We start from the raw sequence: 50,375 nt of genomic DNA, 5'->3' as shown, positions 1-50,375 counted from the left end.
TCATGCGAGTCACATCTGCCCCTGATTTGGACTATCTATTTCCCGACAGCCCCTTCTCTTTGTGAGAAAAACTTATGAGAAAAACTATTTGCCGTAATAGCATTTGAGATAGATTTCTTTCATTTCCTTCATCAGCGGATATCTTGGGTTAGCGCCTGTACACTGATCATTGAAGGCCTGCTCTGTCATCTCATCCAGAGTATCCAGGAAGTACTTCTCGTCGATGCCATATTCCTTGATCGATTTCTTGATACCGATCTTCTCTTTCAGTTCTTCCAGTTTTGCTATGAAATTCTCAAATACTTCCTTGTCTGTGTTGCCCTTGCATCCAGCATAGCGTCCAAGCTCTGCATAGTCTGCCAGTGCATGCGGATACTGATACTGTGAGAATGTTCCCATTCTTGTCGGAACCTCTTCTGCATTGTACCGCATAATCTCTGTCAGGAGCACTGCGTTTGCAATACCGTGCGGCAGGTGATGGAATGCACCCAGCTTGTGAGCCATGGAATGGTTCAGTCCAAGGAACGCGTTTGCGAAGGCCATACCAGCCATGCAGGAGGCGTTGCCCATGATCTCACGTGCCTTAGGATCTTTTGCACCGTTCTCATATGCAGATGGCAGATTTTCAAATACCATCTTCACCGCTTTCATGGAAAGACCCTTTGTAAAGTCAGTAGCCATGATGGATACGAAGGACTCGATAGCGTGTGTCATAACGTCGATACCGGATGCGCTTGTCAGTCCCTTAGGCTGAGTCATCATATTGTCCACGTCTACGATTGCCATGTCTGGCAGCAGCTCGTAGTCAGCGATAGGCCATTTTACGCCTGTCGTAGCATCTGTGATGATGGCGAAAGGTGTCACCTCAGAACCTGTACCGGAAGATGTTGGGATTGCTACAAAATAAGCTTTCTCGCCCATCTTCGGGAAGGTAAATACTCTCTTACGGATATCCATGAAATCCATAGCCATATCTGCGAAATCTGCTTCCGGATGCTCGTACATTACCCACATGATCTTTCCGGCATCCATTGCTGAGCCGCCACCCAGTGCGATGATCGTGTCAGGCTCGAATGCTCTCATCTGCTCTACACCTTTCTGTGCGCACTGCAGAGTCGGGTCCGGAGCAACCTCGTAGAAGCATGTATGCTTAATACCCATCTGGTCCAGCTTCTCCTCGATCGGTTTCACGTAGCCGTTCTGATACAGGAAGGAGTCTGTTACGATAAATGCTTTCTTCTTGTGCATAACTGTTCCCAGCTCATCCAGAGCAACCGGCATGCAGCCTTTCTTAAAGTAAATCTTTTCTGGTGTTCTGAACCAAAGCATATTCTCTCTCCTCTCGGCTACTGTCTTAATGTTGATCAGATGTTTTACTCCTACGTTCTCTGATACGGAGTTTCCGCCCCAGGAACCGCATCCAAGAGTAAGGGAAGGTGCAAGTTTGAAGTTGTAAAGATCACCGATTCCACCCTGAGAGGAAGGTGTGTTGATAAGGATACGGCAGGTCTTCATCGCTGCTGAGTGTTTTGCTATCTTCTCTGTCTCAGAAGGATCGATGTAGAGAGCTGATGTATGTCCATATCCGCCGTCAGCAACCAGCTTCTCAGCTTTCTCGAGCGCCTCGTCAAATGTCTTTGCCTTGTACATGGCAAGTACAGGTGACAGTTTCTCATGTGCAAACTCTTCGGAGATGTCTACAGACTCAACCTCGCCGATCAGAATCTTTGTATTTGCAGGAACTTTCACTCCAGCCATCTCTGCGATCTTCACGGCTGACATTCCGGGGATCTTGTTGTTCAGCTTGCCGTCGATGATGATGGTCTTGCGCACCTTGTCAAGCTCCTCGCCTGGTTTCAGGAAGTAGCATCCGCGGTAAGCGAACTCCTTCTTCACTTCCTCGTAAACGCTCTCCAGAACGGTCACAGACTGCTCGGATGCACAGATCATACCATTGTCGAATGTCTTGGAATGGATGATGGAGTTAACTGCGTTCTTGATATCTGCTGTATCGTCAATGATAACAGGTGTATTTCCAGGTCCAACACCTACGGCAGGTTTCCCGGAGGAGTACGCTGATTTAACCATTCCGGGGCCGCCCGTCGCGAGGATCAGGTCAGAGTCTTTCATAACTGTTGTGGTCAGTTCCAGTGAAGGAGCATCGATCCATCCGATGATTCCCTCAGGTGCTCCTGCCTTTACAGCGGCATCCAGAACAACCTTTGCAGCCTCGATCGTACATTTCTTTGCAGCCGGATGCGGGCTGATGATGATCGCGTTTCTTGTCTTCAGACAAATCAGTGTCTTAAAGATTGCTGTAGAAGTCGGGTTTGTAGTCGGAATAACGGCCGCTACCAGTCCTACAGGCTCAGCAATCTTCTTGATGCCGTAAGCCTTGTCTTCCTCAAACACGCCGCAGGTCTTTGTATGCTTGTATGCGTTGTATGTATACTCAGCCGCGTAATGGTTCTTGATGACCTTGTCCTCTACAAGGCCTCGCCCTGTCTCCTCCACTGCCATCTTTGCGAGAGGGATACGCATCTTGTTGGCCGCCATAGCTGCCTCAAAGAAGATCTTGTCTACCTGCTCCTGTGTGTAGGTTGCGAATACTTTCTGGGCCTCTCTCATTGCCTTCATCTTTGCTTCGAGAGCTTCCACGCTGTCAATAAATGTTGGTACCACCGCTTCTTCTTTCTTTTTCGCCATTTTGGTTTCCTCCGTAAATAGTTTTTCGTTGTTTTTCTTCAACCTGGGTTAAGTATACTTGATTGTTAAATATTTGTCAATAACTTTTTGATATTTTTTTAACAAATATTTATTTTTATCTTCTCTCTAATTATTCTTTTTTCCAGCCAACCTCCTTTGCAAATTTTTCTTTTGAATTTTTAAGTGAGCATATTCTATCATATTTTTCTTGATTTGTAACTATTATTTTGAAAAGTATATTATTTAACAATTAATTAACTGTCAATAGTTATCTCTTTCACATACTTTGACACAATAATAACATGTTTTGATAATCAAAAAAACGGACAGCATTTCTGCTGTCCGCCTTTACCTCATATATATAGATTTCTCTCTGATATGCAGGAAACTCTTATACAAGCTCGATAAGAACTTCCATGGCAGCGTCACCTTTACGCTGACCGATCTTGATGATTCTTGTGTAACCACCATTGCGGTCTGCATACTTCGGTGCGATCTCATCGAATAATTTTGCTACCATATCGATCTCTTTTGTGTTTTTCTTTCTTCCAGCTGCTGTCTTCGGAACCTCAGTTACAGGGCACAGAACTTTCAGCATCTGACGTCTTGCATGAAGTCTGGAAGGCATATCCTTCTTGATCTTCTTCTCTACTTCGTCATATACTGTAACTTTCTTTCCGTCTACAACTTCTTTCACTCTCTTGCCATCTTTGTCCTTGCGGGCAACTTTAGCCATAACAGTAACTTCCTCAAAGTTATCCTTCTCTTTTACTGCCAGAGCGATCAGACCTTCTGCGATCTTGCGGATCTCTTTAGCCTTTGCCTCAGTTGTTCTGATCTTTCCGTTGTTTAAGAGAGCTGTTACCTGGTTTCTCAGTAATGCTTTTCTCTGGCTTGATGTTCTGCCGAGTTTTCTATATTTTGCCATTTTTCTTATCCTCCAATATTTAACATCTGGTTATGCATCTTCGGGCTTACTAGCCAAATGCCGCCGCCATGCATCTTTGGGCTTACTGACGGCTTACTCCTCGCCCTGGCTCAGCTCTAAGCCGAGTTCTTTTAATTTTGCCAGCACTTCTTCCAGGGATTTGCGTCCCAGGTTGCGGACCTTCATCATGTCCTCGGGGGTGCGGTTTGTCAGCTCTTCCACTGTGTTGATGCCTGCGCGCTTCAGACAGTTGTAGGAGCGCACGGAAAGTTCAAGTTCATCGATGCTCATCTCAAGAACTTTCTCCTTCTCATCGTCTTCTTTCTCGATCATAACTTCAGCGGCCTGTGCCACTTCAGAGAGATCGATGAACAGCTTCAGATGCTCGCTGAGAACCTTTGCGGCAAGGCTGACTGCCTCGTCCGGATGAAGTGTGCCATTTGTCCACACATCAAGTGTCAGTTTATCAAAGTCTGTGATCTGTCCCACACGGGTATTCTCAACCGTAAGGTTTACTCTCTCTACAGGTGTGTAGATAGAGTCAATAGGAATAACCGCAATAGGAAGATCCTCATTCTTGTTCTTATCTGAACTTACATATCCTCTGCCCTTTGTGATAGTCAGTTCCATGTAAAGTTTGCTGTCCGCGCCGCCATTTAACGTAGCGATGACAGTCTCCGGATTCATGATCTCAATGTCTGAGTCCGCCTGTATATCAGCACCAGTTACGACACCTTCACCTTCAAATTCAATGTAGGCTGTCTTTGGTTCATCTGTCTCAGATGTATTCTTTATAGCCAGGGACTTCAAATTCATGATAATCTCTGTCACATCTTCCTTCACACCCGGGATAGAACTGAATTCATGCAGCACACCATCGATCTTCACCTGGCTGATAGCAGCTCCGGGAAGAGAGGAGAGCATGATCCTTCTAAGAGAATTTCCAAGCGTTGTACCGTAACCTCTCTCAAGAGGTTCTACTACAAATCTTCCATATCTCTTATCTTCTGACATTTCTGTAATTTCAATATTTGGTTTATTAAAATCAAACACTATATAGTCCCTCCTTATGGGCTGATAATTTACTGAGGGTTAATACTTTTCTAAATTAATTATTTAGAATACAACTCGACGATCAGCATCTCGTCTACAGGAACGTCAATCTCATCGCGCGTCGGAAGTTCTTTTACAGTTCCCTTAAGAGCCTCATGGTCAACATCGATCCATGCAGGTACAAGACGGCCGCCTGTAACCTCGATGATATCTTTGTATCTCTGGGAACCTTTGCATTTCTCTTTGATCTCGATCACATCGCCTGCTTTAACAAGATAAGAAGGAATGTTTACCTGCTTACCGTTAACCAGTACATGCTTGTGATCTACGATCTGTCTTGCCTCACGGCGTGTTCTTGCAAGCCCCATGCGGAACACTACATTGTCAAGTCTGGACTCCAGAAGAACCATCAGGTTTGTACCTGTCATACCCTTCTGCTGTTTTGCCTTCTTATAGTAGTTTCTGAAAGGTTTCTCAAGAACGCCGTAGATGAATTTTGCTTTCTGCTTCTCGCGGAGCTGCAGTCCGTACTCACTCATCTTTCTGTTTGATCTTTTTAACTGTCTGTTAGACTTTTTATCAATTCCTAAATAGACTGGGTCCATGCCAAGTGAACGGCATCTTTTAAGAACCGGAACTCTGTTTACTGCCATGTTTTCGTTTTCCTCCTGATTTCTAGGGATATGAAATCCAATTCATTGTTTCTATTGTTAATATCTCTTCTATTAAACCTGAAACACAATCCGAAGACTAGACTCTTCTGCGTTTCGGCGGACGGCATCCGTTGTGGGGAACCGGTGTTACGTCTCTGATGCTTGTAACGTCAATTCCACATGCCTGAAGGGCACGGATTGCTGCCTCTCTTCCTGAACCAGGTCCTTTTACCATAACATCTACTGTCTTTAAGCCGTGTACCAGAGCTGCTTTTGCTGCAGTCTCAGCTGCCATCTGTGCTGCATACGGAGTAGATTTCCTTGAACCTCTAAATCCCAGACCACCAGCACTTGCCCATGACAGAGCATTTCCCTGTGCATCTGTTAATGTTACGATTGTATTGTTAAAAGATGACTGGATATGTGCTTGTCCGTGTTCAACGTTTTTCTTGACACGTTTCTTTGTCACTTTCTTTGTAACTTTCTTTGCCATTTAAACTAACCTACTTTCTTGAAATTTGCGTTGTTTGACTTTTATAAGGTAGTTCTTCGAGACTAAATTCAGGCTGCGCCTTCCGGCTTGCCTTCATTAAGTTCCGAAGAACGAAGTTCGCACTAACCTCAAGCCGCGCTTGTCAGCTTGCTTTCGCTAAGTGCTCTACTTCTTTTTATTAGCAACTGTTCTCTTAGGACCTTTTCTTGTTCTTGCGTTTGTCTTTGTCTTCTGTCCACGAACCGGGAGTCCTTTTCTATGACGGATACCTCTGTAGCATCCGATCTCCTGTAATCTCTTGATGTTCAGCGCGATCTCTCTTCTCAGATCACCTTCTACAACCTGTGTCTCGTCGATCACTGCGCTGATCTTCTTTACATCCTCATCTGTCAGATCTCTGCAGCGGATGTCAGGATCTACTCCTGCTTCTTTCAGAATACGTGTTGCGCTCGGTCTTCCGATACCGTAAATATAGGTCAGTCCGATTTCTACACGTTTGTCTCTTGGTAAGTCTACACCTGCAATACGAGCCATGTGATTTTCCTCCATTGATCTTTGTTGTTTAATATTGTCCTAAATTGAGGCTGCGGGTACTGGATCCTCTCCTGTTCCCTACCAGAGCACATATCTCAAGGACATTTCTCCCGCGCTCCGATATCCCAGCCCAGGCGTGTCGGTATTCACGCCCTTTCCGGCAGCCGACTCCTCATCGGCTAATGACCGCCGGTATTGTAAGCAATATACTAGAAACCCCTGTGGAACATCCACACTCTCTCGGTGTTTCATGTATATTAAATAGTACGAACACTGCACACACACCCTGGCGTGTCATACTATCAGCCGCCCAAATTAACCCTGACGCTGTTTATGCTTTGGGTTCTCGCAGATAATGCGAATGCTTCCTTTTCTCTTGATTACTTTGCATTTCTCGCAAATTGGTTTTACTGATGATCTAACCTTCACGTCAAATCCTCCTTTCATCCACTGCCTGCTTGGTTCCAAGGCGCTTTTACCGGAAATCCCGTAACAAGGCATAAAAATCCCCGGGAAACGCGCCTATATAGTATAGCACTACCGTTCAAGCAAAGTCAATAGATTTTCCGGTTGTTTCTAAGATAATTTTACAGCTTTTATTTGTCTCTCCAGATGATCCTTCCCTTTGAGAGGTCATAGGGTGACAGCTCCAGTGTCACTTTGTCTCCCGGCAGGATCTTGATAAAATTCATACGCAGCTTTCCGCTGATATGAGCCAGCACCTGGTGTCCGTTCTCCAGTTCTACCTGGAACATTGCGTTTGGCAGTTTCTCTACTACGGTTCCTTCGATTTCGATAACGTCAGCTTTTGACATGTCTCCTTAATCCTCCTGTTTTCCTTTTTCCTGGTTCAAGTAGTTTTTCAGTATCCTTTTTACGGCCACATCGTCCAGCGGGGCCGCCTCATACCTGGTACAGACAGGCTGTACATGCTTCTTTTTCTTCCTTTTCGGCCGGTCTACTGAGCGGAGCATTCCATCTGCCAGATAAACATATGCACTGTCACTTTCCATTATAACATACATTTTTCCTGTGTCATGTCCCGCCAGTGATCTGGCCAGCATTCCTGCCTTATATCTGTCCATCCTTTTTCCTCTCTCCATAACCTGACAGGGACAGCAGCACCGGCTCCCCTTTTGTGATCAGCACAGTGTTCTCGTAATGGGCAGACAGGGAATGGTCCTTTGTGACAACGGTCCAGTCATCGTCCAGCCACTCCACCTCCCATGTTCCCGCATTGATCATGGGCTCAATAGCCAGGGTCATGCCCTCTTTGAGGAGAACCCCTTTCCTTCCCTGCTCGTAGTTGGGTATCTCCGGCGATTCGTGAAGATTTGTGCCGATCCCGTGGCCGCACAGGTCTTTCACTACACCGTAGCCCCTCTCGCTGGCATATCTGCCGATGGCAGACGATATATCAAATAGATGATTGCCTTCTTTTGCGTACTTTATACCTTCAAAAAAGCATTCCCTTGTCACATCGATCAGTCTCTGCGCATCCTCGCTGATATGCCCGATGCCGTATGTCCTGGCGGCATCGGAGTGGTAGCCTTTGTAGATGACTCCGGCGTCCAGACTCACGATGTCTCCCTCTCGGATGAAGCGGTGGGGGCTGGGTATGCCGTGAACCACTTCCTCGTTCACAGAGACGCAGATGGAGGCCGGATATCCGTTGTAGTTCAGGAAGGAGGGCACGCAGCCATGGCTGCGTATCAGCTCCTCCCCGATCTTATCTATCTCCAGGGTACTCATTCCCGGACGAAGCTCTTTTGCCAGTTCATTGTGGACAGCCTCAAGGATCCTGCCCGCTTCCGTCATAAGCTCGATCTCTCTGGGTGATTTTATCGTAATCGGCATGCTCTTACGCTCCTAAAATGTCCACAATTGCCTGGAATACATCGTCGATATCTACTGTTCCATCCACCGTCTTCAGAATGCCTGCCTCTGTGTAATAGTCGATCAACGGCTGAGTCTGCTCATGGTACACATTCAGTCTCTTCTGCACGGTCTCCGGCTTGTCATCGTCTCTTAAGATCAGCTCTGCGCCGCACACATCACAGATCCCTTCCTTCTTTGTGGGGGCATACTCTACATGGTATGTAGCGCCGCAGCCAACGCAGGCTCTTCTTCCGCCCATACGGCGAACGATATTCTCGTCCGGCACATTCACATCGATAGCGTAATCCATCTTCTGTCCCATCTTTGCCAGAGCCTCTGTGAGAGCCTCTGCCTGGGGGATCGTTCTCGGGAAGCCGTCCAGAACATAGCCGTTCTTGCAGTCATCCTGGTTCACACGGTCTACAACCAGATCCACAACCAGCTCATCTGGAACCAGAAGTCCCTGATCCATGTATGTCTTTGCCTTTTTGCCAAGCTCTGTGCCGTTCTTGATATTTGCCCTGAAAATATCACCGGTGGAAATGTGAGGGATCTCATATTTTGCAGCGATCTTTTTTGCCTGGGTTCCTTTTCCAGCTCCAGGTGCACCTAACATAATAATTTTCATATGTCACTTCCTCCTTATAGCATTTTAACCCGCGAAAAATTTTCCGCGAGTTTAAAACTGAAACATGCCCGGCGTGAGCGCCAGCGATGCACAAAATGCACCCTGGCAGATCACTTTGGACACAGCCCACGCAAGGGCTTAACTATTTAAAAATCCTTTATAATTGCGTACCAGCATCTGTGACTCGATCTGTTTGATCGTCTCCAGTATAACACTGACAATGATGATCAGAGATGTGCCGCCAAAGGAAACATTTGCTCCCAGCCATCCGTTAAAGAAAATAGGCACGATCTGCACAAGAATCAGTCCACATGCGCCGATAAAGATGATGTAATTTAAGATCTTCGTGAGATATTCAACTGTTGGTTTTCCCGGACGGATACCGGGAATAAATCCACCGCTCTTCTTCATGTTATTTGCGATCTCCATTGGATTAAAGGTAATGGATGTATAGAAATAAGCAAAAAACACGGTCAGGATGATATATACCACCAGGCCCCATGAATACTGGAGCTGCTGCAGATTACACCAGTTTGACTGGTTCAGCCCGCGGAGGATCTCACTTCCAATGCCATCCCCATCGCCTTTTCCAAGGAAGGTCGCGATCAGGATCGGCGTCTGCATCAGTGAGGATGCGAAGATGATCGGGATCACACCTGCAGTATTCACACGGAGCGGAATGTATGTGGACTGTCCACCAAACATTCTGCGTCCCTGCATTTTCTGGGAATACTGCACAGCAATCCTTCTCTGTCCATCCTGCAGGAAAATAACGAAAACGACAAGCGCCAGAATGATCGCAAGGATGATCAGCGCTGCCAAACCGCCTGATGCTAGACTCTTCCCTTTCACAAACTGCTCATAAAGAGTAGCCATGTCGCTGGGGATACGGGAGATAATATTGATCACCAGCACAATGGAGATACCGTTTCCGACACCCTTTTCTGTGATCCTCTCACCGACCCACATAAGGAAAGCACTTCCGGCTGTCAATGTCAGTACAACGATAGCTGCATTGACAAAGTTGAACTCTTTGAGAAGTCCCTGACGTCCAAATCCAACTGCCATAGCTGTTGACTGGATCAGTGCCAGGACGACCGTCAGATAACGGGTAATAGCCGCGATCTTCTTTCGTCCGTCTTCCCCATCCTTATGCATCTCCTCCAGTTTCGGAATCGCAATGGTCAGAAGCTGCATAATGATGGATGATGTAATGTATGGTGTGATGCTCAGAGCAAGTACGGACATCTGTTCAAAGGAACCACCGGTGATGGCGTTAAAAAAGTTAAACGCCTCACCAGTGTTCTGTGCAAAGAAGTCCTGGATAAAATCCGGATCCACACCAGGTGTGGGCAGCTCAGATCCAATCCTGATCACAATCAGCATCATGAGCGTATACAGGATCTTTTTTCTAATATCCGCAATCTGAAATGCCCTTCTCACTGTCTGAAACATTAGATCACCTCTGCTTTTCCACCAAGAGCCTCTATTTTAGCAGCTGCACCTGCGCTGAATGCATTTGCCTGAACTGTAAGTTTCTTTGTCAGTTCACCGTTTCCAAGGATCTTTACGCCGTCCTTAGGATTTTTTACAATGCCCTTCTCGATCAGTGTATCTACAGACACAACTGCATCGTTTTCAAATACTTCGAGAGCGCTCACATTGATACCAACAATTGTCTTGCTGTTTCTGTTTGTGAAACCTCTTTTCGGTATTCTTCTATATAATGGCATCTGTCCACCTTCAAAACCTGGTCTTGTGCCGCCTGAACGGGCCTTCTGTCCCTTGTGTCCCTTTCCTGCAGTCTTGCCGTTTCCGGAGCCATGTCCACGTCCTCTTCTGAAGTTGTTGCTCTGTTTTGCCCCGTCAGCAGGTCTTAAATTTGATAAGTCCATTATGACACCTCCTTACTTCTTGATAGTCTAAACTTCTTCTACCTTTACTAAATGCTGCACCTGTTTTACCATGCCTCTTGTAGCTGCATTGTCCGGTAAAACAACTGTCTTTCCAGTCTTTTTCAGTCCTAAAGCTTCTACTGTTTTCTTATGCTTCGGCACAGCACCGATCGTAGATTTTACTAAAGTAATCTTTAAATCTGCCATTTTTATCTGCCTCCTTAGCCTAAGATTTCCTCAATGGATTTACCGCGAAGCTTTGATACCTCTTCAGGTGTCTTTACTTCCTTTAATCCCTCGATCGTAGCAAGCACAACATTCTGCTTGTTGTTGGAGCCGAGAGATTTTGTACGGATGTTCTTGATTCCTGCCATCTCGATGACAGCACGCGCCGGACCTCCGGCGATCACTCCGGTACCGTCCGGAGCTGTCTTCAGAAGCACGGATGCGCTTCCGAATTTACCGATCTGATCATGTGTGATACTTCCGTTCTCGTCCAGTGCCACTTTGATCAGTTTCTTTGCTGCATCTTCTTTTCCTTTGCGGATCGCTTCCGGGATCTCAGTTGCCTTTCCTAAGCCTGCGCCCACATGGCCGTTACCATCGCCTACAACTACAAGAGCAGTAAATCTCATGTTGCGGCCACCCTTAACAACCTTGGTTACACGCTTAATTGACACTACTTTTTCATTTAATTCTAACTGACTAGCATCAATACGTTCCTGTTTCATGTGTGTTCTCCCTTCCTAGAATTCCAGTCCAGCTTCACGAGCTGCGTCTGCAAGTGCCTGGATCTTTCCGTGATATACAAATCCGCCTCTGTCGAATACGACTTCCTTGATGCCCTTCTCCAGAGCCTTCTCTGCGATCACTTTTCCCAGAGCTGCTGCTGCTTCAACATTATTGGTCTTCTCAAGGTTTGCTTTCACATCTTTCTGAAGAGTGGAAGCTGCAACCAGAGTGTTCCCTGCCACATCATCAATAATCTGTGCATACATATGATTATTGCTTCTGAATACGGCTAAACGTGGGCATTCAGGTGTACCGCTTAAACGGTTACGTAACTTTCTGTGCTTTTTAACACGTACTTCTGTTCTTGATTTCTTGCTAACCATTTTCACACTCTCCTTATTTATTTCTTACCAGTCTTACCAACTTTACGTCTGATAACTTCATCAGCATACTTGATACCTTTGCCCTTGTATGGCTCCGGTCTTCTCTTGTCTCTGATCTCAGCCGCATACTGGCCAACTTTCTCTTTGTCAATTCCCTGGACAGTGATCTTGTTCTGGCCTTCCACAACAGTCTCAACGCCTTCCGGATCGGTCATTTCTACCGGATGAGAGTATCCTAAGCTGAGTGTCAGCTTATTTCCGGCTTTTGCAGCCCTGTAACCAACACCGTTTACTTCCAGGACTTTCTTGTATCCTTCAGTAACACCAACAACCATGTTGTTGATCAGTGTTCTTGTCAGGCCGTGAAGGGATTTCATCTTCTTCAGGTCGTTCGGTCTTGTGACAACGATCTGATCTCCCTCCTGCTTGATTTCCATTTCAACCGGAAGCTCTTTCTCAAGAGTTCCCTTAGGACCTTTAACGGTCACTTTGTTATTCTCTGCAATCTCAACAGTTACGCCTGCCGGGATTGTAATTGGCAGTCTTCCTATACGTGACATACCATGTCCTCCTTAACTTAAATTTTCGGAGCAGATGCTTTAGCCTGCTCTGTTTTCAGTCACATTGAGCACTTAGCGAGGTTTTTTACGAGCTTAGTGCGAAAGCGCACTCGGCCCACTTGGCGAGGTCCCTCACGAGCCTAGTGGCCGTAGTGTGTCCTCTTCCCCGCATGCTCATTTATTTTTATATAAGGATGTTCTTCTCGCTAAGTTCGGTCTTCGCTTACCGCTCGCCCTCACTAAGCTCCAAGAACGGCCTTCTCACTAGGTTCAAGCTGCGCCTTACGGCTTGCTTTCACCAAGTGTTCAGTGCCTACCAAACGAAAGCCAGAACTTCTCCGCCTACGCCCAGTTTTCTTGCTTCTCTGTCAGTGATCACGCCCTGGTTTGTGGAGATGATCGCTGTTCCCAGTCCACCGAGAACCTTGGGAAGCTCCTCGCTGCTGGCGTATACACGCAGACCCGGCTTGGAGATTCTCTTCAGTCCGGAGATGACTTTCTCGTTCTTATCTGCGCCATATTTTAATGTCACACGGATCGTGCTGAACGCGCCGTCCTCTACGATCTCGTATTTTGCAATATATCCCTCATTATATAAGATGTCTGCAATAGCGACCTTCATCTTGGATGCGGGGATATCTACTGTATCGTGTTTTGCAGTGTTTGCATTACGGATTCTTGTAAGCATATCTGCAATAGGATCACTCATAGTCATGGATTGCTTCCTCCTTTACCAACTTGCCTTTTTCACACCCGGGATCTGTCCTTTGTATGCCAGTTCGCGGAAGCAAACACGGCAGATACCATATTTTCTCAAATATGCGTGCGGACGACCGCAGATCCTGCAGCGGTTGTATTCTCTTGTGGAGAATTTCTGCTTGCGCTGCTGTTTGATTTTCATTGCTGTCTTAGCCATAATTTACCTCCTTATTTTGTAAACGGCATGTTGAACTGTTTTAACAGCTCGCGAGCCTCTTCGTCTGTCTTTGCAGTGGTTACAAAGATGATGTCCATACCTCTCACTTTGTCAACCTTATCGTACTCGATCTCCGGGAAGATGAGCTGCTCTTTGATACCGAGAGCGTAGTTACCTCTTCCGTCAAACGCGTTCGGGTTTACACCTCTGAAGTCACGTACACGGGGAAGGGCAAGATTGATGAGACGGTCAACGAACTCATACATCTTCTCTCCTCTTAAAGTAACCTTGCATCCGATCGGCATACCCTCTCTGATCTTGAAGTTTGCCACAGATTTCTTGGCCTTGCAGATCACTGCTTTCTGTCCTGTGATCTTCTCCAGGTCAGCAACCGCTGACTCTAAAACTTTGTGATTGTCTTTTGCCTCGCCTACGCCCATGTTAATAACAACCTTGTCGAGCTTCGGCACTTCCATGATATTTTTATAACCAAACTTTTTGTTCATCGCGTCGATGATCTCGTTCTGGTACTGTTCTTTCAGTCTGCTCAAAGCACTGGACCTCCTTCCTCAACAATTAATCGATTACTTCGCCTGTTGACTTTGCAACGCGGACTTTCTTGTCGCCATCCATCTTGAACCCTACTCTTGTAGCTTTTCCTTTGTGGATGTACATTACGTTAGAAATATCAATAGGTCCTTCCTGATGAACGATACCGCCATTCTGATTGGAAACACTCGGTTTTGTGTGTTTTGTCAGCATGTTGATACCCTCAACGAGAACTGTACCGTCTTTCTGATTAACAGCGATAACTTTGCCTTCTTTGTCTTTGTCTTTTCCAGCAATGACCTTAACCATATCGCCCTTTTTGATCTTCATAGTTGACATCTTATTCTCGCACCTCCTTAAAGTACTTCCGGAGCCAGGGAAACGATCTTCATAAACTGTTTGTCACGAAGCTCCCTTGCAACGGGCCCGAAGATACGGGTTCCTCTTGGGTTTTTGTCTTCTTTAATAATTACAGCAGCGTTCTCGTCGAAACGGATGTAGGAACCATCTTTACGGCGAGTACCTTTTACAGTACGTACAACTACAGCCTTAACTACATCGCCTTTTTTTACAACGCCGCCTGGTGTTGCATCTTTAACGGAAGCAACGATCACATCGCCGATGCTCGCATATCTTCTTGTGGAACCGCCAAGCACACGGATGCAGAGTAACTCTTTCGCACCTGTATTGTCTGCTACTTTCAGTCTGCTTTCTTGCTGTATCATGCAGGTTTCCCTCCTTATACTATTTCACTTTTTCCATGATCTCGACAAGTCTCCATCTCTTATCCTTGGACAGCGGCCTTGTCTCCATAACTTTTACCTTATCGCCGATGCTGCACTCGTTTGCTTCATCGTGGGCTTTCAGCTTATAAGTTCTCTTTACGATTTTTCCGTAAAGTGGATGTTTTACATTGTCTTCAACAGCAACTACGATCGTCTTGTCCATCTTGTTGCTGACTACTTTACCAACACGTGTCTTTCTAAGATTTCTTTCCACGGTGTTACTCCTTTCTCTGCGTTTTACTCAAAAAGCTAGGCATTGCTCTTTTCTGTGATCACAGTCTGGATCCTTGCGATGTTCTTTCTAACTTCTTTGATTCTGCTGGTGTTGTCCAGCTGGTTTGTTGCGTTCTGGAACCGTAAGTTGAAAAGTTCCTTTTTAGCAGCTACTAATTCTTCGTTCAGCTCTGCAGCTGATTTTGTTCTTAAATCTTCTACAAATGCATTAATTTTCACTGTTATCACCGCCTTCTAAGTCTGCGCGAGAAACGACTTTACATTTACAAGGTAACTTGTGTGTTGCCAGGCGAAGAGCTTCTCTTGCCACTTCCTCAGGTACGCCTGCGATCTCGAACATTACGCGTCCCGGTTTTACAACTGCCACCCAGTATTCCAGGGTACCTTTACCGGAACCCATACGTGTTTCAGCTGGTTTTGTAGTTACTGGTTTATCTGGGAATATCTTGATCCATACTTTACCGCCACGCTTGATGTAACGTGTCATAGCGATACGGGCAGCCTCGATCTGGTTTGATTTGATCCAGCAGGGCTCTGTTGCAACGATACCATATTCACCATATGAAAGCGTGTTTCCACGAAGCGCTTTTCCTTTCATGGAGCCACGGAACTGTTTACGACGTTTTACTCTTTTTGGCATTAACATTATTTATCGCTCCCTTCCTTTGCTGCCTTTTCCGGAAGAACCTCGCCTTTGTAGACCCAAACTTTTACGCCAACTTTTCCGTAAGTTGTGTCTGCCTCGGCAAATCCGTAGTCAATGTCTGCTCTCAGTGTCTGAAGAGGGATTGTTCCCTCGCTGTAGAACTCTGTACGGGCCATATCTGCTCCGCCAAGACGTCCTGATACGGAAGTCTTAACTCCAAGAGCGCCAGCCTTCATTGTCCTGGACATACAGGACTTCATCGCACGTCTGAAGGAGATACGGTTCTCAAGCTGCTGGGCGATGTTCTCAGCTACCAGCTGCGCGTCTTTATCCGGTCTCTTCACTTCTTTGATGTCTACAACCAGTTTCTTGTCTGTATATTTTGCAAGCTCGCCTTTCACTTTCTCGATCTCGGAGCCGCCCTTACCGATAACTACGCCCGGTTTTGCTGTGTAGACAATGATCTTCACGCGGTCAGATGCTCTCTCGATCTCGATTCTGGAAATGCCTGCGCTGTATAATCTCTTCTTCAGAAATGTTCTGATTTCATGGTCCTCTACAAGATTGTCAGCGAAATCTTTCTCTGCGTACCATCTGGAGTCCCAATCTTTGATAATGCCGACTCTTAAACCATGAGGATTAACTTTCTGTCCCATAATACCCTCCTTATCTTTCATCAAGCACAAGTGTGATGTGGCTCATTCTCTTCTCGATCCTGTAAGCCCTGCCCTGTGCTCTAGGTCTGATTCTCTTCATTGTTGGTCCCTTATTTGCATAAGCCTCTGCAATATAAAGGTTCTCAGCATTCATACCATTGTTGTTCTCAGCATTTGCGATTGCTGACTCTAACAGTTTCTTTATAATACTTGAAGCATATCTTGGATTGTAAGTTAAAATTCCAAGTGCTGTTGTTACATCCTTACCTCTGATGGCGTCCAGTACGAAGCATGCTTTCTGAACAGAAACCCTAGCATAGGATAACTTTGCTGAAGGTCTTGTGTCCTTGTTAGCATTTCTCTCTCTCTTGATCTGGGATCTATGTCCTTTTGCCATGGATGAACCCTCCTTTCAAATTAGCCTTATTTATCTCACTCTTGATTTCTTTTCGTCTTTTCCATGTCCTCTGTATGTTCTGGTTGCTACGAACTCACCGAGTTTGTGTCCAACCATATCTTCCGTCACATATACCGGCACATGTTTTCTTCCGTCATGAACGGCGATCGTGTGTCCTACCATGCTCGGGAAGATCGTAGAACGGCGAGACCATGTCTTGATAACGGACTTCTCTCCGGATGCGTTCATTGCATCGATCTTTTTAAGCAGGCTTGCGTCTGCGAATGGTCCTTTTTTAAGTGAACGAGCCATTAGTTCTACCTCCTTGTGAAACTATTTATTTGATTCCTTTACCGTCACGTCTTCTTACGATCAGCTTGTTAGAATGTTTATTCTTCTTGCGGGTCTTAAGACCAAGAGCCGGTTTGCCCCAGGGTGTACACGGACCCGGACGGCCGATACCGGTCTTACCTTCACCACCACCGTGCGGATGGTCATTCGGGTTCATAACAGAACCGCGTACTGTCGGGCGGAAGCCCATGTAGCGTTTACGTCCCGCTTTACCGATGTTGATCAGGTTGTGATCTCCGTTTCCTACCACACCGATAGATGCGCGGCACTCGATCGGAACCATTCTCATTTCACCAGATGGAAGTCTGAGGGTTGCATATTTTCCTTCTTTAGCCATTAACTGGGCGCTGTTTCCAGCGGAACGAACAAGCTGTCCGCCCTTGCCCGGGTAAAGCTCAATGTTGTGGATCTGTGTACCAACCGGGATGCGTGAAAGCGGCAGGCAGTTTCCTACTCTTACCTCAGCCTCAGGTCCGTTCATGACTTTCATGCCATCTGTCAGTCCCTGGGGTGCCAGGATGTATGCTTTCTCACCATCCTCGTAGCAGATCAGCGCGATGTTTGCAGATCTGTTCGGATCGTACTCAATACCAACTACTGTAGCCTGGATACCATCTTTTCTTCTCTTGAAATCGATGATCCTGTATTTTCTCTTAGCTCCGCCTCCGCGGTGTCTTACTGTAATCTTTCCCTGATTATTACGTCCTGCCTGGCTGCTCTTGGAAGCAAGCAGAGATTTCTCTGGAGTCGTCTTTGTGATTTCAGCGAAATCAGATCCAGTCATCTGTCTTCTGGAAGGCGTATATGGGTTATAGGTTTTAATTCCCATGATTGCTTCTCCTTTCAATGCTAATTATTTGTGTCACGGAATTGCACCGTATATGCGCGATAAGCAGAGTGAGGGTAATTGCACGGAAGACTGTTACGCTTGCGTAAACAGGCTTATGGGCAATTAGCTGAGCGTGTAACGCGACTGAGGGACCGCAGGTCCCGAGGTCACGCTGCTTATCGCTGTGGATCCATTGGAGTTATCCGCAATGGATTTACAGGTTCGCTCAACTAGGCTCACATAGTAGATACATCCTCGCTTTGCTCGGAGTATCTGCTTTCGCACTAGGCTCGCAAGAACCTCGCCAAGTGCTCAATGCATCGCCAAGTTTCGCGAACGGGGCCCGACTAAGCTTCAGCCTTCGCTATCGCTCGCCTTCAGCAAGTCTTATAACCCCTCGAAGATCTCGATGTCAGCGCTCTCCTCTGTCAGCTGAACGACAGCTTTCTTTGTCTTTGCTGTCTTGCCGAACTGCATGGTTCCGCGCACTCTTCTTCTCTTTCCTTCGTTGTTCATGGTGTTCACGCTCTTAACTTTTGTTCCGGCGAACATCTTCTCAACGGCCTCTTTGATCTGAGATTTTGTAGCCTCTGTGTGTACGAGGAATGTATATTTCTTCTCGCCCATCAGCTCCATACTCTTCTCAGTCACTACTGGTTTAAGGATTACATCATAATATTTGATATCAGCCATTATGCGTACACCTCCTCGATACTAGCAACAGCAGCTTTTGTTGTGATCACTGTGTTGTATTTTAAGATGTCGTACACATTAATTGTATTTGTCTTTGTGGTCTTTACATCAGCGATATTCTTTGCAGAAATCTCAGCGTTTGTATTTCCGTCTTCTAATACGACTAATGCTTTCTTCACATCCAGGTTCTTCAGAACATTTGCAAAGTTCTTTGTCTTGTGATCTGCAAATGCGATCTCATCGATAACGATGAACTTGTTCTCCGCAACCTTAGCAGAAAGTGCAGACTTGAGAGCAGCTCTCTTCTCTTTTCTGTTCATTTTGAAAGAGTAATCTCTCGGAACCGGTGCGAATACTACGCCGCCGCCTGTCCACTGGGGAGCTCTTGTTGAACCCTGTCTTGCGTGACCTGTTCCCTTCTGCCTCCACGGTTTTCTTCCGCCGCCGGAAACCTCTGAGCGAGTCTTCGCTTTCTGTGTTCCCTGACGATTATTTGCAAGCTGGCTTACAACTGCCATGTGTACCAGGTGGTCGTTTACTTCCACACCGAATACAGCATCGTTCAAGTCGATCGTACCAACTTCTTTACCTTCGATATTGTAAACAGATACGTTTGCCATCTTAAGTGTTCCTCCTTCCTCGCAAAAACTAGTTAGCAGCTTTCACTGTTTCTTTAATAGTTACCAGAGATTTCTTCGGTCCCGGTACAGAACCCTTGATGAGCAGCAGGTTGTTCTCTGCGTCTACACGCACAACCTCAAGATTCTGAATTGTGATCTTCTTGTTACCCATCTGTCCAGGCATCTTTTTGCCTTTGAACACCTTGCTCGGATCAGATGCAGCTCCGTTGGAACCTGCGTGACGGTGGAACTTGGAACCATGAGCCATAGGTCCTCTGTGCTGTCCGTGTCTCTTGATCGCGCCCTGGAAACCTTTACCTTTGGAGATTGCTGTAGCGTCTACTTTATCGCCAACCTCAAAGATATCAGCTTTGATCTCCTGTGCCGGAGCATACTCCTGTGCGTTCTCAAATCTGAACTCTTTTACGTATCTCTTTCCAGAAACACCGGCTTTTGCGAAATGTCCCTGCTCAGCCTTTGTCAGGCCGTGGCGGTGAACGATCTCTTTCTTGCCGCTTTTATCTTTGTTGATGATCTTGTCTTTCTTGTCAACAAATCCAACCTGAACTGCATCGTAACCGTCATTCTCAACTGTCTTAACCTGTGTTACTACACAAGGACCAGCCTGAAGAACTGTTACAGGTGTCAGCACGCCGTCTTCGTTGAAGATCTGTGTCATTCCGACTTTTGTAGCTAAGATAGCTTTCTTCATTATAAATACCTCCTGTGATTTACAGCGGAACACCTTTTGGTGTTCATCCTAAATTTTAGGAATACTGCTTTTGTGATTGATGCAGAGCTTATTTGCTCTTCATTTTGATATCAATATAAACACCAGCCGGCATCTCCAGTCTTGACAGAGCGTCTACTGTTTTCTGTGTCGGTGTGATGATATCAATCAGTCTTTTGTGAGTTCTCTGCTCGAACTGTTCTCTGGAGTCTTTGTACTTGTGAACAGCACGCAGGATCGTAACTACTTCCTTCTTTGTCGGAAGCGGTACAGGTCCGCTCACCTTTGCTCCATTTTTCTTTACAGTTTCGATGATCTTTTTCGCGGATGCATCAACAAGCTGATGATCATACGCTTTGAGTGTGATTCTCATTACTTGACTTGCCATAAAAAAAGTCGCCTCCTTTTCGTACTTTTGACTTCAGTACGACAAGCGGTGACTGTACACTCTCCCGTGTGTGTCGTGAGAAACTCACACGTTGTTACCACATCTCAGTGGCTGTTATAGTTTCGTACAGTGACTTGTCGCCAGTTTCCTAACTTGACATTCGCTCCACGGAAAACCCGCCCTCACTTATGACTTTGCCGGGGCAGCAACCTCACGCTTCACAGCTATCATGTCACAGCCGTTTTATTATATATGAAATGCCTTGTGTTTTCAAGTGTTTTTTACATTTTTTTAATAATTCATCTTAATACAGATATTTTACTTGTTTTTTTCCCTCTCATCCTCTACCATTTACTATCATGGCACCCTATTAAAATACATTATATATAGAAGGAAAGCAAGTTATGGATATCAAAAGATGGAAAGTTATGCTGGCTGTTGACGACTACGGCAGCTTTACCCGGGCAGGCGAGGCTCTGGGCTACACCCAGTCCGGCGTCACACAGATGATGAAGGCCCTGGAGAAGGAGGTCGGTTTTTCACTTTTTATAAAAGGAAAGAAGGGCGCCGTCCTGACCCCGGAGGCCCAGTCCCTTATTCCCTCCGTCCGGGCGCTCCTCAGCGCGGACGAGGTTGTTCACCAGGAGGTATCCGCGCTGAAGGGCACCCCCACCGGTACCATCACGATCGGCACATACTTAAGCTGCTCCATCCACTGGATCCCGGAGATCATCCAGAAATTCAGGGAGAGCCACCCGAATATCGTCTTCAAGGTCATAGAGGGCGCCGAGGACGACCTCCCGGACTGGATCCAGGAACGCCGGGTGGACATCGGATTCCTCAGCCACCAGGAGGGGCATCATTTTCAGTTCCTGCCGGTCATGGACGACGAGCTTTTTGCCGTTCTTCCCAAGGGACACAGCCTGGAGGACTGCAGCGCTGTCCCCATGGAGAAATTCACAGGCGCTCCCTTTGTCACCACAGAGTATGCGCCGGGCAGCGACATTTACCGGATCCTGAAGGTGTTCCACATCAAGCCGGACATCCGCTTCCTCTCCATCAACGAGTTCTCTGTCCTCTCCATGGTGGAGCACGGACTGGGCATCACCATCCTCCCCGGCCTCCTCCTGCGGGGGCAGACCGGCAGCTTTGTAAAACGCAGGCTGGAGCCACGCTCCTTCCGCCGGCTTGGGCTGGGCTACTCTTCCTACGATGACCTCTCTCCTGCTTCCAGGATCTTTCTGGAATACGCAAAAAGCTTTCTTCTGGATGACTGATCTTTTGCGCGCAAAACATTAGTTATTCTAATGCCTGCATTAACTTTTTTCATGTTTTTATTGACATCTCACCTCCTTTCATCATATACTAGAAGGGAGGATTGAGATGTAACGGTGCTCTCGCAGATGCTGAGAGTGCCGCTTTTTTATTTTCTCCCTCGATCAAGGGAGGCACAGAAGGCGGAAACAGCCGGCTCCCGAAAGAAAGGAAGTATCTTTATGAGTAATCAGACAAACCAGGAAACTCGTCAATGGGGCTCCCGATTTGGCTACCTCATGGTTGCCGCCGGCGCCGCGATCGGCCTTGGAAACATCTGGAGATTCCCCTATCTTGCCTACCAGGGGGGCGGTGGTGTATTCCTTGTGGTCTACATCATCGTAGTAGCTCTGATCGGTCATCCCATGGTACAGATGGAGACTGCCATCGGCCGCTATACAGGCAAGGATACGGTCAGCGCTTTTCAGCGCATCAACAAAAAGTGGGGCTTTGCAGGCTGGATGGCCAACATCTGTACCCTGATGATCAACATGTACTACGTCGTCGTGGGCGGCTGGGTCGCCAAGTACGCGTTCCAGTATCTCACAGGCGGCGACTTCGGCGCTGACAAGCAGGCCTATTTCGACAGCTTCACCTCCTCGACCGTAGAGCCCATCGTCTGGGCCATGATCCTCCTTCTGTTCGTCTCGGTGCTTCTGTATTTCGGCATCACCAACATTGTGGAGAAGATCTCCAAGGTCATGCTGCCGCTCCTCTTTGCCCTGCTCATCATCTGCGGCATCTGGGCCTTCTTTGTAAATGAGAACGCCATCGAGGGCGTGAAGTATTACCTGCTTCCTGATTTCAGCAAGTTCAGTTTCACCACCTTCGCCCAGGCAGCGACGCAGGTGCTGTTCTCCGTGGGCATCGGCTGGGGCCTCTATGTGACCCTGGGCGCCAACATCCCCAAGCAGAACAACCTGAAGAGCGACGCAGTCATGGTCTCCGTCTTTGACACGGCCGCCGCGATCCTGGCCGGCTTCGTCATCGTTCCCTCCGCCTTTTCCGGCGGCGTGGACATCGAGTCCGCAGGCCCCAGTCTTGTGTTCAATGTCATGACGGACATCTTTGAGAAACTGCCGGGCGGCCGGATCATCGGCTTCTGCTTCTTCCTGGCCATCCTCTTCGCCGTGATCTCCTCGCTGTTCAGCTTCTTCGAGATCTCTGTGCGCACCTTTGAGGATAACCTGCACATGGGACGGCTGAAGGCCTCCGTCACGACGGCTGTCATCGTCGGCATCGGCAACATCTTCGCCTCCCTCGGTTTTGGGCTCTTAAGCGGTGTGAAGCTTCCCTGGATCGATGCAGGCGGCTTCAAGACCCTGGGCATCTACGACTGGCTGGACACCTTCACAGCCTACCTCCTAATGCCCATCGGCTGCATCCTCGTCTGCATCTTCATCGCGAAAGTATGGGGCTTTAAGAACTACGAGAAGGAGGCCACCAACGACGGAAAGTTCGGCCATGTGAACACCTATGAAAAGTTCCTGACCGTCTTCGTGGTTCCCTTCTTCATGATCATCATCCTGCTGACCGTGTTCGGCTTCATCAAATAAGAGCGGAAGCAGTAATTTGAACAATCAGGCGTTTGTTTTTATCGCTCAAATTAGACAGAATGCTCAGTTTCAGTTGACTTGTTAATTTTTTGATGATACAATGGCAGTGATAACCGGGTTCGCCTCCGCTATAATCGGGGGTAGCTTTAGGGGGGCGGGCTCTGAAACAATTTTTATTCATAATCTGGAGGGATGTTTTTATGGCAATGTACATCATGAAGGGATTGTGCGTGATCGGTATCATCCTGAACGTTGTTCTGATGATCCGCAAGAACAAAGAGCTCCGCGCAAATCCGGAGAAAGACCCTGGAACTGGAATGACCGGCGAGGAACTGTGGCAGAGAGGTAAACAGCCGAAGAATCTTGTCGCAACCATTATCACTGGATTTGTAGCGAACTTCCTGGATACTCTGGGAATCGGTTCTTTTGCTCCGTCATCTGCTTCTTTTAAGCTGACGAAGTCTGTAGACGATATCCTGGTTCCCGGCACGCTGAACGTAGGCGATACCGTTCCTGTATGTGTGGAGGCTTTCCTGTTCTTCGGTTTCGTAGATATGGATATCCTGACACTGGTTCTGATGATTGTCGCTTCCGTAGTTGGTTCTTTCGTAATGGCCGATATCGTAACCAAGTTCGACCGGAAGAAAGTTCGTTACGCGCTGTTCATCGGTCTGTTCATCCTGGCTACCGTGATCCTGATGAAGGTTTTCGCAGTTGGTCCGTTCGGTACGATCGGTACAGAGCTTGGTCTTCGTGGCGTGAAGCTCGTGATCGCTGTTGTCGGCAACTTCATCTTCGGCGCTCTGATGAGTATCGGTGTTGGTCTGTACGCTCCTTGTATGGCTATGGTTCTGGCTCTTGGTATGGATGCCGGATGTGCGTTCCCGGCTATGATGGGATCCTGCGCATACCTGATGGCATTTGGTAACGGCCCGAAGTTCATCGCTCAGGGAAGATACGACATGGTTGCCTGCTGGACACAGGCTATCTTTGGCGCCATCGGTGTTTACTGCGCATACGCTTTCGTATCCAGTCTGCCGTTGGATACACTGACCAAGGTTATCGCTGTTATCGTTTACATCACAGCGTTCCTGTATCTGCACGACGCTATCAAGAAAGGTTCTGCAGCGTAAGCAGACTCATAAAAACTTCATAATGAGAGAAAAAAAGGTTCTGCGTGGTCATCCCACACAGAACCTTTTTCTTATCTTCTTTCTTTTTCTCTCTCCTGCGCCTCGATCCGCATCCGCGTGATGTGGCCGCGTATCTGCATTCCAAAGTTCTTAAACCGGTTCCAGAGCCCCACAGGCAGCCAGCGGTAATCCGCGCCGCTCTTCTCAAGGATAAACTCCTTAAAGTCCCTCTCCTCACCTTCGGTAAAGTTTGCCTTCGGCAGGATCAGCAGATCATCCTCGTTCATACCTACGTAGTATGTCTTTTCATCCTCCCAGATCCGGTAGATCGTCTTGTAGTAACCCATATTGTCCACAGACCCGTTCTGCCGCACCCGCACGCCTGTATTGCCGAACAGGTAGGTGAGCTCCTCGTTTTCCTTCACCGCCGGGTCCCCTCTCATCGTGCCAAGCGCCAGATACTGCCGGAACAGTCCCGTCGCAACGAGCAGGGCGCCCACGCCGTAGCAGACGATCACGCCGGGCAGCGCCATATTCTTTACCAGAGTCGGCACAAGCGCCAGCAGGATGCCTGTCATAACCAGGTTGAAGGTGACACGCGGGTGTTTCACCCGGTTATAGAATTTGATATATTTCATCATCATGGCCTTGTCCCGCCGGATGTCCACCACATACCGGTTCTTCCGCGGATCGGCCGCCGTCTGCTGCTCCATTTTCACTTCTTCCAATTTCTCCATTCCTCCCTTTCGTTTCGACAGGATTGCCGTCTCGTGGATATTATACCACATCTCCGGGCATATGCCTACAGAAAGTGCGGTCTGCCGTTGCTTTTGTCTGATAAAGTGATAATACGTCACTTTATTAAATTTATACAAATTCAGCATCCGGCAATACACTTTATTTGTATAAACATACAACTTTTCCCCACCTTCTCCAGGTGTCTTGACACCCGGGCCATCTTGTGCTATAGTTAACCCAATCTTAATAAAGGTTGCAGTTGCAGTTGATCTGATGCCGACCACTTTCCCCAAGGGCAGTCCTGCATTGGTGAACTACAATTTATATATACTTTTCTCCGTCAAGGAGATACTTTTCCCCAGCTTTGTATATATACATACAAACTGCATTGCAACGAGGAAAAACCTCTCAATGACATACCAAGAAGAAAGGGCACGACATGAGCAGATGTCGTGCTTTTTCTTTCCTGTTTTTCCATGGTTTAAAATTTATCTGTGCTGCTCCATCTTTCTCATCTTGAGTTTCAGCAGCGCAAGCGCTTTCTTGCAGTCAAGCTCAACCATGTTGTTTTCCCCAACCACATTGGTCTCTGTGCCGTCCGCGCTCTTGTTGATATCGACGATACCGTCCAGATAATCATTGGTAACGACAAACTGGGCCACTGTACCACTGAAGTTCAGACCAGTAACAGCTATTCCCCTTGTACCAAGCTGCTCGCATGTGTTTGTAAAGTCCACATCGCTGTTTCCCCAGCCGTCGGAGGAAATGATCACTCCGTCCGCGCGCATGGCTTCTGCCCACACGGCTGTTCTTGTTCCCACAAGCATTTTATCTACGTTATCATCCGGTGTTCCCACAATGACAATTCCCATCAGATCCACGTCTGTGTCCTGGGAAACCACATCCAGAAGCGGGTCTCTGAAATGATGAAGTGATGTTTCTTTTGTTGATGGTCCGATACCCATACTGTTCACCTCCTACTGCATGGAACGGATAATTCCGTCTCTGTATTCATTGGGCGTAACAAGGATCGGCATATTGCCCATATCTATAATGGAACGTCCGCCTTCCACACCTGATGGCTCTTTCGCAAACAGATGTGTATCGTACATAGCACCCTGTCCGGCCACCTGTTTTACAATAAGCACTCTCTTCTTGCCAGGTCTCACGATATCGTGGTACTCATGGCGCTCTGTGCATTTTTCGCCCTTGAATTTCTTCAGCTTCTCGCGATATGTCTGGATAAACTTATCACACGCTCTGTGAGCGGCTGTCGGGCCGGGTCTCTCCTGTCCCATTCCCTCTTTCAGCGTAACATCAAAGGAGATGATATAGTCATCGTCACCCGGTGTTCCTGCTCTGTTCAGATAAAGCTGATCCTTCAGATTTCCCTCGGAAGATCCAAATTCATGACACTGTTTTCCAACTGTATCCACACCAGTCAGCATCACATATACTCCTGTGACTGTGTGGGTAATGCCCTCTCCGATCTTTCCAAGAACCTTTGTGGAAATCGGAATGATATCCATGATCGTGTTTGTCCAGCGGTCGTGATCTCCCGGCTTAATGATCTGAATATCGATCTTCTCGATACAGTCTTTCTCTTCAGTAACAAGCCCGTCCAGCATCTCTTTGCTGACAGTCATGTGCCCGTCCACCGTGATATCGTTGTGCTCTCCCCACTCCACATCAGTCATATGGAATGCTTTGATCACAAGGCGGCGTAAATCTTTTACCTGTTCTGGCATTTTTCCACCTCCGTTACATTGTTATATTGTTAACATATCTTTTTTACAAAAAGGGCAGATGATAAAACATCTGCCCTTTAAATCCTGTCTAGCGTTTAATCCAATACTTCAGATATTAGATCTTAGCAACGTATTCATACGGCAGCGGTACGATCGTTCCAGGTGTCTGGATCTTGATCAACTGCTCAAGAGTAGCTTTTACGATCTGTGTCTGCTGTTCTACGTTGTGAGGACCACCCGCATTAGCACCCATAGGTACTAACGGAGCTACCGCACGAGGAGTTCCGGTCTGACGTACAACCGGAGGAAGAGCTGCAATAATGATTGTAGGAATTCCAGCCTCTTCAATCGCTCTCTGCACCAGTACTGCAGAGCGGTGGCAGGTACCTCAGCCAGCGGTGAGGACTACTGCGTCAACGTCCTCTTCTGTAAACATTTTAGCGATAGCCGGACCAGTCTCGTGTTTGAACTTCTCCTGGTTTCCGCCGCCGCCCATGAAACCTGCATGCACCGGAGCACAAGCTCTGATAAATCCTTCTGCTGCAAGCTCATGAATTCTGTCGATGGGGAACATACAGTTGATGTCCTTGTTAACATCACTGTTGTCATATCCACCGTGTGATACCATCAGTTCGCTGGATGGTGTTGTGTTCTCTATCTTTCTCCATGTGAAGTCACCGGCAAGATTAAATCTCTCCTGGTCTTTCTTATGAACACCAGCAGCTGTTGCAAGAGCTACAGACATGTCTTTCAGCTCTTTTGTAACAGGCGCCCATACTGCAGGAGGAGTAATAGGAACGAAAATTTCAGATTGTAAACCTTTAACAACCGTTAAACTCATTTTGAAACCTCCTTATTCTCCATTTGTCCACGCATCTTTTCCTGATTGCGTCGTTCTTTCTCTATATTGCTGACATACTTTTCATTTACTTCAGGACCGAGCTGCTCCGGAAAACTCATGTTCCATCCAAACTCCTGTCCCACTTTCGGCTCTGTGTCGCATATGAACATCCGCTTCGGAGCCTTGAAAAATCCAAGACGTCCTTTCAGATCCACGCTGATGCTGCAGTCGTCAACATCCACGACAACGCCTTCCATGTAAATGATCCTGTCGCCATAGTGCAAGCGTTCGTTATTCATGAAACCGCCTCTGATTAGTCGTATTTTTCCTTACGTTTCTGGCTCATCGGCAGGGACTGCTCGTTATCAACAAGCTCTACCTTCTTGCCGTATGCACCCTCGATCAGCTCTACGTTTGTAGACTTAACGTTCGGGTTCCACTTCTTCTCAGCAGCTTTCACTTCCTCGCCTGCCATAGCTGTCTTCAGCATAGCAAGTGCACGGATAGCATCCTCTTCACACAGAGTGTTGCATCCAAGAACTTCGTTCTCGATACCGGACTCGGATTTGTTGTTGTCAACCATGTATGTCATGTACTTGTTACCAACAACGAGAGCACCCTGTACTGCACAGTAGGACATTCCAACTGTCGGAACGCCTCTCATACCGATCTGCTCGATATGGCTTGCGAAGTCGATGTGGTTGTTTCCGAAACCTTCTGTTGTAACGAATGCTCCGTCAACGTCCATCATCTCTACTGTATGTCCTACACGTTTGGATACGTAGAATTTCTCAGCGTTGATCTGCGGGCTTCCTACGAATACTACACCGCAAAGGTCAACTTCCGGATCATGCAGAGCCTCAAGTACGAGTGGCTCTCTCCAGTAATGTCTGGACATCTCTTTGGATGCAGGTCCGATACATGTCAGAGCATGGATACAGCCATCCAGGACCTCAAGCGGAGATACGCATACAGGAACATTTCCTAAGTCAACGTTTGCTCTTGCTCCAAGGATACCAACCGGCTCTACAGGAAGGATGAAGTTGTCATGCATAGCTCCCTGTCCCATAATCTCTTTTACGATAACGACTTTCTTCTTGCCAGGACGACGAACCTGTTTCAGTTCCTGAGTCTCAGCAACAAGGCTCTCGTCAAGCTCTTTCATAACCTCGCGGATTTCCTGTGTAATAACATCAAATGCTGTGTGAGCAGCCATAGGTCCACGACGCTCCATGTTTGTCTTCTCCTGGATAACGATGTTACCCTTGATGAAGATCTCGCCTTTATCCGGGCATCCCGGACGGCCCCACATGATGTTCTCATCCAGGTATCCTTCGGAAGAACCGAACTCACCGATCTGAACGCCGCCTTCATCTACACCTGTCAGCATCATAACAACGCCGTCAAGGACACGTGTTACGCCTGTACCAAGGTCAGCATCGCCCTCTTTTGTAGCGATCGGCTGTACGTCCATGATTGTCTCAGAATATGTGTGGTATTTGTCAGGAGTGATGATCTCCAGGTGGAAATCTTTAACCAGTTCCTGGTTGTCGATTACTTCCTGCTCAATTCCCTCACGGATGTAAAGAGTTGTTCCCTCGATCTTTGTCTCAGGTCCTCTCTTAACTTCTGTGATCTTGAAGTGTTTTCTTGTTAAGGTTCTTACTACCTTCTCTTCCTCTGCCTCAGCTGCCGGTGCTGCTGCGCCTGCAACTGCTGCCTCTGCTGCGGGGATCTCTGCTACTGCAGCTCCGCCGTTTCCAAGTGCTCCTACCGGGATCTCAAGGTTGATGTCCTTTCCTTCTCCGATGTGGATCTTCAGCATACCGCCTGCTGCAACCGGTGCTGCTGCCGCCGGTGCTGCTACAGGTGCTGCCTCCTCCTCTGCAGGAGCTTCCTCTGCTACTGGTGTGCTTGGTGCTTTTGCTCCCTCTACTTTGTCTGCAGTAAGCGGGCAAAGAGAATCGCAGGTCTCTTTCAGTTTCGCACCTAAAACTTCCTCGATGGTAAGGCATCCATCAAGGTTCAGTAATCCTGAATCTACAAGATCGTCAAAGATTGCCGGATCTTCCAGATTAGCTGGCTCGATTGTAATGCCGCCTTCGGCTCTACAACAAAGTACTGCAGGATCATGTGCATGTGCTTTAGCTGTTTCAGCTGTGATTGACATATTTTTTCCCTCCTTGTTTTGTTGCCTGTGGATATCCCTTAAGGGATACCCCGTTTTTTATCCATGCTTTGCACGGATAAGGGTGTATATTTGCAGCCGCCGATAAACAAAAGAACACCTCTCATTTTTTCTCACCTGCGGAAGTATCGGGGTGGCTCCCGCAGGGTTTATCCGCGACAGAAATACCGTTTTTTAGAAATCGATATCCTGGCTTACTTCTTTGGATATCTTAAGTGTTCTGTAAAGAGGATGTCCAATTGTCCTCATTACGTGGTCTGTCTGATGGAAAACTTTCAGTCCCATCTTCGGACCGGAAGCCATAACTGTGTTGGAGCAGTCAGAGCAGTTACCGATGATGATGTACTCGCATCCGTCTTTCTTGAACTGCATGTTGTTCTTAACCTGTCCAGGACAGTTACCAGGTCTTAAGCATTTCAGCGGAGCGCCCGGCTTGTTCTCGATAGCCTGTTTGCATCTGCAGACAGATATAACATTGGCATTCATCTTGGAAGCGATCTCACGCATACGCTCCTCGCTTCCGCCGCAGGCACAGACAAGAAGTCCTGTCTTTGCGCCGTGGAGATCCGGGAATTCCATTGTCACAAGGATACCGCCGGTAGTCTTTGTGATAGGAGCATCCATATCTGTGGATTTTCCTGTGAAAGCTCCTCCCATGATGATCTCGCCGTACTCGCCGTCAATGCCGCCGGCTTTCTCAATCAGCTCTCCAACACTTACACCAACCGGAACGTCCATGAATACGTGTGCTTCATTGCCGCCCACCAGTTTTCCGCGAACGGTTACGTTCTTTGTGATGCATGGTTTTCTCTCATCGATAGCTTCTGCTACTTTTGCAACTGTCTCCAGGTTTACAACCACGGATCTTGCTGCTGACGGAAGCTGTGTTGTCGTAAGGTTCACGCCAAGGCACTCTCTTACTACTGCACGCTCCTCGCCCATCGGATAGATATCTGCCATCATGTGCATGGAGATGTCCGGCTCACTCTTCAGCGCCGCATCCAGGATCTTGATGGCTTTGTGATGTTTCTTCTTAATAGCAAAGATCGCTTTGTCGGCATGTGTGATCTCCATACAGTATTTCACACCGCGGATCACTTTATCCGTCTGCTCCTCAAGCTGCTGGATGTTGTGCTCCAGTCCGGGCTCGCACTCTGCCGCATTGATCAGGATGTAGCTGTGCTCCAGCTTGAATCCTTCCGGCAGCTCCGGGTTTATCTCCGGATCCATCTCACCCATGGGAGTCTCAGCAAGATTGATGTTCAGCTTAATGCCTGTCGGGAAACCGGCACCGCCCATTCCAACGATTCCCGCTTCCTTTACCATCTCAAGTTTTGTTCCCTCTTTGATAGGAACGAATTCTTCTTTCTGTTCTTCGTCTGGTTTGATGATGATGCGATCATCTGTCACTTCCTCTACCACACCATAAACACTGGAAAAAATATTTGCCCCAAGTCCAGTCGGTGTAGCGATCAGTGTGCCTTTTTCCACTGCATCGCCGGCTTTCACGATAGCCTGGCAAGGCGCGCCTACATGCTGGCGCAGTAAGATCTGTACATTTCCCATGACACTCTTCTCCTTTTCTTTTTTTATTAAGCAAAAACAGATACGGTTCATCCGTTTCCATTTACTTATCACATTCAAAACGTCAAAAGAAGACTTATCGGTCAGATTAATAAATTTTATCTATAAATCGTCTCTGCTACTTTTTTAACAGAATAACGCTGTTTTCTGGCGGAGGCATGTGGGAATCGAACCCACCCAGGACGCTCCTAACGCCCCACACTAGTTTTGAAGACTAGGAGGCACACCAGTCACCCATCTACCCCCCTATTGTTTCTCATGCCCATTAACAATAGCACAGGTTTTTTCAGAATTCAAGCCTTTTCTGAACACTTTTATATTAACAAAAAATCATTGACTTTTCAAGGCATTTACCCCATAATAGTGATTATAAAGATGAACTGCGTACTAGAATGCAGTCTAATCGTTAATTTCCTGTCATTCGGAGGGTGATTTTTGTATAAGGCACAGAGGAAACATGGGGGTTTTCAATGTGTTTTTATAAAAACTTATAGTTTTTGTCTATAAGGAAAACATTTTCTACAATTTAAGGAGGTAGTAATTATGGAGTTAAAAGCTAACGTTAACTTCGACCGCTTTGAGGCTGCACTTCAGGTAGTGGATGCTCACACTGAAGGAGAGTTCTGCCGTGTTGTAATCGGTGGTTTCCCGGAGCCAGAAGGCAACACAATGATCGAGAAAAAGAAATGGATGGAGAAGAACTACGACCAGGTTCGTACTGCTCTTATGTTCGAGCCAAGAGGACATCACGACATGTTCGGTGCTTTCCTCTGCAAACCGGTTGACCCCGAAGCTTCCTTTGGTGTTATGTTCATGGATACAGGCGGATACCTGAACATGTGCGGACACTGCACCATCGGCGCTGTCACAGTTGCTGTTGAGGCTGGTCTTGTTGAGTCCCACGAGGGCGAGAATGACGTTGTTCTCGAGGCTCCTGCCGGACTGATCCGGACAAAAGCTATCGTTAAGAACGGCAAAGTTGAGAGCGTTACTCTGACAAACGTTCCTGCATTCGTTTACAAAGAGAACCAGAAAGTAACTATCGATGGCAAAGAGATCACTTTCACAATCTCCTTCGGCGGAAGCTTCTTCGCTCTGGTTGACACTGCACAGCTTGATATCGGAGAGATCAACGGAAAGACAGTTCCCGCTTACACAGCTCTTGGTATGAAGATGCTGGATGTCATCAACAAAGAGATCCCTGTAAAGCACCCGCTGCTTGACATCGACACAGTTGACCTTGTTGAGTTCTACGGACCTACTCCAAACCCGGACAAGGCTGACTTAAGAAACGTTGTTATCTTCGGCGATGCCATGGCTGACCGTTCACCATGCGGAACAGGTACAAGCGCTAAGCTGGCTACTCTTCACCACTGGGGAGAGATCAAAGTCGGCGAGGAATTCCGTTATGAAAGCTTCATGGGAAGCCTCTTCAAGGGCGTGATCAAAGAGACAACAAAAGTTGCTGACTATGATGCAGTTATCCCGATGATCACAGGAAGCGCATATCTGACAGGTGTCGCTACATACCTGATCGATCCGGAAGATCCGCTGAAATACGGCTTCCAGGTTGGCTAATCCAGGCAGAACCCAGGAATATTCAAGATATTCTTTATAATATCAGGACAATCAGGGAGAGCGGTTCGTACCGCTCTCCTTTTGCATTAACCTCTTTCAGAAAGGGATGAGAACATGGCAAGGAAACGGCAATCCACAAAGAGCCGGATCGTAAAGGCAGCGTGGAACCTTTTTTATAAAAACGGTTACGACAATACCACCGTGGAGGATATCATCAATGCTTCCAAGACCTCCAAAGGAACTTTTTACCACTATTTCAAGGGAAAAGAAGCGCTTCTGAACACGCTCTCCAACTTGTTTGATCAGAAATATGAGGAGCTGTCCGCCACCATCGACCCGGACATGAGCGTCTATGACAAGCTGCTCTTCTTGAACCACGAACTGTTCTTTATGATCGAGAACAGTGTGGATCTCCACCTGTTGGCTTACCTGTACTCCTCCCAGCTGATCACCAAGGACAAAAAATCCCTCTCCGACAAAAAGAGGTTCTATTTCCAGTGGCTCACCCAGCTGATCCAGGAGGGGCTGGACAGCGGAGAGTTTGCCGACACATCGACGGCCGCTGAGCTGATGGATATCTACGCCATGTACGAGCGGGCTCTTCTGTACGACTGGGCACTGTTCAAGGGAAAATTCTCCCTGACCGCCCGCAGCGACAAGCTGCTCCCCCATGTTCTGGACACGTTCCGCCATGGTGTCTGACAGTCTGACATTTCAGATAGCAGCTGCCGCGGCTTTTACAGGACGCAAAGAGAGACTGCAGGGCACTTTTGCCTCTGCAGTCTCTCTTTGCATTCTTTTTTCAATTGTCATTCCACAGGGAATGGGATCACACCATGCACTCGTGGAGAGCCTCACTCTCTATCCCCGCCTCCCCCATTACAGAAAGGATGGCTTCCCGCTCTTCCAGGGCCGCACACCACGCAAGGCCGCATCCGGCGGATATGGCTCTGGGCACAGGAATGAGACGGCCGGGGGCATTCTTTTCCTTGCACGTCTTCTCCATGGCCATGGCATCGGCTGTTGTGTGAAAAGTAACAACCAGTTTTGATTCTTTTTTTCTCATTATTCGATCACTACTTCAAAGCAACCGTCTTTCTCTGTCGACACTGCCTTCTTGCCGTGGTCTTTTGCGTATTTCTCCACGTTCATCTTCTGATGGGGCTCACTTACAAGCACCTTCACAGGGCCGTCTGCATTTTTGAGAGCCTCGGCGGTCAGCATCAAAGGTTCCGGGCAGGAAAGACCTCTTGCATCTACTTCCTTCATATTATTTTACCTTCTTTCTTAGAATAACATATCTGAAACTATTTTGCACTCTCTCTTTTATTTGTGAATGCAATGATAAAGCACACGATGATACAGATGATCACAGCTACTTTTCCGGCAGGTGTGGCTGCTCCTGCAACAACATCTCCCGTCTCTGCATTAAGGGCTGTACCGCTGGATGCAAGTCCAAGGTTGTGGCACAGTGCAGCTCCGAAGAACAGGCCAAGAACTGTCACCGCAGAGTCAGAAGATCCCTGTCCGGCAAGGACAAGCTGGCGCAGCGGGCATCCTCCTGCAAGTACAGCAGCAAAACCTACCGCGTACATACCCAGGATGTTCCACAGATGCTCAGAGTGGGCAATGATGCCCGGTGTATCAAATCCCAGTACGAAGTTTCCTGTTGCAATGTTGTAGATCAGCATCACAACAAAGAGCCCGGCGATCACAGTGAGAAGATCAAAGTTCTTCATCAGGATCACGTCTCTGATGCTTCCTGCGAAGCACATTCTGGACTTCTGGGCAAATGCGCCGAAGATCAGTCCGCCGATCAGAGAGATGATAATGGGTGCGTGCATACTTCCCGGGCCAGCCTCACTGGACTTAAGAAGCGTTGTACACAGCGCCAGCAAAAGGATACCCACCATAATAGCCGGCAGCACTACGCCGCTGGACTTCTGGGTCTCATGTGCTCTTCCCAGGCTGAAGCCTTTTTTCAATGCAAAAGCTCCTGTAGCAACACCCAGGATAAATCCGATCAGTGCCACCCAGGCGTTCAGATCGCCTGCGGACATACGGATCACCATACGGAGCGGGCATCCAAGGAACACAAGGGAACCGATCATAATGACCATTCCAAGGACAAAACGGATCATAGGTGAAGATCCGGCTGTGGAACGGTACTCTTTTGTGGCAGCCGAGATCGCAAAGGCTCCGAGAACGATGCCAATGATCTCAGGACGTGCATACTGCACAGTGTCAGCCTGGTGCATGCCCAGGGCACCGGCTGTGTCGCGGACAAAGCAGGCGATACAGATCGCCATATTGGCCGGGTTTCCAAAGTATGCGAGTGCTGCCGCTACCAGACCGCATACCACCCCTGCCAGCGCAAGTTTTTTCTTTGAGTCTGACAAGTTAAAATTCATTTGTACTTCCTCCTTTACTCTCTTTCACTCAAGAAAACAGATTTACCGAAAAGCCTGCAGGAACTGCTATTCCTCATCCCGGGCAAGCTCGCGGATGGCTCTTATGGCCGTCTCTACCTCCTCATCTGTGGTATAGTGGGAAAAACTGAACCTTACCGCCCCCTGTTCCACCGTTCCGAGAGCCTGGTGCATCAGAGGCGCACAGTGGGCTCCGGGTCTTGTGGAAATTCCATATTCTGTAAGAAGTTCATCACCAACTTCTGAGGAGTCATAGTCACCGATATTGAGGGAGACGATGGGACATCTCTCCCCTCCGGAAAAATCTCCATACACAGTAATGCCGGGAATATCTTTTACTCCATGATAGAAATTCCACATGCATTCCTGTTCTCTTCTGCGGATCTTGTCTATACCTGTCCGCTCAATGTACTCCACGGCCGCATGGAGTCCCGCTATGCCGTGTCCGTTCATGGTCCCCGCCTCCAGAGCTGTCGGCATCTGGGAGGGATGGGTCCTGCTGTAGGTCTGAACGCCGCTGCCGCCGCTTTTTAAAGGCCGGACTTGAACCCCTTCCCGCACATACATGCCGCCGGTCCCCTGGGGCCCCAGGAGGCCTTTATGACCTGTAAAGCAGAGGATATCTATATGCATCTTTTCTACATCAATAGGAAATACGCCTGCCGTCTGGGAGGCATCTACAATAAAGAGCAGACCATGCCTTGCAGCAATCTCCCCGACTCTCTCAATGTCCACCAGATTGCCTGTCAGGTTGGACCCGTGTGTACACACAATGGCCTTTGTCTCCGGACAGATGGCTTTCTCAAAATCTTCATACTCAATGCATCCCTTTTTATCGCTTTCCACGATGGTCAGGCGGACGCCCTTTTCCTCCATCTCATAGAGAGGCCGCAGCACGGAATTGTGCTCCAGCATGGTGGTGATCACATGGTCTCCGGGATTTAAGACTCCCTTGATAGCTATGTTCAGACTCTCTGTGGAATTGCTGGTGAACACCAGCTGACGGGGATCTTTTCCCCCAAAAAAGTGACAGAGCTTCTCTCTCGTGTCATATATCGTTCTCGATGCTTCCAACGAGGCTGCGTGCGCTCCCCTGCCGGCATTCCCCATGGACTGCATGGCTGTCACAACCGCCCGGATCACTTCCTCCGGTTTCTGCATCGTCGTTGCCGCGTTATCCAGATAGATCATTTTCATTCCTCCAATCTGTCTTCTGCTTTCTTACCTACTTAGTATACTTCCCTTTTGTTCCTTACGTCTAATCATTAAAAACAATATATACGCTATATTTATTTGTATTTTCTATGATTTCTTTTATATTTATCAATCCGTCTATAAAAGGATGGATTTATCCAAATTACCGATTGGATTGTTCTTTGGCATTCTGATACTATCAGCTTATACAATGGAGGGGAGTAAGAATACGGAGGAATGAAATGAAGAAAAAGAAAATGCTACTATCTGCGGCTCTTTTAATTTTAGCAGCAGCCGCCGGACCAGTAACCACACACGCCGAAGATGCCACTGTCACCATTGCAGATCCATATTTAAACAAAGTGATATGCAATTCTCTCGGCAAAACAGAGGACACCCCGATCACCAAAGAAGAAATGCTCAGCATCACCGAACTCAGCAGCGACAGCCTGCCCTATGTAAACTCTCCTGCAGAAGATTTAAAAGAGCATAATCGGGGCATTGTCTCCCTGGAAGGTTTACAATACGCCGAGAATCTTGTCAGCCTGGATCTAAGCGAAAACCGCATATGCGATCTTTCTCCGCTGTCAGAGTTGAAAAATCTCACTTACCTTGAACTTGACCGCAATAACATCAGAGATCTGTCACCCCTTTCAGGGCTTTCCAGCCTTGAACATTTAAACATATACAACAATTTTTTGGAGGATATAACTCCTCTGTCCAGCCTGCATAATTTACAGTTTCTGGATATGCACTACGCAAACAGAGAAGGGACCGTTATCGATCACACTCCCCTTTCTTCATTAACCAGCCTGAATTACCTAAGCGTAGAAAGTAATCATCTCTCAGATATCCATTTCCTTCAGCCCTTGGCAGAAAGTGGAAATCTGAAAACCATTTTAGTACGGGCCAATTCGATTACCGATTTCAGCGTTTTGAGTGATATGCTTTACCAGGAATACCAAGAAATGTATCCCAGCGGAATGCCAGGTTTAGAGGAGCCCCAGGAAACCTCCATCATGGTTGGCACTAACAACCAGACTCCTCTTTCTGAGCCCCTGCAAATACAAGCCCCCTCCGAGGGCGGCGAAATCCGCATCGCCCTGCCGGAATTCAGCGGCTTTGAGAAAGTAGAAGAATATTTTTCCGACTTTGCTTCAATGATGGAAATGGATTTAAGACAGTTAAGCCTTGAAGATACCACCGGGGATGTTGATGTCTTCTATGACTCAGCTGCAAATGAAGCTGTTTTTTCTTTTTCTCCGAACATAGTCGGGACCCCTATAGATTTTAGCACCCGCCTGATACTCGGTATCTGGGGCACAGACTTTGAAGCCCAGATGCCAGTACATATCACCCAGTCTGCGGAATTTAATTTTGACCTGAACATCGAAAACGGATCTAAGCAGATATTATTTATTGACACTGACCAGGAAGAGTACATCTCCTCAGACTATGTCACCGGCAAAATAACAAATTTGAACGGTTCAAGTCCTGTACTTAAAGATGTCCAAATCTCTTTCACAGGAACCTGCGAATGGCGGAACAGTATATCACAGGATATCTTTTCTGCGGATGATGTACAGATCAGCGGAGATCATTTCCGTTTTAAAATAAAACAAGATAAAGATCGCTCTGCAAAAGGAAATTTCCTCTTGAATCCAACCATACAATTTCAGATTGAAGGCAGCGATTCAACGTATACTCTGGAGCGGGGTGCTTTCAAAATTTATAATGTTTACGTGGCCAGTGATACTATAAGCAGCATGGACGACAGACTGACATTTGATATAGCTTCTCTTCAAGACGGAACCTGCCAGTCCGCCCCCTTTGAGATCCAGTTCGAAAACAATGCGAGAAGTATCAGCTCGGTAACCGTAGAGGCTTCTAGCGGCAGCCGTTTATCTGCATCTGTCAGTGAAGACAAATCCTCTTTCACAATTCAGACAGATACCAAGGGGTTAAAAGATGTTTATACCATCCAAATCTTTTTAGAGACTGGCGGTGCTAACGAAGCTCCGATCTATCTGCCCTCCGCGGAACCCAAACTCATATACAGCACCAGGAATTCCAGCATAGAAGATCAGCTGACCCTATCTCCGCTTACGATCGAGAAGGGTGCGGAAGACACACTGCAGCTTCTCTATCAGGGTTCTCCCTGCAGTGAATTCATTGTTTCTTCTGACAGTTCCAACATAGTGGAGGTAAGTGGAAACACATTAAAAGGCTTAAATCCCGGTTCCGGCACTGTACAGTTTTCAGATGTAACCGTGCCGTATCCGGTAGAAGGGGAAGTTATGAACGTAACTTATCTTCCCGGAAAAGCTTTCAATATTACTGTCACGGAGACCGTAATGCCCCCTTCCACAGGAGATTCAGACACAGCGGATGATACATCCCAGACCGGATCCAGCGAATCCAAACTTGCCCCCGCCGCCAAAACAGGGGATACTTCCGATGTGCTTCCCTGGTTCCTGATCTGTATGGGTGCTTTTGTTCTGATAATGGTCTGCAGAAACTGTCATTTTAGACTTAGAAAAAAATAATTCTTTTACAAATAAAAATGAGTATGCTGCGTTGACAGCATACTCATTTTTTAACAAGATCCTTATTTTTCAATATGATACATTTCTTTCACTGTGCGGATAAACCGCTGCGCAGACTTGGACAGGGGGTGGTTCTTGTTGTACACAAGATTCAGGTCTCTCCCGTCATCCGCATCAGGTATGGGAAATTCCAGCACTCTTCCGCTCTCCACCTCGTTTTTGGCCGCCAGTCTGGACAGGATGGAGACTCCCATGCCCTGCACCACTGACTTTTTGATAGTCTCCTGATTGGCAATACTGGCAATGATGCGCAGCCTCTCAGAGCGGATCCCCAGATGGCGCAGCTGCTTTTCCGCCTCCTTGCGGGTTCCGGATCCCTCCTCACGCATGATGACGCTCTCTTCCTGTATCCAGTATATATCGCTTCCCATCCGCTTATATTCCCGGTATTTTTCCGTGTTTGGCGTGATCACCACCAGCTGGTCTTTGTAGAACGGAATGTATTTGCAGAATTTCTTCTCAAGCACAGTGCCCGTAAAACCGATATCCACGGAACCTTCCGCCACCTGTTCTGCCACCTGGGAGCTATCCGACTCAAGGATCCTCAGTTGCTCACCGGGATGCTTTTCATTAAATTTCGCCAGAATATCAGGGAGAAGATATTCCGCAGGGATCGTGGAGGCCGCGATCGTGACGCATTTCTGCTCCTCCTCGTCATGCCTTCCGAACTCTTCTCTTATTTTCTCTGTCAGATCCAGGATCTGGCGCGCATAGGTATAGAGCTTCTGCCCCTCCGGAGAGAGCGACACCTCTTTTGTGTTGCGCACAAATACCCGGGTATCCAGTTCCTTTTCCAGGGATGCAATGTGGGCGCTGATCGTGGGCTGTGTCAGAAACAGCTTTTTCGCTGCTTTCGAGAAACTGCCGGACTGCGCCACCTCCACAAATGCTTCCAATTGTTTTAAATTCATCAGTATGCTACCCTTTCACTTTCCGCGCCCGTCTTTCTTGTCACTTTGACAGTGTCCATATACTCCAGAATAGGCTTCGCACTCTTTCTGCTGGTCTGGAACATGTCACGGACCTGGGCGATGGTTATCACAGGCTCCTCCTTCAGTCTCTCTTTGATCTTCTCTTTTGCCTGCTCCATGTAGGCGGACAGAGTGTACATCTCCTCTGTCACCTTCACAATCTTCTTTTCCTCCAGAAGGATGTTCAGGATATCATCCTCCACCTCCTGGCTCACTCCCTTCACCGGGATCTCGCCGTACCGGACAAAGTCAAATCCCGCCTTCTCCATAGCGCCAAGGAGAGTTTCGGACACCTTCTGATATGTGTCATCTTTGCACACCTGGTAGTCCGGCGTACACAGGAACTCGTCCACTCTTTTTACGACGTTCTCCTCCTCCAGACGGCTGATGTAGAGATCAAATACGTTGGGCTTGATCTTCGGGAAAAATCCTGTGTGGATCTGAGCCTTCTTCACACCGTAGCGGTAGGGGTATCGCTTCTCGTACTTCTCCAGCTCCGCCAGGATCTTCTCCCTGGCCTGAACGGCAGCCTGCCTGTGCCACACATAGGTGTCTTTCCTCATAGGGAACACAAGGATCACACCCTCTTTTTCCAGATCTTCCACATCCCGGGCGATTTCCTCCCCGGTGAGGGCTGTCAGCTTCGCCAGTTCCGACAGGGTGATCATCGTCTCCCCGTGGGATCTGACATGCATCTCCACCACATCCGCCGTGGAGCCAGACTCTTTCCGCTCCAGATCCTCGATGACCTGCTGCTGGAAACGCCTGTGGACAGCAGGGTTGGGCTCCAGGACCACACCGCCTCCGATGGTCTCCATGGGCGAGTAGAAGCGGACAACAAACTTGTCTCCCTTCTTCACCGCGATCTCTTCCTCCAGGCGAAGCTGCACGTAGCCGCTCTCCCCTGGTCCGATCTCCTCCTTGTCCAGAAGGACCGCACGGCAGAGGATCTCGCTTGTGCCGGTAAAGAGGTGCAGCCTTGTATGGTTGGTCAGCACCCGCATGGAAGAGTCCAGGATCTGCATTTTAACATCCAGAAGATCCGTGTTCTTCATGCTGTCAGGCGGCGCCAGGACACATCCTCTGCTGATCTCCCTCTTCTTGATGTTAGAGAGGTTGATGGCAACACGCTGTCCTGCGTAACATTTTTCCACATCTTCTCCATGCACCTGTATGCTGCGGATCTTGCTGCTCTTTCCGATGGGGTACATTTCCAGCGTGTCGTCTTTTGTGATGGTACCGCTCAGGAGCGTTCCTGTAATGATCGTCCCAAAGCCGGACAGAGAGAAGGCTCTGTCTATGGGAAGGCGGGGAATGGTGGCTGTATCTTTCTCTTCCACCTCTTCCTCTGCCATCTTCTGGATCACGTCCACAAGGTGGGGAAGGCCTTCCCCGGTGGCTGCCGACACCCGGACAACAGGCGCCTTTTCCAGGAAAGTGCCTGCAAGCTCTTCCCGGATCTCCTCTTCCACCAGCTCCAGCCAGTCCTCCTCTACCAGATCACACTTATTGAGGACAATAATACTCTTCTCAATACCCAGCAGGTTCAGGATATCCATGTGTTCCCGGGTCTGGGGCATGATACCCTCATCTGCCGCCACCACAAGGAGCACCATATCCATTCCCACCACGCCGGCCACCATGTTGTTGATAAATTTCTCATGGCCCGGCACATCGATAATACCGGCCCGGTCTCCTCCCGGCAGGTCAAACCATGTAAAGCCCAGATCTATCGTAATACCCCGGCGCTGCTCTTCCTCCCACCGGTCCGTGTTTCTGCCGGTAAGGGCCTTGATGAGCGTGGTCTTGCCGTGGTCGATATGTCCGGCTGTTCCGATAATGATATGCTTCACTGCTCCAGCACCTCCAGTTCTTTCAGCTCCCGCGCCGCCAGATCCGCATCCTCCGCTGACACCGTACGCATATCCATGAGAATGGTGTCATTGACAGTCCTTGGTATGATGGGAACCGGGAGATGGCGCATCCGCTCCTCCAGCTCAGGCACGGAGATCTTCTCCGGCGCAATGGCCACGCCCCAGCTCTCAAGTCTCTCCATCGGCAGGGAGCCTCCGCCGATCTGGGACTGGCAGGGTACCAGGCTGATCCCGGCCGGGAGTCCCAGCCTTCGAAGCTTCCGGGCAAAGGAGGCCGCAGACTTCTTCACGTCCTCAGCCGGGCGGGTGATCATCCGCAGAACCGGAATGTTCTGCACCGCCTTCTCCTCCGACAGGTACTCATGGAGCACCAGCTCCAGGGCCGCAGCGGTGAACTTATCGATCCGCAGCGCCCTGGTAAGCTGGTTCTTCTTCATCATGTCAATATACTTCTTTCTGCCCACGATAATGCCTGCCTGGGGGCCGCCCAGCAGCTTGTCCCCGCTGAAGCAGACCACGTCCGCTCCCTTTTCTATGGAGCTGCGCACCGTGGGCTCGTATGTAAGCCCGTATCTGGACAGGTCGATGAGGACACCGCTTCCCAGATCCTCGATGACCGGGATGTCTTTTTCCCTTGCAAGGGGGATCAGCTCATCGATATCCACTGTCTCTGTAAATCCCACGATACGGTAGTTGCTTGTGTGAACCTTGAGGAGGGCTTTTGTCTCCTCCGTCACCGCCTCCTCGTAATCTGAGAGATGGGTTTTATTTGTAGTTCCCACCTCCACAAGAGAAGCGCCGCTTTGTTCCATCACATCGGGAATACGGAACTTGCCGCCGATCTCCACCAGCTCGCCTCTGGAGACCACTACCTCCCCGCCTTTTGCCAGGGAGCTTAAGATCAGCATCACAGCCGCCGCATTATTGTTGACAGCCATGGCAGCCTCCGCGCCGGTCAGGCGGCAGAGCAGTTTCTCAAAGTGGGAGTATCTCTCTCCTCTCCTTCCCGCCTCCAGATTGTACTCCAGGTTGGAATATCCGCTGACAAGATCCGCCGCTCTCCTCATGTGTTCACCGGAAATAGGGGCGCGACCCAGATTTGTGTGAAGGATCGTTCCCGTCCCGTTGACTACCTTCTTCATATTCGGCGTATTGACGGCCTGCACTCTGGCCTCAATATACTTTACAAGAAGACCGGTTCTCTCCTGCGCCTTCTCTTCCTCCTGGCAGGTTCCGATAAAGGCCCTGAGGGCGTCTGTCTCGAGACGTATGGCCTCCATGACAGTCTCCCTGCTGTAGTCCCTGATCAGCTCCTGTATTTTCTCATCCGCAAGCAGAATGTCCACCTTGGGTATGCTGCGGTATAACTTACTTTTGTCCATATTCCCTTCCTCGCATCCTGTTGGATCTGACCGCTAAGACAGGACGATCAGCTTGTCGCTTTTCGGTCCTACCTTTCCGATCACGGATACTTTTGTATCCATATGCGCGTGCTCAAAATCACGCATCACATTTTCCAGATCTTCCAGCGCCACAGACAGGAGAAGTCCACCCGACGTCTGCGGATCGTACAGAAGATCGATATAATGTTCCTCCACGCCCCCGGTCTCAACCTTGTTCATAGAGTAGCCCCTGTTCTTGTATGCTCCGGCCGGGACAAGGCCCATCTTTGCATAGTCTATGGCATCCTCCATGTAGGCGATGTCGTGGACGCGCAGTTCAAATGTCACTTCACTGGCCTCTGCCATCTCCACACAGTGGCCCAGAAGCCCGAACCCTGTGATATCCGTGCAGGCAGATACCCGGTATCTCTCCGCCACTTTCTTTGCCTTTTTATTCAGAGAGGCCATCACGGTCTGGGTCTCTCTTATAGCGGAAGGAGACGCCATCTCAGCTTTCACAGCCGTGTTGACGATGCCGCTTCCGATCTGCTTGGTAAGTACCAGGATATCCCCCGGTTTGCATCCGTAATTTTTGAATATCTTCTGCGGGTGCACAAAGCCGGACACGCACAGCCCGTACTTGGGCTCATCGTCCTGGACGGAGTGTCCGCCTACCAGGACGGCGCCGGCCTCTTTCACCTTGTCTGCACCCCCTGCCAGGATGTCTCCCAAGATAGCAGGGTCGAGACAGTTGGGGAATCCTACGATATTCAGGGCCACCGCAGGCTCGCCGCCCATGGCCCAGACATCACTCAGGGAGTTGGCCGCCGCGATCTGGCCGAACATGTAGGGGTCGTCCACAATGGGCGTAAAAAAGTCCACGGTCTGGATCATGGCGATATCGTCTGTCACTTTATAAATGGCTGCATCGTCGGATGTCTCAATGCCGACGATCAGGTTGTCATCCTGGAATTTTGGCAGCTTGCTCAGAACCTGGGCAAGGGTCTCCGGACCTATCTTGGCCGCTCAACCTGCCGTCTTGCTAAGTGTGGTCAGTCTGACATCTGATTTCATAATAAAAATATCCTCCTTCGCTCTCCCGTCCCGTTTATGGGCGCAGGATCTTAGCAGCGCCGGCCATCGTCTCCACGATGCTGTACATATTTGTCACAGATCCCACTGCCAGCTTCTCTTTCAGTCCGTAATAGTCCAGGCATGTACCGCATGTCTGGATCTCCACGCCCTGTGCCTCCAGGGATTTCAGATCCTCCAGGCAGTCTGAGCCTTCACATGTGAGCGTAGCGCCGCCGTTATAGAATAACATGGTCTTAGGCAGTTCCTCAAGCTGTGTCACTGCAAAAATGAAGCTTTTTGCCAGAACTTTTCCAAGTTCGTCATTTCCCTCTCCCATCCGGTCGGAAGCCATGACAACGATCATGTTTCCTCTTGCATCGGGAATGCAGGCTGTATCCTCCGCTGCGTCAGATGCGGCCGGAGCTCCCTCCATCTGGATCGTCACTTTGTATTCTCCTTCTCCCAGCTTCTCGGATGTCACTTTTCCGCCGCTTGAGGAAGCCATCTTTGTCACGTTCTGTACAGAGATTTCGTTATCAACCAGAACCTCGATGGTCTCCGGGCCTGTCAGGGCCTGCATGGCCTTCTTTGTCTTGATAACCGGTACCGGACACTTGTCTCCCATTGCATTTACTGTGATCATACTGTATTCCACCTTTCTTTTGCGGGCTTTTGTTCTGTTTTTCTTCCGGGCATGGGCCGCTTTGCTCTGCCTGCGGAGGGACGCCCACTTATAGAAACATTCTATCACTGATAGTGCAAAAGGTAAAGGTCATATCCATAATATTCCACAAATTTCGCAAACATATTCCCAATAGAATTGAAGGCATGCGCAAGGTATGCTATAATTCTCCGCACAAGAGACATGTTACTAATCAGGAAACGAGGTTGATATATATATGTGGATAGCTGATAACTGGAAAGATTACGAGGTACTGGACTGCAGTCAGGGCGAAAAACTGGAACGCTGGGGGGATTATCTCCTGATCCGGCCGGACCCCCAGGTCATCTGGGATACCCCAAAGACACTGAAGGGCTGGAGGAAATGCAATGCCCACTATCACCGCAGCAAGAAGGGCGGCGGAGAGTGGGAATTCTTCGACCTCCCCTCCCAATGGGCCATCCACTACCGGGATCTGACATTTAATCTGAAGCCCTTCAGCTTCAAGCACACCGGACTTTTCCCGGAGCAGGCTGCCAACTGGGATTGGTTTTCTGAAAAGATCAGACAGACAGGGCGGCCTGTCAAGGTCCTGAACCTTTTTGCCTACACTGGAGGCGCCACTTTGGCTGCAGCTGCGGCAGGAGCTGCGGTGACCCACGTGGACGCCTCCAAGGGTATGGTCACCTGGGCGAAGGAGAATGCTGTCTCCTCCGGTCTGAAGGACGCGCCCATACGATGGCTGGTGGACGACTGTACCAAGTTCGTAGAGCGGGAGATCCGCCGCGGAAACCACTACGATGCCATTATCATGGATCCGCCTTCCTATGGCAGGGGACCCAAGGGAGAGATCTGGAAGATCGAGGATTCCATCCATCCCTTTATCAAGCTCTGCACAAAGCTCCTGTCAGACCAGCCTCTCTTCTTCCTTGTGAATTCCTACACCACAGGGCTGGCCCCTGCTGTACTCACTTATATGCTGAGCACAGAGCTGAAGGACTTCGGAGGACACGTAGAATCACAGGAGATTGCTCTGCCTGTGACATCCTCAGGACTCTTCCTTCCCTGCGGCGCTTCCGGACGTTGGGAAGTATAGGCGCGCACCTTTTTTACCGGACTGTGGCACAATAAATGGTTTTTTTTGCACTTTCAATGATTTTCCATGTAAAGCAGTTGTTTTTCTTTTGTTTGTCTGGTACATTGGAACTATGTTGAATGTAAAGATTATAAAAAACCCGGATGAACTGAATATGACTACTCCCCACGAGATCACGCATCTTCTGTGGGGCACCAGATCCATTCCCCGCACGTATGTTTATATTGGCTTTGTGCCGGGGGATGGATTTTATGTACGTATGGTATGTGAGGAGAAAGATCCAAGGAGGACCTACACAGAGCCCCAGGATCCTGTTTACCAGGACAGCGCCATGGAGGCTTTCCTTCTCTTTTCACACGACGGGCAGGCGCCCGGCACATACCTGAATTTTGAGATCAATGCCAATGGCGCACTTCTGGCGGCCTACGGTCCCAACCGCACTTACCGCTCCTACTTCTCGCCGGAAGAATTCCGGCACTTCCGCCCTGCAGCTGAGGTGAAGGAGGATCACTGGAGCGCTTCGGTGCATATTCCACTGTCGATCCTGGAGCATATATACGGGCCACTCGACTTGAAGAAGGGAAGCACTTTTTACTGCAACTTCTACAAGATATCCGAGAGCCAGGATATCGAGCATTATGCGGCTTACGCCCCCATCATCTCCCCTGTCCCGTCGTTCCATATGCCGGAATATTTTGCAGAGTCGGTTCTCGAATAACAGAGAAATATTTTTTGAGGAGGATATATCTATGAAAATCTACAAAGCTACTGACTACCGCGACATGAGCCGCAAAGCGGCAAATATCATTTCTGCCCAGATCATTATGAAGCCTGACTGTGTGCTGGGTCTTGCCACAGGCTCCACTCCCATCGGTACATACGAGCAGCTGGTGGACTGGTACAAAAAGGGCGATCTGGATTTCTCCGGAGTCACTACAGTCAATCTGGATGAGTACAAGGGGCTGACAAAAGACAATGACCAGAGCTATTACTACTTTATGCACAGCAACCTTTTTGATCATGTAAATATTCTTCCGGAAAACACACATCTTCCGGACGGTACAGAGCCAGACAGCGCCAAAGAGTGTGCCCGCTATGAGAGCCTGATCCAGTCTCTGGGCGGTGTGGACCTGCAGCTTCTGGGACTTGGACACAACGGCCACATCGGATTCAATGAGCCGGGTGCAGCGTTTGAGAAAGAGACCCACTGTGTGGATCTCCAGGAGAGCACCATCGAGGCCAACAAGCGCTTCTTCAACTCTGCCGACGAGGTACCGCGCCAGGCCTACACCATGGGCATCAAGACCATCATGCAGGCAAAGAAGATCCTTGTGGTAGTGAATGGCGAAGGAAAGGCAGATATTGTAAGAGACGCCTTCTTCGGTCCGGTCACTCCTTCCGTTCCGGCCTCCATCCTTCAGATGCACAACGATGTGACTCTGGTAGCTGACGCCGCCGCTCTCTCAAAGGTACCGGCGTTCAAATAGGATATCCGGCTGGTATAACAGCACAGCTTTTAAAAAAGGACAGACAGGGAACATTCCCGGCTGTCCTTCTTTTTATGTGTTTCTTTTAGGGGTACGCTCGCTGCTCCTCCAGGATCTCTATCACTTCCCGCAGGTCTTTGCATATCCGGAAAGCTATTTTTTCCAATTCCCCGTCTGGCTGCACAAGATCCGGCACCATGACCGCACGCATACCGGCGGCCGTTGCAGAGCGGATCCCATTTGGCGAGTCCTCAAGGGCCATACTCCGCTCAGGCGCTGTACCCAGCATACGGCAGGCTTTCAGGTAGATCTCCGGGTCCGGTTTGGCGTTCTCCACCATATCCCCGAACATAAATTCGTCGAAGAAGGTGTAGATCCCGCCTTTTTTCAGCATGTAGGTGGAGTGTTCTCTCCTGGAGGAAGTGGCCACTGCCATCTTGTATCCATTCTGCTTTCCATACCGAAGGATCTCACGGACGCCCGGCTTCAGCGGCACACCCTCCGCCTCCTCAATCTGCCTGTAATACTTTCTCGTCTTCTCGGAAAATATGTCCATCGGGAAATCAGGCCCATAGACTCTTCGAAAAAATTCTGTCCGGCTCTTAAGGTTCATGCCCAGCGTGTGAACGATCTGTTCCCCCACTTGGCCTGCTCCCAGCTCTTCCCCGGTCTGCCAGCACCCATCAGAATTCAATCCCCTGTCCCAGGGCATCCTTCAGATAGCTTGTGACATCCTCCAGTTTTCGGATCATCTCCTGCTTTTCTTCCCAGGCTTCCCCCTGCATTTCCTTGTTTACCAGTGCATTTTTTACATGTTTCAGTTCATGGATCAGTTCTTCTGTCATAGCGCATCCTCCCTTCCTCTGTCTGTTCTCTATTGTATCCCGGCATATTCTGCCTGTCCAGCTCCCGGAAATATAAAAGAAAAATGCAGCCACCTCACGCCTCCGGCACTTGCGCCCTCTGCCTGATGACTGCACTTATCCCACTGAGGTATCATCACATTTTTTCACTTTTTCACATCTCTCCCCTACCGGTCTGCTTTCTTATCTCTGGACGGAAGACCATTGTCAGCCAGTCCCATCTCATGTTTCAGCGTATCGTCCGGGATCTCTCTGGCGTCATCCATCCGCTTCCAGAAATGTGCGAGCGCAAATGCTGTTCGGCTTCCAAAACGCAGCCGCCCCACCTCTTCGTGATGTCCCGATGCCTTCATGCCAAGCCAGTATTCTGCAAGTATCCAGCATACTGCCAGAAGCGCTACTGTGAACAGAATGATCATAAGAAGTTCTCTCGTCATAGCTTCCGCCTCCTTTCTTTGTTCTTGTTATAATTGTAGTTCTTTTACGGTTGATAGTCAATAATTTATCTGATAATTATTCCTTATTCTAACGCGCTGGCTGGATTTTTCAAAATTTTAGCACTCAGGTGTTGACAGCGCTGATAATAAGTGTTATATTACAAATAGAACAAAAGAAGAGGTCAAAAAGGAGCAGTGTTCCAAAGGCTTCCTCTTCCAATGTTCCGCAACTCGACACCTCGGATTTCTCCGACAGTGCTAACAATGAACAACATATGATCTTTTGAAAGGAGATATGACTTATGATGATGCCTAGTATTTTTGGAGAAAACTTATTTGATGAGTGGATGGACTTTCCATTTGATGATGATTTTGACAAATACTTCTTTGGTAAGAAGAACCCACTGTACGGGAAGCATGCAAAGAATATGATGAAGACGGATGTAAAAGAGACGGACGGCACCTACGAAGTAGACATTGACCTGCCCGGATTCAAGAAAGATGAGATCAGTGCCAAACTGGAAAATGGCTATCTGACCGTCTCCGCAGCCAAAGGGCTGGACAAAGATGAGAAGGACAAAAAAGGCAAATACATCCGCAGGGAGCGCTATGCAGGCGCTATGAGCAGGAGCTTCTATGTAGGCGACAGTGTGACACAGGATGAGATCAAGGCCAGATATGAAGACGGTATCCTGAAACTGTCCGTTCCAAAGAAAGATGCAAAAGCAGTGGAGAAAAATGACTGCATTGCCATTGAAGGATAGCCCACATAAATGGAATGAGGCGGTTCCCCAACGGGAGCCGCCTTTTTCTATGCCTTTTTTATCATTCCATAGCAACAAAAAACAATTCAGATATGCGAGCCTGCGACAGATCATTTCACCCCAATTTTCTCTGTCGGTTTCACAATTGGATTAGATAGGAAGTTCCAGATAGATATCTTTTCCTTCCTTGATAGAGATTACAACCTTACCGCCCTTGATGGTCGTAACTGCTCCCTGCACACTGGCAGCTGCCTCCACTGCCGGCGCTGCTGACGTTTCCTCAGCTGTCTCCTTTGCGGGCGCTTCTTCCTCGCCGCTGTCATCCTTGTATCCTTCCACATTGTCCGGTGTAAGAGGACATAAGGAGTCGCTTGTCTTGCTGAGCTTTGCGCCAAGTACCTGTTTGATCTTCAGACATCCGTCCAAAGACAGCAGTCCGGAGTCCACCAGCTCATCAAAAATCGCGGGATCTTCAAGGTTTGCCGCCTCAATAGTGATTCCCGCTTCTGCCCTGCAGCAGAGCACTGCCGGATCATTGGCATGCTGTTTTGCGGTTTCCGCTGTAATTGACATTTTTATTACCTCCTAACATTTTTTCTATCTTTAAGTATAGTAATTCT

Annotated in this window: 62 protein-coding genes, 1 tRNA gene and 1 pseudogene; 10 read left to right on the top strand and 54 right to left on the bottom strand. The window is 48.5% G+C overall.

From position 1 onward, the window contains the following. Positions 1–84 precede the first annotated feature (84 nt). The 33 genes from adhE to rpsJ form a co-directional block, all read right to left on the bottom strand. Complete coding sequence (gene adhE, locus Q5911_RS05650) at positions 85–2,706, bottom strand: bifunctional acetaldehyde-CoA/alcohol dehydrogenase (protein ID WP_303181588.1); 2,622 nt, start codon at positions 2,704–2,706, stop codon at positions 85–87. Between the two features lie 391 nt (positions 2,707–3,097). Continuing rightward, the gene (locus Q5911_RS05645) at positions 3,098–3,634 is read right to left on the bottom strand and encodes a bL17 family ribosomal protein (protein ID WP_076780585.1); all 537 of its coding nucleotides are present in this window, start codon (positions 3,632–3,634) and stop codon (positions 3,098–3,100) included. A gap of 93 nt (positions 3,635–3,727) precedes the next feature. Further along, on the bottom strand, positions 3,728–4,687 hold the full coding sequence (locus tag Q5911_RS05640; RefSeq protein WP_033124798.1) for a DNA-directed RNA polymerase subunit alpha: 960 nt from the start codon (positions 4,685–4,687) through the stop codon (positions 3,728–3,730). A gap of 59 nt (positions 4,688–4,746) precedes the next feature. Continuing rightward, entirely contained in the window at positions 4,747–5,340 is a 594-nt protein-coding gene (gene rpsD, locus Q5911_RS05635; protein ID WP_076780583.1) for a 30S ribosomal protein S4, read from the bottom strand. Between the two features lie 97 nt (positions 5,341–5,437). After that, positions 5,438–5,833: a 30S ribosomal protein S11 gene (gene rpsK / locus Q5911_RS05630; RefSeq protein WP_033124796.1), complete on the bottom strand. Its 396-nt coding sequence runs from the start codon at positions 5,831–5,833 to the stop codon at positions 5,438–5,440. 165 nt (positions 5,834–5,998) lie between these two features. Next, positions 5,999–6,367: a 30S ribosomal protein S13 gene (gene rpsM, locus Q5911_RS05625; protein ID WP_303181584.1), complete on the bottom strand. Its 369-nt coding sequence runs from the start codon at positions 6,365–6,367 to the stop codon at positions 5,999–6,001. Between the two features lie 315 nt (positions 6,368–6,682). Further along, positions 6,683–6,796: a 50S ribosomal protein L36 gene (gene rpmJ, locus Q5911_RS05620; protein WP_003022746.1), complete on the bottom strand. Its 114-nt coding sequence runs from the start codon at positions 6,794–6,796 to the stop codon at positions 6,683–6,685. A 167-nt stretch (positions 6,797–6,963) separates the two neighbouring features. Next, a complete protein-coding gene (gene infA, locus Q5911_RS05615; RefSeq protein WP_004607275.1) occupies positions 6,964–7,182 on the bottom strand; it encodes a translation initiation factor IF-1 in 219 nt (72 codons plus the stop codon). Positions 7,183–7,188: 6 nt separating this feature from the next. Further along, the gene (locus Q5911_RS05610) at positions 7,189–7,452 is read right to left on the bottom strand and encodes a KOW domain-containing RNA-binding protein (protein ID WP_076780579.1); all 264 of its coding nucleotides are present in this window, start codon (positions 7,450–7,452) and stop codon (positions 7,189–7,191) included. Next, positions 7,439–8,224, bottom strand: coding sequence for a type I methionyl aminopeptidase (gene map, locus Q5911_RS05605; protein ID WP_303181580.1), 786 nt, complete (start codon positions 8,222–8,224; stop codon positions 7,439–7,441). Before map ends, Q5911_RS05610 begins: the two co-directional genes overlap by 14 nt. Before the next feature lie 4 nt (positions 8,225–8,228). Further along, positions 8,229–8,873 (bottom strand): adenylate kinase, encoded by a 645-nt coding sequence (locus Q5911_RS05600; RefSeq protein ID WP_076780575.1) that lies wholly within the window; start codon positions 8,871–8,873, stop codon positions 8,229–8,231. A gap of 138 nt (positions 8,874–9,011) precedes the next feature. Then, positions 9,012–10,328: a preprotein translocase subunit SecY gene (gene secY / locus Q5911_RS05595; protein ID WP_303181579.1), complete on the bottom strand. Its 1,317-nt coding sequence runs from the start codon at positions 10,326–10,328 to the stop codon at positions 9,012–9,014. Next, positions 10,328–10,768, bottom strand: a complete 441-nt coding sequence (gene rplO, locus Q5911_RS05590; protein WP_076780571.1) for a 50S ribosomal protein L15 — start codon at positions 10,766–10,768, stop codon at positions 10,328–10,330. The genes secY and rplO overlap by 1 nt, the downstream gene beginning before the upstream one ends. A gap of 27 nt (positions 10,769–10,795) precedes the next feature. Continuing rightward, on the bottom strand, positions 10,796–10,975 hold the full coding sequence (gene rpmD / locus Q5911_RS05585) for a 50S ribosomal protein L30 (protein WP_076780570.1): 180 nt from the start codon (positions 10,973–10,975) through the stop codon (positions 10,796–10,798). A gap of 14 nt (positions 10,976–10,989) precedes the next feature. After that, positions 10,990–11,499 (bottom strand): 30S ribosomal protein S5, encoded by a 510-nt coding sequence (gene rpsE / locus Q5911_RS05580; RefSeq protein WP_076780568.1) that lies wholly within the window; start codon positions 11,497–11,499, stop codon positions 10,990–10,992. A gap of 15 nt (positions 11,500–11,514) precedes the next feature. After that, complete coding sequence (rplR, locus tag Q5911_RS05575) at positions 11,515–11,883, bottom strand: 50S ribosomal protein L18 (protein ID WP_033124787.1); 369 nt, start codon at positions 11,881–11,883, stop codon at positions 11,515–11,517. Positions 11,884–11,900: 17 nt separating this feature from the next. After that, positions 11,901–12,443, bottom strand: coding sequence for a 50S ribosomal protein L6 (rplF, locus tag Q5911_RS05570; RefSeq protein WP_076780567.1), 543 nt, complete (start codon positions 12,441–12,443; stop codon positions 11,901–11,903). A 313-nt stretch (positions 12,444–12,756) separates the two neighbouring features. After that, complete coding sequence (rpsH, locus tag Q5911_RS05565; protein ID WP_226394381.1) at positions 12,757–13,158, bottom strand: 30S ribosomal protein S8; 402 nt, start codon at positions 13,156–13,158, stop codon at positions 12,757–12,759. A gap of 15 nt (positions 13,159–13,173) precedes the next feature. Further along, a complete protein-coding gene (locus Q5911_RS05560; RefSeq protein WP_016220062.1) occupies positions 13,174–13,359 on the bottom strand; it encodes a type Z 30S ribosomal protein S14 in 186 nt (61 codons plus the stop codon). A gap of 11 nt (positions 13,360–13,370) precedes the next feature. Then, the gene (gene rplE / locus Q5911_RS05555) at positions 13,371–13,910 is read right to left on the bottom strand and encodes a 50S ribosomal protein L5 (protein ID WP_076780563.1); all 540 of its coding nucleotides are present in this window, start codon (positions 13,908–13,910) and stop codon (positions 13,371–13,373) included. Between the two features lie 25 nt (positions 13,911–13,935). Beyond that, entirely contained in the window at positions 13,936–14,247 is a 312-nt protein-coding gene (gene rplX / locus Q5911_RS05550; protein WP_033124783.1) for a 50S ribosomal protein L24, read from the bottom strand. A gap of 17 nt (positions 14,248–14,264) precedes the next feature. After that, complete coding sequence (gene rplN / locus Q5911_RS05545) at positions 14,265–14,633, bottom strand: 50S ribosomal protein L14 (protein WP_033124782.1); 369 nt, start codon at positions 14,631–14,633, stop codon at positions 14,265–14,267. A gap of 19 nt (positions 14,634–14,652) precedes the next feature. Continuing rightward, positions 14,653–14,907 carry a 30S ribosomal protein S17 gene (rpsQ, locus tag Q5911_RS05540; RefSeq protein ID WP_076780562.1) on the bottom strand — a complete coding sequence of 85 codons (255 nt, stop codon included), beginning with the start codon at positions 14,905–14,907 and terminating at the stop codon, positions 14,653–14,655. Between the two features lie 35 nt (positions 14,908–14,942). Beyond that, positions 14,943–15,146 (bottom strand): 50S ribosomal protein L29, encoded by a 204-nt coding sequence (gene rpmC, locus Q5911_RS05535; protein WP_076780560.1) that lies wholly within the window; start codon positions 15,144–15,146, stop codon positions 14,943–14,945. Then, the gene (rplP, locus tag Q5911_RS05530) at positions 15,136–15,573 is read right to left on the bottom strand and encodes a 50S ribosomal protein L16 (RefSeq protein ID WP_033124779.1); all 438 of its coding nucleotides are present in this window, start codon (positions 15,571–15,573) and stop codon (positions 15,136–15,138) included. Before rplP ends, rpmC begins: the two co-directional genes overlap by 11 nt. Next, positions 15,573–16,229, bottom strand: a complete 657-nt coding sequence (gene rpsC, locus Q5911_RS05525) for a 30S ribosomal protein S3 (RefSeq protein WP_076780558.1) — start codon at positions 16,227–16,229, stop codon at positions 15,573–15,575. The genes rplP and rpsC overlap by 1 nt, the downstream gene beginning before the upstream one ends. Positions 16,230–16,239: 10 nt before the next feature. After that, on the bottom strand, positions 16,240–16,626 hold the full coding sequence (rplV, locus tag Q5911_RS05520; RefSeq protein ID WP_076780556.1) for a 50S ribosomal protein L22: 387 nt from the start codon (positions 16,624–16,626) through the stop codon (positions 16,240–16,242). A gap of 30 nt (positions 16,627–16,656) precedes the next feature. Further along, complete coding sequence (gene rpsS, locus Q5911_RS05515) at positions 16,657–16,938, bottom strand: 30S ribosomal protein S19 (protein ID WP_076780555.1); 282 nt, start codon at positions 16,936–16,938, stop codon at positions 16,657–16,659. A gap of 25 nt (positions 16,939–16,963) precedes the next feature. Further along, positions 16,964–17,806, bottom strand: coding sequence for a 50S ribosomal protein L2 (gene rplB, locus Q5911_RS05510; RefSeq protein WP_076780553.1), 843 nt, complete (start codon positions 17,804–17,806; stop codon positions 16,964–16,966). Between the two features lie 387 nt (positions 17,807–18,193). Next, positions 18,194–18,499, bottom strand: coding sequence for a 50S ribosomal protein L23 (rplW, locus tag Q5911_RS05505; RefSeq protein ID WP_076780551.1), 306 nt, complete (start codon positions 18,497–18,499; stop codon positions 18,194–18,196). After that, positions 18,499–19,119: a 50S ribosomal protein L4 gene (gene rplD / locus Q5911_RS05500; RefSeq protein WP_076780549.1), complete on the bottom strand. Its 621-nt coding sequence runs from the start codon at positions 19,117–19,119 to the stop codon at positions 18,499–18,501. Before rplD ends, rplW begins: the two co-directional genes overlap by 1 nt. 28 nt (positions 19,120–19,147) lie before the next feature. Then, positions 19,148–19,831 carry a 50S ribosomal protein L3 gene (gene rplC, locus Q5911_RS05495; RefSeq protein ID WP_076780547.1) on the bottom strand — a complete coding sequence of 228 codons (684 nt, stop codon included), beginning with the start codon at positions 19,829–19,831 and terminating at the stop codon, positions 19,148–19,150. Between the two features lie 88 nt (positions 19,832–19,919). After that, positions 19,920–20,237 (bottom strand): 30S ribosomal protein S10, encoded by a 318-nt coding sequence (gene rpsJ, locus Q5911_RS05490; RefSeq protein ID WP_076780546.1) that lies wholly within the window; start codon positions 20,235–20,237, stop codon positions 19,920–19,922. Positions 20,238–20,641: 404 nt separating this feature from the next. Between rpsJ and Q5911_RS05485 the strand changes: the two genes are divergently transcribed. The 3 genes from Q5911_RS05485 to Q5911_RS05475 all read left to right on the top strand — a co-directional run bounded on the left by Q5911_RS05485 (position 20,642) and on the right by Q5911_RS05475 (position 24,240). Then, a complete protein-coding gene (locus Q5911_RS05485; protein ID WP_303181560.1) occupies positions 20,642–21,514 on the top strand; it encodes a LysR family transcriptional regulator in 873 nt (290 codons plus the stop codon). Positions 21,515–21,733: 219 nt separating this feature from the next. Beyond that, on the top strand, positions 21,734–23,107 hold the full coding sequence (locus tag Q5911_RS05480; RefSeq protein ID WP_087174287.1) for a sodium-dependent transporter: 1,374 nt from the start codon (positions 21,734–21,736) through the stop codon (positions 23,105–23,107). Positions 23,108–23,307: 200 nt separating this feature from the next. Then, positions 23,308–24,240, top strand: coding sequence for a permease (locus Q5911_RS05475; protein WP_303181556.1), 933 nt, complete (start codon positions 23,308–23,310; stop codon positions 24,238–24,240). A gap of 71 nt (positions 24,241–24,311) precedes the next feature. Here Q5911_RS05475 and Q5911_RS05470 read toward each other — a convergent pair whose 3' ends face one another. From Q5911_RS05470 to Q5911_RS05435, 8 genes are all read right to left on the bottom strand, one after another. Then, positions 24,312–24,959 carry a YcxB family protein gene (locus tag Q5911_RS05470; protein ID WP_242842803.1) on the bottom strand — a complete coding sequence of 216 codons (648 nt, stop codon included), beginning with the start codon at positions 24,957–24,959 and terminating at the stop codon, positions 24,312–24,314. Positions 24,960–25,466: 507 nt separating this feature from the next. Continuing rightward, entirely contained in the window at positions 25,467–25,943 is a 477-nt protein-coding gene (locus tag Q5911_RS05465; RefSeq protein WP_303181554.1) for a glycine/sarcosine/betaine reductase component B subunit, read from the bottom strand. Positions 25,944–25,955: 12 nt separating this feature from the next. Next, entirely contained in the window at positions 25,956–26,726 is a 771-nt protein-coding gene (gene prdD / locus Q5911_RS05460; protein WP_303181552.1) for a proline reductase cluster protein PrdD, read from the bottom strand. Positions 26,727–26,841: 115 nt separating this feature from the next. Beyond that, the gene (gene prdB / locus Q5911_RS05455) at positions 26,842–27,567 is read right to left on the bottom strand and encodes a D-proline reductase (dithiol) protein PrdB (protein ID WP_303181551.1); all 726 of its coding nucleotides are present in this window, start codon (positions 27,565–27,567) and stop codon (positions 26,842–26,844) included. Next, a complete protein-coding gene (locus tag Q5911_RS05450; RefSeq protein ID WP_081957947.1) occupies positions 27,564–27,866 on the bottom strand; it encodes a CBO2463/CBO2479 domain-containing protein in 303 nt (100 codons plus the stop codon). Before Q5911_RS05450 ends, prdB begins: the two co-directional genes overlap by 4 nt. Positions 27,867–27,880: 14 nt before the next feature. Further along, complete coding sequence (gene prdA, locus Q5911_RS05445) at positions 27,881–29,737, bottom strand: D-proline reductase (dithiol) proprotein PrdA (protein WP_303181549.1); 1,857 nt, start codon at positions 29,735–29,737, stop codon at positions 27,881–27,883. Between the two features lie 192 nt (positions 29,738–29,929). Next, entirely contained in the window at positions 29,930–31,321 is a 1,392-nt protein-coding gene (prdC, locus tag Q5911_RS05440) for a proline reductase-associated electron transfer protein PrdC (RefSeq protein ID WP_281724929.1), read from the bottom strand. A gap of 166 nt (positions 31,322–31,487) precedes the next feature. Further along, positions 31,488–31,585 (bottom strand) — tRNA-Sec (locus Q5911_RS05435). 297 nt (positions 31,586–31,882) lie between these two features. Here Q5911_RS05435 and Q5911_RS05430 point away from each other — a divergent pair. Together Q5911_RS05430 and Q5911_RS05425 are read left to right on the top strand one after the other, a co-directional pair. Continuing rightward, a complete protein-coding gene (locus Q5911_RS05430) occupies positions 31,883–32,917 on the top strand; it encodes a proline racemase family protein (protein WP_281724930.1) in 1,035 nt (344 codons plus the stop codon). A gap of 114 nt (positions 32,918–33,031) precedes the next feature. Then, positions 33,032–33,619: a TetR/AcrR family transcriptional regulator gene (locus Q5911_RS05425; RefSeq protein WP_303181547.1), complete on the top strand. Its 588-nt coding sequence runs from the start codon at positions 33,032–33,034 to the stop codon at positions 33,617–33,619. Positions 33,620–33,746: 127 nt separating this feature from the next. On the opposite strand, the gene Q5911_RS05420 is transcribed toward Q5911_RS05425, so the two are convergent. From Q5911_RS05420 to Q5911_RS05405, 4 genes are all read right to left on the bottom strand, one after another. Continuing rightward, entirely contained in the window at positions 33,747–33,983 is a 237-nt protein-coding gene (locus Q5911_RS05420; protein ID WP_303181546.1) for a DUF3343 domain-containing protein, read from the bottom strand. Continuing rightward, entirely contained in the window at positions 33,983–34,186 is a 204-nt protein-coding gene (locus Q5911_RS05415; protein ID WP_033124760.1) for a sulfurtransferase TusA family protein, read from the bottom strand. The genes Q5911_RS05420 and Q5911_RS05415 overlap by 1 nt, the downstream gene beginning before the upstream one ends. A gap of 38 nt (positions 34,187–34,224) precedes the next feature. Next, positions 34,225–35,328: a YedE family putative selenium transporter gene (yedE, locus tag Q5911_RS05410; RefSeq protein ID WP_281724932.1), complete on the bottom strand. Its 1,104-nt coding sequence runs from the start codon at positions 35,326–35,328 to the stop codon at positions 34,225–34,227. A 66-nt stretch (positions 35,329–35,394) separates the two neighbouring features. Beyond that, on the bottom strand, positions 35,395–36,537 hold the full coding sequence (locus Q5911_RS05405; protein WP_281724933.1) for an aminotransferase class V-fold PLP-dependent enzyme: 1,143 nt from the start codon (positions 36,535–36,537) through the stop codon (positions 35,395–35,397). Between the two features lie 245 nt (positions 36,538–36,782). Here Q5911_RS05405 and Q5911_RS05400 point away from each other — a divergent pair, with 245 nt between their 5' ends. Then, positions 36,783–39,086 (top strand): leucine-rich repeat domain-containing protein, encoded by a 2,304-nt coding sequence (locus Q5911_RS05400; RefSeq protein WP_303181543.1) that lies wholly within the window; start codon positions 36,783–36,785, stop codon positions 39,084–39,086. 62 nt (positions 39,087–39,148) lie between these two features. Here the strand turns inward: Q5911_RS05400 and Q5911_RS05395 are convergent, their stop codons facing one another. From Q5911_RS05395 to yedF, 5 genes are read right to left on the bottom strand one after another with little or no spacing between them, the layout of a single operon-like run. Then, positions 39,149–40,057: a selenium metabolism-associated LysR family transcriptional regulator gene (locus tag Q5911_RS05395; RefSeq protein WP_303181541.1), complete on the bottom strand. Its 909-nt coding sequence runs from the start codon at positions 40,055–40,057 to the stop codon at positions 39,149–39,151. Then, a complete protein-coding gene (selB, locus tag Q5911_RS05390; protein WP_281724935.1) occupies positions 40,057–41,970 on the bottom strand; it encodes a selenocysteine-specific translation elongation factor in 1,914 nt (637 codons plus the stop codon). The genes Q5911_RS05395 and selB overlap by 1 nt, the downstream gene beginning before the upstream one ends. Continuing rightward, positions 41,967–43,373 carry an L-seryl-tRNA(Sec) selenium transferase gene (gene selA / locus Q5911_RS05385; RefSeq protein WP_303181538.1) on the bottom strand — a complete coding sequence of 469 codons (1,407 nt, stop codon included), beginning with the start codon at positions 43,371–43,373 and terminating at the stop codon, positions 41,967–41,969. The genes selB and selA overlap by 4 nt, the downstream gene beginning before the upstream one ends. A 33-nt stretch (positions 43,374–43,406) precedes the next feature. Then, positions 43,407–44,447, bottom strand: a complete 1,041-nt coding sequence (selD, locus tag Q5911_RS05380) for a selenide, water dikinase SelD (protein WP_303181536.1) — start codon at positions 44,445–44,447, stop codon at positions 43,407–43,409. Positions 44,448–44,481: 34 nt separating this feature from the next. Continuing rightward, the gene (gene yedF / locus Q5911_RS05375; RefSeq protein ID WP_226394391.1) at positions 44,482–45,090 is read right to left on the bottom strand and encodes a sulfurtransferase-like selenium metabolism protein YedF; all 609 of its coding nucleotides are present in this window, start codon (positions 45,088–45,090) and stop codon (positions 44,482–44,484) included. 256 nt (positions 45,091–45,346) lie between these two features. Here yedF and Q5911_RS05370 point away from each other — a divergent pair, with 256 nt between their 5' ends. The 3 genes from Q5911_RS05370 (at position 45,347) to nagB (ending at position 47,691) form a co-directional block, all read left to right on the top strand. Then, positions 45,347–46,204 carry a class I SAM-dependent methyltransferase gene (locus tag Q5911_RS05370; protein WP_226394392.1) on the top strand — a complete coding sequence of 286 codons (858 nt, stop codon included), beginning with the start codon at positions 45,347–45,349 and terminating at the stop codon, positions 46,202–46,204. A 112-nt stretch (positions 46,205–46,316) separates the two neighbouring features. After that, a complete protein-coding gene (locus Q5911_RS05365) occupies positions 46,317–46,922 on the top strand; it encodes a carbohydrate-binding family 9-like protein (RefSeq protein ID WP_281724938.1) in 606 nt (201 codons plus the stop codon). Positions 46,923–46,953: 31 nt separating this feature from the next. After that, positions 46,954–47,691 (top strand): glucosamine-6-phosphate deaminase, encoded by a 738-nt coding sequence (gene nagB, locus Q5911_RS05360; RefSeq protein WP_076780507.1) that lies wholly within the window; start codon positions 46,954–46,956, stop codon positions 47,689–47,691. A gap of 85 nt (positions 47,692–47,776) precedes the next feature. Here nagB and Q5911_RS05355 read toward each other — a convergent pair whose 3' ends face one another. The 3 genes from Q5911_RS05355 to Q5911_RS05345 all read right to left on the bottom strand — a co-directional run bounded on the left by Q5911_RS05355 (position 47,777) and on the right by Q5911_RS05345 (position 48,991). Beyond that, entirely contained in the window at positions 47,777–48,385 is a 609-nt protein-coding gene (locus Q5911_RS05355) for an HAD family hydrolase (RefSeq protein ID WP_303181533.1), read from the bottom strand. Next, entirely contained in the window at positions 48,375–48,536 is a 162-nt protein-coding gene (locus tag Q5911_RS05350; protein WP_173829270.1) for a hypothetical protein, read from the bottom strand. Before Q5911_RS05350 ends, Q5911_RS05355 begins: the two co-directional genes overlap by 11 nt. 185 nt (positions 48,537–48,721) lie before the next feature. Next, entirely contained in the window at positions 48,722–48,991 is a 270-nt protein-coding gene (locus Q5911_RS05345) for a hypothetical protein (RefSeq protein WP_076780501.1), read from the bottom strand. A gap of 302 nt (positions 48,992–49,293) precedes the next feature. On the opposite strand from Q5911_RS05345, the gene Q5911_RS05340 reads away from it, so the two are divergent. After that, positions 49,294–49,755 (top strand): Hsp20/alpha crystallin family protein, encoded by a 462-nt coding sequence (locus tag Q5911_RS05340; protein ID WP_281724940.1) that lies wholly within the window; start codon positions 49,294–49,296, stop codon positions 49,753–49,755. Positions 49,756–49,908: 153 nt separating this feature from the next. Here Q5911_RS05340 and Q5911_RS05335 read toward each other — a convergent pair. Then, positions 49,909–50,328: pseudogene (locus Q5911_RS05335) on the bottom strand (D-proline reductase (dithiol) proprotein PrdA); the annotation flags it as partial. Positions 50,329–50,375: the final 47 nt, after the last annotated feature.

The organism is Lachnoclostridium phocaeense (assembly GCF_959599685.1).
Classification (GTDB): Bacteria; Bacillota; Clostridia; order Lachnospirales; family Lachnospiraceae; genus Claveliimonas; species Claveliimonas monacensis.
The sequence above is the reverse complement of the archived record's forward strand: the minus strand, read 5'-3'. Positions and strand labels throughout refer to the sequence as shown.

Coding starts and splice junctions, on each gene's coding strand:
- Q5911_RS05480 (WP_087174287.1), top strand. CDS start 21,734: ATGAGTAATCAGACAAACCAGGAAACTCGTCAATGGGGCTCCCGATTT.
- yedE (WP_281724932.1), bottom strand. CDS start 35,328: ATGAATTTTAACTTGTCAGACTCAAAGAAAAAACTTGCGCTGGCAGGG.
- rpsM (WP_303181584.1), bottom strand. CDS start 6,367: ATGGCTCGTATTGCAGGTGTAGACTTACCAAGAGACAAACGTGTAGAA.
- prdD (WP_303181552.1), bottom strand. CDS start 26,726: ATGCCAGAACAGGTAAAAGATTTACGCCGCCTTGTGATCAAAGCATTC.
- Q5911_RS05560 (WP_016220062.1), bottom strand. CDS start 13,359: ATGGCTAAGACAGCAATGAAAATCAAACAGCAGCGCAAGCAGAAATTC.
- prdA (WP_303181549.1), bottom strand. CDS start 29,737: ATGTCAATCACAGCTGAAACAGCTAAAGCACATGCACATGATCCTGCA.
- rpsK (WP_033124796.1), bottom strand. CDS start 5,833: ATGGCAAAGAAAGTTACAAAGAAAGTGACAAAGAAACGTGTCAAGAAA.
- Q5911_RS05475 (WP_303181556.1), top strand. CDS start 23,308: ATGGCAATGTACATCATGAAGGGATTGTGCGTGATCGGTATCATCCTG.
- rplP (WP_033124779.1), bottom strand. CDS start 15,573: ATGTTAATGCCAAAAAGAGTAAAACGTCGTAAACAGTTCCGTGGCTCC.
- rplC (WP_076780547.1), bottom strand. CDS start 19,831: ATGAAGAAAGCTATCTTAGCTACAAAAGTCGGAATGACACAGATCTTC.
- Q5911_RS05425 (WP_303181547.1), top strand. CDS start 33,032: ATGGCAAGGAAACGGCAATCCACAAAGAGCCGGATCGTAAAGGCAGCG.
- rplR (WP_033124787.1), bottom strand. CDS start 11,883: ATGGTTAGCAAGAAATCAAGAACAGAAGTACGTGTTAAAAAGCACAGA.
- prdC (WP_281724929.1), bottom strand. CDS start 31,321: ATGGGAAATGTACAGATCTTACTGCGCCAGCATGTAGGCGCGCCTTGC.
- rplB (WP_076780553.1), bottom strand. CDS start 17,806: ATGGGAATTAAAACCTATAACCCATATACGCCTTCCAGAAGACAGATG.
- Q5911_RS05345 (WP_076780501.1), bottom strand. CDS start 48,991: ATGACGAGAGAACTTCTTATGATCATTCTGTTCACAGTAGCGCTTCTG.
- map (WP_303181580.1), bottom strand. CDS start 8,224: ATGCCGATTACGATAAAATCACCCAGAGAGATCGAGCTTATGACGGAA.
- Q5911_RS05395 (WP_303181541.1), bottom strand. CDS start 40,057: ATGAATTTAAAACAATTGGAAGCATTTGTGGAGGTGGCGCAGTCCGGC.
- secY (WP_303181579.1), bottom strand. CDS start 10,328: ATGTTTCAGACAGTGAGAAGGGCATTTCAGATTGCGGATATTAGAAAA.
- rpsE (WP_076780568.1), bottom strand. CDS start 11,499: ATGAAACAGGAACGTATTGATGCTAGTCAGTTAGAATTAAATGAAAAA.
- Q5911_RS05610 (WP_076780579.1), bottom strand. CDS start 7,452: ATGGACAGATATAAGGCAGGAATGCTGGCCAGATCACTGGCGGGACAT.
- rpsJ (WP_076780546.1), bottom strand. CDS start 20,237: ATGGCAAGTCAAGTAATGAGAATCACACTCAAAGCGTATGATCATCAG.
- Q5911_RS05485 (WP_303181560.1), top strand. CDS start 20,642: ATGGATATCAAAAGATGGAAAGTTATGCTGGCTGTTGACGACTACGGC.
- Q5911_RS05370 (WP_226394392.1), top strand. CDS start 45,347: ATGTGGATAGCTGATAACTGGAAAGATTACGAGGTACTGGACTGCAGT.
- selA (WP_303181538.1), bottom strand. CDS start 43,373: ATGGACAAAAGTAAGTTATACCGCAGCATACCCAAGGTGGACATTCTG.
- rplD (WP_076780549.1), bottom strand. CDS start 19,119: ATGGCAAACGTATCTGTTTACAATATCGAAGGTAAAGAAGTTGGTACG.
- rpsD (WP_076780583.1), bottom strand. CDS start 5,340: ATGGCAGTAAACAGAGTTCCGGTTCTTAAAAGATGCCGTTCACTTGGC.
- Q5911_RS05430 (WP_281724930.1), top strand. CDS start 31,883: ATGGAGTTAAAAGCTAACGTTAACTTCGACCGCTTTGAGGCTGCACTT.
- rpsC (WP_076780558.1), bottom strand. CDS start 16,229: ATGGGACAGAAAGTTAATCCTCATGGTTTAAGAGTCGGCATTATCAAA.
- rpsH (WP_226394381.1), bottom strand. CDS start 13,158: ATGACTATGAGTGATCCTATTGCAGATATGCTTACAAGAATCCGTAAT.
- Q5911_RS05415 (WP_033124760.1), bottom strand. CDS start 34,186: ATGAAGGAAGTAGATGCAAGAGGTCTTTCCTGCCCGGAACCTTTGATG.
- Q5911_RS05645 (WP_076780585.1), bottom strand. CDS start 3,634: ATGGCAAAATATAGAAAACTCGGCAGAACATCAAGCCAGAGAAAAGCA.
- Q5911_RS05400 (WP_303181543.1), top strand. CDS start 36,783: ATGAAGAAAAAGAAAATGCTACTATCTGCGGCTCTTTTAATTTTAGCA.
- Q5911_RS05600 (WP_076780575.1), bottom strand. CDS start 8,873: ATGAAAATTATTATGTTAGGTGCACCTGGAGCTGGAAAAGGAACCCAG.
- rplF (WP_076780567.1), bottom strand. CDS start 12,443: ATGTCACGTATAGGAAGACTGCCAATTACAATCCCGGCAGGCGTAACT.
- yedF (WP_226394391.1), bottom strand. CDS start 45,090: ATGATCACAGTAAATGCAATGGGAGACAAGTGTCCGGTACCGGTTATC.
- Q5911_RS05465 (WP_303181554.1), bottom strand. CDS start 25,943: ATGGGTATCGGACCATCAACAAAAGAAACATCACTTCATCATTTCAGA.
- rplO (WP_076780571.1), bottom strand. CDS start 10,768: ATGGACTTATCAAATTTAAGACCTGCTGACGGGGCAAAACAGAGCAAC.
- adhE (WP_303181588.1), bottom strand. CDS start 2,706: ATGGCGAAAAAGAAAGAAGAAGCGGTGGTACCAACATTTATTGACAGC.
- Q5911_RS05420 (WP_303181546.1), bottom strand. CDS start 33,983: ATGAGAAAAAAAGAATCAAAACTGGTTGTTACTTTTCACACAACAGCC.
- rplX (WP_033124783.1), bottom strand. CDS start 14,247: ATGTCAACTATGAAGATCAAAAAGGGCGATATGGTTAAGGTCATTGCT.
- rplW (WP_076780551.1), bottom strand. CDS start 18,499: ATGGCTGATATCAAATATTATGATGTAATCCTTAAACCAGTAGTGACT.
- Q5911_RS05450 (WP_081957947.1), bottom strand. CDS start 27,866: ATGAATAACGAACGCTTGCACTATGGCGACAGGATCATTTACATGGAA.
- infA (WP_004607275.1), bottom strand. CDS start 7,182: ATGTCAAAAGCTGACGTTATCGAAATCGAAGGAACCGTAGTAGAGAAA.
- Q5911_RS05365 (WP_281724938.1), top strand. CDS start 46,317: ATGTTGAATGTAAAGATTATAAAAAACCCGGATGAACTGAATATGACT.
- rpsS (WP_076780555.1), bottom strand. CDS start 16,938: ATGGCTCGTTCACTTAAAAAAGGACCATTCGCAGACGCAAGCCTGCTT.
- Q5911_RS05405 (WP_281724933.1), bottom strand. CDS start 36,537: ATGATCTATCTGGATAACGCGGCAACGACGATGCAGAAACCGGAGGAA.
- rplV (WP_076780556.1), bottom strand. CDS start 16,626: ATGGCAAAAGGACATAGATCCCAGATCAAGAGAGAGAGAAATGCTAAC.
- Q5911_RS05350 (WP_173829270.1), bottom strand. CDS start 48,536: ATGACAGAAGAACTGATCCATGAACTGAAACATGTAAAAAATGCACTG.
- Q5911_RS05340 (WP_281724940.1), top strand. CDS start 49,294: ATGATGATGCCTAGTATTTTTGGAGAAAACTTATTTGATGAGTGGATG.
- nagB (WP_076780507.1), top strand. CDS start 46,954: ATGAAAATCTACAAAGCTACTGACTACCGCGACATGAGCCGCAAAGCG.
- rpmD (WP_076780570.1), bottom strand. CDS start 10,975: ATGGCAGATTTAAAGATTACTTTAGTAAAATCTACGATCGGTGCTGTG.
- rplN (WP_033124782.1), bottom strand. CDS start 14,633: ATGATACAGCAAGAAAGCAGACTGAAAGTAGCAGACAATACAGGTGCG.